At 63.5% G+C, this 47,725-nt stretch carries 44 protein-coding genes, 1 other RNA gene and 2 pseudogenes (1 of these 47 only partly in view); 13 read left to right on the top strand and 34 right to left on the bottom strand.

Going from position 1 to position 47,725, the window contains the following annotated elements:
* The 3 genes from rnpB to I6F35_RS29665 form a co-directional block, all read left to right on the top strand.
* An RNA gene (rnpB, locus tag I6F35_RS29675) (RNase P RNA component class A) lies at positions 1 to 310 on the top strand; the annotation flags it as partial.
* Positions 311 to 511: 201 nt separating this feature from the next.
* Positions 512 to 1,255, top strand: a complete 744-nt coding sequence (locus tag I6F35_RS29670) for a sulfite exporter TauE/SafE family protein (protein WP_225121204.1) — start codon at positions 512 to 514, stop codon at positions 1,253 to 1,255.
* A gap of 73 nt (positions 1,256 to 1,328) precedes the next feature.
* On the top strand, positions 1,329 to 2,261 hold the full coding sequence (locus I6F35_RS29665) for a DMT family transporter (RefSeq protein ID WP_225121202.1): 933 nt from the start codon (positions 1,329 to 1,331) through the stop codon (positions 2,259 to 2,261).
* A gap of 6 nt (positions 2,262 to 2,267) precedes the next feature.
* Here the strand turns inward: I6F35_RS29665 and I6F35_RS29660 are convergent, their stop codons facing one another.
* From I6F35_RS29660 to I6F35_RS29650, 3 genes are all read right to left on the bottom strand, one after another.
* Positions 2,268 to 4,070, bottom strand: coding sequence for an ABC transporter ATP-binding protein (locus tag I6F35_RS29660; protein WP_225121201.1), 1,803 nt, complete (start codon positions 4,068 to 4,070; stop codon positions 2,268 to 2,270).
* A 369-nt stretch (positions 4,071 to 4,439) separates the two neighbouring features.
* Complete coding sequence (locus I6F35_RS29655) at positions 4,440 to 6,029, bottom strand: DHA2 family efflux MFS transporter permease subunit (protein ID WP_225121200.1); 1,590 nt, start codon at positions 6,027 to 6,029, stop codon at positions 4,440 to 4,442.
* Positions 6,030 to 6,071: 42 nt separating this feature from the next.
* Positions 6,072 to 7,370, bottom strand: a complete 1,299-nt coding sequence (locus I6F35_RS29650) for an HlyD family secretion protein (RefSeq protein WP_225121199.1) — start codon at positions 7,368 to 7,370, stop codon at positions 6,072 to 6,074.
* A 183-nt stretch (positions 7,371 to 7,553) separates the two neighbouring features.
* Here I6F35_RS29650 and I6F35_RS29645 point away from each other — a divergent pair, with 183 nt between their 5' ends.
* Positions 7,554 to 8,192 (top strand): TetR/AcrR family transcriptional regulator, encoded by a 639-nt coding sequence (locus I6F35_RS29645; RefSeq protein WP_225121198.1) that lies wholly within the window; start codon positions 7,554 to 7,556, stop codon positions 8,190 to 8,192.
* An 862-nt stretch (positions 8,193 to 9,054) separates the two neighbouring features.
* Here the strand turns inward: I6F35_RS29645 and I6F35_RS29640 are convergent.
* Positions 9,055 to 10,185, bottom strand: coding sequence for a glycosyltransferase family 4 protein (locus I6F35_RS29640; RefSeq protein ID WP_225121197.1), 1,131 nt, complete (start codon positions 10,183 to 10,185; stop codon positions 9,055 to 9,057).
* A 308-nt stretch (positions 10,186 to 10,493) separates the two neighbouring features.
* Between I6F35_RS29640 and I6F35_RS29635 the strand changes: the two genes are divergently transcribed.
* Positions 10,494 to 10,679: a hypothetical protein gene (locus tag I6F35_RS29635; protein ID WP_225121196.1), complete on the top strand. Its 186-nt coding sequence runs from the start codon at positions 10,494 to 10,496 to the stop codon at positions 10,677 to 10,679.
* A 334-nt stretch (positions 10,680 to 11,013) separates the two neighbouring features.
* On the opposite strand, the gene I6F35_RS29630 is transcribed toward I6F35_RS29635, so the two are convergent.
* Positions 11,014 to 11,949, bottom strand: a complete 936-nt coding sequence (locus tag I6F35_RS29630) for a cysteine synthase family protein (protein ID WP_225121195.1) — start codon at positions 11,947 to 11,949, stop codon at positions 11,014 to 11,016.
* Between the two features lie 222 nt (positions 11,950 to 12,171).
* Between I6F35_RS29630 and I6F35_RS29625 the strand changes: the two are divergent.
* Positions 12,172 to 12,372: pseudogene (locus I6F35_RS29625) on the top strand (transposase); the annotation flags it as partial.
* A gap of 106 nt (positions 12,373 to 12,478) precedes the next feature.
* Here the strand turns inward: I6F35_RS29625 and I6F35_RS29620 are convergent.
* The 15 genes from I6F35_RS29620 to I6F35_RS29550 all read right to left on the bottom strand — a co-directional run bounded on the left by I6F35_RS29620 (position 12,479) and on the right by I6F35_RS29550 (position 26,657).
* Positions 12,479 to 13,210 (bottom strand): hypothetical protein, encoded by a 732-nt coding sequence (locus tag I6F35_RS29620; RefSeq protein ID WP_225121194.1) that lies wholly within the window; start codon positions 13,208 to 13,210, stop codon positions 12,479 to 12,481.
* Entirely contained in the window at positions 13,207 to 13,623 is a 417-nt protein-coding gene (locus I6F35_RS29615; protein WP_225121193.1) for a phage holin family protein, read from the bottom strand. Before I6F35_RS29615 ends, I6F35_RS29620 begins: the two co-directional genes overlap by 4 nt.
* Positions 13,620 to 14,258 carry a hypothetical protein gene (locus tag I6F35_RS29610; protein WP_225121192.1) on the bottom strand — a complete coding sequence of 213 codons (639 nt, stop codon included), beginning with the start codon at positions 14,256 to 14,258 and terminating at the stop codon, positions 13,620 to 13,622. Before I6F35_RS29610 ends, I6F35_RS29615 begins: the two co-directional genes overlap by 4 nt.
* Positions 14,259 to 14,269: 11 nt before the next feature.
* A complete protein-coding gene (locus tag I6F35_RS29605) occupies positions 14,270 to 15,223 on the bottom strand; it encodes a DUF3618 domain-containing protein (RefSeq protein ID WP_225121191.1) in 954 nt (317 codons plus the stop codon).
* 37 nt (positions 15,224 to 15,260) lie between these two features.
* Positions 15,261 to 16,127, bottom strand: a complete 867-nt coding sequence (locus tag I6F35_RS29600; protein WP_225121190.1) for a YihY/virulence factor BrkB family protein — start codon at positions 16,125 to 16,127, stop codon at positions 15,261 to 15,263.
* 368 nt (positions 16,128 to 16,495) lie between these two features.
* Positions 16,496 to 16,747, bottom strand: a complete 252-nt coding sequence (locus I6F35_RS29595; protein WP_225121189.1) for a hypothetical protein — start codon at positions 16,745 to 16,747, stop codon at positions 16,496 to 16,498.
* 171 nt (positions 16,748 to 16,918) lie between these two features.
* On the bottom strand, positions 16,919 to 17,974 hold the full coding sequence (locus tag I6F35_RS29590; RefSeq protein WP_225121188.1) for an ABC transporter substrate-binding protein: 1,056 nt from the start codon (positions 17,972 to 17,974) through the stop codon (positions 16,919 to 16,921).
* A gap of 4 nt (positions 17,975 to 17,978) precedes the next feature.
* The gene (locus I6F35_RS29585) at positions 17,979 to 18,311 is read right to left on the bottom strand and encodes a hypothetical protein (protein ID WP_225121187.1); all 333 of its coding nucleotides are present in this window, start codon (positions 18,309 to 18,311) and stop codon (positions 17,979 to 17,981) included.
* On the bottom strand, positions 18,308 to 19,066 hold the full coding sequence (locus tag I6F35_RS29580; RefSeq protein ID WP_225121186.1) for an ABC transporter ATP-binding protein: 759 nt from the start codon (positions 19,064 to 19,066) through the stop codon (positions 18,308 to 18,310). The genes I6F35_RS29585 and I6F35_RS29580 overlap by 4 nt, the downstream gene beginning before the upstream one ends.
* Positions 19,063 to 19,869, bottom strand: a complete 807-nt coding sequence (locus I6F35_RS29575) for an ABC transporter permease (RefSeq protein WP_225121185.1) — start codon at positions 19,867 to 19,869, stop codon at positions 19,063 to 19,065. The genes I6F35_RS29580 and I6F35_RS29575 overlap by 4 nt, the downstream gene beginning before the upstream one ends.
* Entirely contained in the window at positions 19,866 to 20,687 is an 822-nt protein-coding gene (locus tag I6F35_RS29570) for an ABC transporter permease (RefSeq protein ID WP_225121184.1), read from the bottom strand. Before I6F35_RS29570 ends, I6F35_RS29575 begins: the two co-directional genes overlap by 4 nt.
* A 200-nt stretch (positions 20,688 to 20,887) precedes the next feature.
* Entirely contained in the window at positions 20,888 to 21,277 is a 390-nt protein-coding gene (locus tag I6F35_RS29565; RefSeq protein ID WP_225121183.1) for a PIN domain-containing protein, read from the bottom strand.
* Positions 21,274 to 21,507 (bottom strand): AbrB/MazE/SpoVT family DNA-binding domain-containing protein, encoded by a 234-nt coding sequence (locus I6F35_RS29560; protein ID WP_225121182.1) that lies wholly within the window; start codon positions 21,505 to 21,507, stop codon positions 21,274 to 21,276. The genes I6F35_RS29565 and I6F35_RS29560 overlap by 4 nt, the downstream gene beginning before the upstream one ends.
* A gap of 78 nt (positions 21,508 to 21,585) precedes the next feature.
* The gene (locus tag I6F35_RS29555; RefSeq protein WP_225121181.1) at positions 21,586 to 22,773 is read right to left on the bottom strand and encodes an extensin family protein; all 1,188 of its coding nucleotides are present in this window, start codon (positions 22,771 to 22,773) and stop codon (positions 21,586 to 21,588) included.
* 350 nt (positions 22,774 to 23,123) lie between these two features.
* Positions 23,124 to 26,657: an autotransporter outer membrane beta-barrel domain-containing protein gene (locus I6F35_RS29550; RefSeq protein ID WP_225121180.1), complete on the bottom strand. Its 3,534-nt coding sequence runs from the start codon at positions 26,655 to 26,657 to the stop codon at positions 23,124 to 23,126.
* Between the two features lie 223 nt (positions 26,658 to 26,880).
* Here I6F35_RS29550 and I6F35_RS29545 point away from each other — a divergent pair, with 223 nt between their 5' ends.
* Positions 26,881 to 27,711, top strand: a complete 831-nt coding sequence (locus I6F35_RS29545; RefSeq protein WP_225121179.1) for a tetratricopeptide repeat protein — start codon at positions 26,881 to 26,883, stop codon at positions 27,709 to 27,711.
* Between the two features lie 311 nt (positions 27,712 to 28,022).
* Here the strand turns inward: I6F35_RS29545 and I6F35_RS29540 are convergent, their stop codons facing one another.
* Entirely contained in the window at positions 28,023 to 28,460 is a 438-nt protein-coding gene (locus I6F35_RS29540; protein ID WP_225121178.1) for a GNAT family N-acetyltransferase, read from the bottom strand.
* A gap of 265 nt (positions 28,461 to 28,725) precedes the next feature.
* Between I6F35_RS29540 and I6F35_RS29535 the strand changes: the two genes are divergently transcribed.
* Entirely contained in the window at positions 28,726 to 30,252 is a 1,527-nt protein-coding gene (locus tag I6F35_RS29535) for an ATP-binding protein (protein WP_225121177.1), read from the top strand.
* Between the two features lie 46 nt (positions 30,253 to 30,298).
* On the opposite strand, the pseudogene I6F35_RS29530 reads toward I6F35_RS29535, so the two are convergent.
* Together I6F35_RS29530 and I6F35_RS29525 are read right to left on the bottom strand one after the other, a co-directional pair.
* Positions 30,299 to 30,373 (bottom strand): annotated as a pseudogene (locus I6F35_RS29530) (carboxymuconolactone decarboxylase family protein); the annotation flags it as partial.
* Between the two features lie 23 nt (positions 30,374 to 30,396).
* Positions 30,397 to 30,813 (bottom strand): cupin domain-containing protein, encoded by a 417-nt coding sequence (locus I6F35_RS29525; protein ID WP_225121176.1) that lies wholly within the window; start codon positions 30,811 to 30,813, stop codon positions 30,397 to 30,399.
* Positions 30,814 to 31,205: 392 nt separating this feature from the next.
* On the opposite strand from I6F35_RS29525, the gene I6F35_RS29520 reads away from it, so the two are divergent.
* The 3 genes from I6F35_RS29520 (at position 31,206) to I6F35_RS29510 (ending at position 34,465) form a co-directional block, all read left to right on the top strand.
* The gene (locus I6F35_RS29520; RefSeq protein ID WP_225121175.1) at positions 31,206 to 33,545 is read left to right on the top strand and encodes a TonB-dependent siderophore receptor; all 2,340 of its coding nucleotides are present in this window, start codon (positions 31,206 to 31,208) and stop codon (positions 33,543 to 33,545) included.
* A gap of 208 nt (positions 33,546 to 33,753) precedes the next feature.
* Positions 33,754 to 34,014, top strand: coding sequence for a GlsB/YeaQ/YmgE family stress response membrane protein (locus I6F35_RS29515; RefSeq protein ID WP_225121174.1), 261 nt, complete (start codon positions 33,754 to 33,756; stop codon positions 34,012 to 34,014).
* A gap of 163 nt (positions 34,015 to 34,177) precedes the next feature.
* The gene (locus tag I6F35_RS29510) at positions 34,178 to 34,465 is read left to right on the top strand and encodes a hypothetical protein (protein WP_225121173.1); all 288 of its coding nucleotides are present in this window, start codon (positions 34,178 to 34,180) and stop codon (positions 34,463 to 34,465) included.
* 22 nt (positions 34,466 to 34,487) lie between these two features.
* Here the strand turns inward: I6F35_RS29510 and I6F35_RS29505 are convergent, their stop codons facing one another.
* The 9 genes from I6F35_RS29505 to I6F35_RS29465 all read right to left on the bottom strand — a co-directional run bounded on the left by I6F35_RS29505 (position 34,488) and on the right by I6F35_RS29465 (position 43,517).
* A complete protein-coding gene (locus I6F35_RS29505) occupies positions 34,488 to 35,195 on the bottom strand; it encodes a hypothetical protein (RefSeq protein WP_225121172.1) in 708 nt (235 codons plus the stop codon).
* A gap of 63 nt (positions 35,196 to 35,258) precedes the next feature.
* Positions 35,259 to 35,447: a hypothetical protein gene (locus tag I6F35_RS29500; RefSeq protein WP_225121171.1), complete on the bottom strand. Its 189-nt coding sequence runs from the start codon at positions 35,445 to 35,447 to the stop codon at positions 35,259 to 35,261.
* Between the two features lie 240 nt (positions 35,448 to 35,687).
* Positions 35,688 to 37,283 (bottom strand): GMC family oxidoreductase N-terminal domain-containing protein, encoded by a 1,596-nt coding sequence (locus I6F35_RS29495; protein WP_225121170.1) that lies wholly within the window; start codon positions 37,281 to 37,283, stop codon positions 35,688 to 35,690.
* 188 nt (positions 37,284 to 37,471) lie between these two features.
* Positions 37,472 to 38,167 (bottom strand): ABC transporter ATP-binding protein, encoded by a 696-nt coding sequence (locus I6F35_RS29490; protein WP_225121169.1) that lies wholly within the window; start codon positions 38,165 to 38,167, stop codon positions 37,472 to 37,474.
* Positions 38,167 to 38,916, bottom strand: coding sequence for an ABC transporter ATP-binding protein (locus I6F35_RS29485; protein WP_225121168.1), 750 nt, complete (start codon positions 38,914 to 38,916; stop codon positions 38,167 to 38,169). Before I6F35_RS29485 ends, I6F35_RS29490 begins: the two co-directional genes overlap by 1 nt.
* Positions 38,913 to 40,217, bottom strand: coding sequence for a branched-chain amino acid ABC transporter permease (locus I6F35_RS29480; protein ID WP_225121167.1), 1,305 nt, complete (start codon positions 40,215 to 40,217; stop codon positions 38,913 to 38,915). Before I6F35_RS29480 ends, I6F35_RS29485 begins: the two co-directional genes overlap by 4 nt.
* Positions 40,214 to 41,161 carry a branched-chain amino acid ABC transporter permease gene (locus I6F35_RS29475; protein ID WP_225121166.1) on the bottom strand — a complete coding sequence of 316 codons (948 nt, stop codon included), beginning with the start codon at positions 41,159 to 41,161 and terminating at the stop codon, positions 40,214 to 40,216. The genes I6F35_RS29480 and I6F35_RS29475 overlap by 4 nt, the downstream gene beginning before the upstream one ends.
* Positions 41,162 to 41,297: 136 nt before the next feature.
* Positions 41,298 to 42,530, bottom strand: coding sequence for a branched-chain amino acid ABC transporter substrate-binding protein (locus I6F35_RS29470; RefSeq protein ID WP_225121165.1), 1,233 nt, complete (start codon positions 42,528 to 42,530; stop codon positions 41,298 to 41,300).
* Between the two features lie 273 nt (positions 42,531 to 42,803).
* On the bottom strand, positions 42,804 to 43,517 hold the full coding sequence (locus I6F35_RS29465; RefSeq protein WP_225121164.1) for a hypothetical protein: 714 nt from the start codon (positions 43,515 to 43,517) through the stop codon (positions 42,804 to 42,806).
* 315 nt (positions 43,518 to 43,832) lie between these two features.
* On the opposite strand from I6F35_RS29465, the gene I6F35_RS29460 reads away from it, so the two are divergent.
* Positions 43,833 to 44,564 (top strand): DUF2147 domain-containing protein, encoded by a 732-nt coding sequence (locus I6F35_RS29460; RefSeq protein WP_225121163.1) that lies wholly within the window; start codon positions 43,833 to 43,835, stop codon positions 44,562 to 44,564.
* 148 nt (positions 44,565 to 44,712) lie between these two features.
* Here the strand turns inward: I6F35_RS29460 and I6F35_RS29455 are convergent, their stop codons facing one another.
* Positions 44,713 to 45,447: an NUDIX hydrolase gene (locus I6F35_RS29455; protein WP_225121162.1), complete on the bottom strand. Its 735-nt coding sequence runs from the start codon at positions 45,445 to 45,447 to the stop codon at positions 44,713 to 44,715.
* Positions 45,448 to 45,678: 231 nt separating this feature from the next.
* Positions 45,679 to 46,548 (bottom strand): archaetidylserine decarboxylase, encoded by an 870-nt coding sequence (asd, locus tag I6F35_RS29450; RefSeq protein ID WP_225121161.1) that lies wholly within the window; start codon positions 46,546 to 46,548, stop codon positions 45,679 to 45,681.
* 34 nt (positions 46,549 to 46,582) lie between these two features.
* On the opposite strand from asd, the gene I6F35_RS29445 reads away from it, so the two are divergent.
* Positions 46,583 to 47,725, top strand: the 5' portion of a protein-coding gene (locus tag I6F35_RS29445; protein WP_225121160.1) for an aminotransferase class III-fold pyridoxal phosphate-dependent enzyme. The gene runs 522 nt beyond the window's last position; 1,143 of the gene's 1,665 nt are visible here — the first part of the coding sequence; it begins with the start codon at positions 46,583 to 46,585; its stop codon lies off the right edge, out of view.

The raw sequence follows: 47,725 nt of genomic DNA, 5'->3' as shown, positions 1-47,725 counted from the left end.
CACCCTGCCCTCCCCCGCTTGCGCGGGAGGGATGAAGGGAGGGGCAGCAAGGGTGAAAAGGTGCGGTAAGAGCGCACCGCGTTTCCGGCAACGGAAACGGCAGGGTAAACCCCACCGGGAGCAAAACCGAATAGGGACGGCAACGCGGATGGTTCGCGAAAGCGATAACGTCCGCAGGGCGATGTCAGGCCCCGCCGTCCGGGTAGGTTGCTCGAGGCCATCTGCGAAGATGGTCCCAGAGGAATGGCCGTCGCGTACCATTCGCGAGAATGGTGCCCTACAGAACCCGGCTTACAGGCCGGCTGATGTTCTTGGAAATGAGGGGTTCGGCGCAACACGCCGGACCCCTCGCCATTTTTGGCAGCTTCGCTTTGGCCGTCATTTCGGGGCGCATCGAAGATGCGAACCCCAATGACGTCGTCACGCAACGATCCGAAACAGCGGATTGCGATGGTACCCGCCGGGTTCGTCGTGTAGACGTCAGGCCAATGACAATGAGAACAAGACCATGATGGGCGGATTCGCCCTGGCGCTGCTGTTTGTCGGCGCGCTCGCCGGTGGTTTTGTATCCGGCCTCGCCGGCTTCGGCACCGCGCTGATGGCGCTGGGCATCTGGCTTTACGTAGCGCCGCCTGCGATTGCCGTACCCCTGGTCCTGATATGCTCGGTCGTCGGCCAGCTCTCGACCCTGCCCTCGATCTGGCGCTCGATCGATTTCAGGCTGGTCTGGCCGTTTGTGCTCGGCGGCCTCGCCGGCGTGCCGCTCGGCACGCTGCTGATCGCCCATGCCGATCCCAACACCTTCAAACTGACTATCGGCGTGCTGCTGTTGATCTTTCCCACCGCGTTTTATTTTCAACGCAGGCCGATGGCGATCAAGTTTGGCGGCAAGCCGTTCGACGGCGCCATCGGATTTGCCGGCGGCATCCTCGGCGGCCTGGCCGGCCTTTCCGGCCCGCTACCGATTCTTTGGGCCAGCGTGCGCGGCTGGAATAAAGAGCAGCGGCGCGGGATTTTCCAGACCTTCAATTTTACGGTGCTCGCGGCGGCGCTGTTGCTGCAGACGTTCGCCGGCTTCGTCACCAGGGAAGTCCTCGCGCTCGCGGTCGTGACCTTTCCGGCGACAGTGGCCGGCGCCTGGCTCGGCGCGCGAATCTATCATGCGCTGAACGACCGGAATTTCGCAAACATCGTGCTCGGGCTGTTGTTTCTGTCCGGCATCGGACTGGTGTCCAGCGGAATTGCTCCGAGATAGCGCCCGCATGGCTGCCATATGCACCGAGTAGATTGCTGTACGCAGGGCTGCAAAGCCGGTAACCACCTCTCTCATGTCCTCGTCCTCCTCGCGCGAACGTGTCGGCCTGTTGCTGGGCTTCATCGGCATGGCGATCTTCGGCGGCACGCTGCCGGCGACGCGGCTCGCGGTTGCGGAAATTGATCCGATTGCCCTGACCGCGGTTCGCACCGCAATCGCCGGCCTGTGCTCGCTCGCGCTGCTGCTTGTGCTGCGGCGGCCGCTGCCGCGGCGGGCGCTATGGCCGCAGCTTGTGCTGGTCATGCTGTGCGTCGCCATCCTGTTTCCGCTGCTGATGGCCGAGGGCATGCAGCGCGTTGATGCCTCCCATGGTGGCGTCGTGCTTGGCGTGCTGCCGATCGCGACGGCGCTGGTGGCTGTCGCCATTACCCACGAGCGGCCGCGACCCTTGTTCTGGGTCGCCGCCGTCGCGGGCGCCGCGCTGGTGATCGCCTTCGCGCTGCGCGGTGGCGGCGGCACATTGTCGGCGGGCGACCTCTTCCTGTTCGCTTCCGTTGCGGTGGCAGCTATTGGCTATGCCTTCTCCGGACGGCTCACCACAGAGATGCCAGGCTGGGAGGTCATCAGCTGGGTGCTGGTGATCGCGTTGCCGTTCGCGCTGCCGGCGGCTCTGCTGACGATGCCGGCCGATCCCTTGCACATCTCGCTGAGGCCGTGGCTTGGGCTGCTCTATGTCGCGCTGTTCTCGCAGTGGATCGGCTTCTTCGCCTGGAATGCCGGCATGGCGATGGGCGGGATCGCGCGGGTGTCGCAAGTCCAGTTGCTGCAGCCCTTCGTCACCTTCGTGCTCGCCGCGCTCTTCAACGGCGAGACGATCACCTTGCCGGTCGTGCTGTTCGCCGCCGCAGTGGTGGCGACGGTCGCGATCAGCGCGCGCACGCGAGGCCGAAAGCCTGTCGTTCCGGAGCCACGCGCAGCGCTCGTGCTGACGCGCGCCCCGGAATGACGGCGGCTACTCCGCCGCAGCGACCCGGCTGAACTCGGTCACCTGCCGCTCGAACAGGCTGCGATAGATGCCGCCCGGCCGCGCGGCAAGCGCGGCGTGGGTGCCCTGCTCGACGATCTCGCCGCGATCGAACACCAGGATGCGGTCCATGCCGCGTATCGTCGACAGCCGATGCGCGATCACGATCGAGGTGCGGTCCTTCATCAGCCGTTCCATCGCCTGCTGGATCAGCGCCTCCGATTCCGAGTCGAGACTCGAGGTCGCCTCGTCCAGGATCAGGATCGGCGCATCGGCGAGGAACGCACGCGCCAGCGCGACGCGCTGCCGCTCGCCGCCCGACAATTTGACGCCGCGTTCGCCGACCAGCGTGCCATAGCCCTTCGGCAGCCGCAGGATGAAGTCGTGCGCGTTGGCAAGCCGCGCCGCCTGTTCGATCGCCGCCATGCTGGCGCCGGGCCGGCCATAGGCGATGTTCTCCGCGAGCGAACGGTGGAACAGGATCGGCTCCTGCTGCACGATCGCGATCTGGCTGCGCAGCGACTGCTGCGTCGCCTTGGCGATGTCCTGGCCGTCGATCAGGATCCGTCCGCCGGAGACGTCATAGAGCCGCTGCACCAGCTTCACGAACGTGGTCTTGCCCGAGCCGGATCTGCCGACCAGGCCGACACGCTCGCCGGCACGGACGTCGATCGATAGCCCATCATAGAGCGGCGTGCGATGCCCGCCATAGAGGAAGGTGACGTTGTCGAACGTGATCCTTCCACCCTGGACGTCGATCGGCCTTGCGTCGGGCGCATCGACGATGCCGAGCGGCTCGCCGTGGATGGTGACGAGTTCCTCCATGTCGTTCACCGAACGCTGCAGGTTGTTGATGTGCATGCCGACGTCACGCAAGTAAGCGTGGATGACGTAATAGCTCGTCAGCACATAGGCGACGTCACCCGGCGAGGCGCGGCCGGCGAGCCACAGCAGGATGGCGCCACCGATCACCGACGCGCGGAAGCACAAGAGCACCGCGAGCTGCGCCATGTTGGTTGCGTTGTAGCGCAGCCAGGTGCGCAGCACTCGCCTGCGCCAGCGGCTGATGACGCCGGCGAGCCGCGCGTCCTCGCGCGCCTCCGCGCCGAACGATTTCACCACCGCGTTGCAGGTGAGCGCATCCGCCAGCGTGCCGCCGACCTTGGTGTCCCAGGCGTTGGAGACGCGCGCGGCCGGCGCAATATAATTCACCGAGAGCACGATGGTCATTGCAACATAGATCACCGCGCCGACACCGATCACGGCGCCGAGCACGGGCCAGTGCAGCCCGAGCAGGATCATCGAACCGACCAGCACCATCAGCGACGGCAACAGCGCCATCAGCACGGTGTCGTTGAGGAGGTCGATCGCCCACATGCCGCGGGTGATCTTGCGCACGGTCGAGCCGGCGAACGAATTGGCGTGCCAGTCGGTCGAGAACCGCTGTACCCGCGCGAACGCCTCGCGTGCCACATCCGACATCGTCGTCAGCGTGAACGGCACGATCGCCTGCAGCCCCGCGAAGCGCAGGACAATCGAAAGCAGCCCGAGCGCCACGATACCGCCGAACGCAACCATCGCCGCGCGCCGCCCCGCCTCATCCGAGGTGCCGAGCGTCAGGGCATCGACCAGATGGCCGGAATAGACCGGCATGAAGAGGTCGGCGACAGTGGCGCCGAGAAAGCCGACCAATACGGTCGTGGCGCGATAGGGCTGCTTCAGCCAGTGGCGGAAGGCAAACGGCAGCACGATGCGGATCGCGGCGGGACGTTTGCTGGTCGAAATGGTCATGGCGCAATCCGGCCGCGCTCGCCGCGCAGGCCGGCTCCATCTGAATTGACGCGCGACGGCGCAAAAGCGCGCGACACGGTCGTCGTTGAATGATCGGTAAGGTGTTGGAAAGCTTGAAGGAGCGGGACGTCAGTCCCGATCAACGCTGGCGGTCAACGGCGCGGCCACACAGCCAGCACGAACATCGGACAGGGGCGCGCGATCTGCGAATAAGCCGAAATCATGCAAATCTCCCCGGTTCGAGCGACAATGCGTTGCTTATAAATGCGCCGCGCCTGATTTGCAAGATGACAAAGCCGTGAGCGCCTGGAGCATGATCCGAAAAAGTGGAGACCGGTTTTCCGAAAAGATCATGCGCAAAACAAACAACTAATGTCCGCCACCGCCCGGCGCTACCACCGACGGCTTGTTCAGCAGAAGTACGAGAAGACTGAGCCCGACATAGAACACGGTCAGCATGAAGAAGGCGTCGCCATAGCCCATCACCGCGGCCTGGCGATGCACGATCTGCGACAATTGCTTCAGCGCCATCAGTGCGGAATCGCCCATGCCCTGCATGCGCTGGGTGAACATGTTCAGCGTCTCGACCGCCGTCGCATTGCCCCAATGCACGCGATCGTGCAGACGCGAGATGTGCAGGTCGGTGCGGTCGTTCAGCACCTGGTTGATGATGGCCAATCCCACCGCGCCGCCGAGGTTCCGCATCAGGTTGAACAGGCCGGAGGCGTTCTTGACCAGATGCGGCGCCAGGGTGCCGAGCGCGATATTGTTGGTCGGCACCATCGCGCACATCATGCCGATGCCGCGCAGGATTTGCGGCACCAAGAGTTCGTAGAAGTCATAGTCGCGGGTGATCCAGGTCATCTGCCAGGACCCGAGCGCGAAGACGACAAGGCCGAAGGCGATGATGTAACGCAGATCGACTTTCTGCATCAGCTTGCCGACCACCGGGGCCATCAGGAACATCGTGATGCCGGAGACGAACATGGTCTCGCCGATCATCAGCGCGCTATAGCCGCGGACCTCCGCCAGATAACGCGGATAGATATAGGTCAGGCCGTAGAGGCCGATGCCGATGCAGAACTGCAGCACGCAGCCGATCGCGAAATTGCGGTTGCCGAAGGTCCTGAGATCGACGATCGGCTCGTCGACCGTGAATACGCGCCAGAAGAAGGCGATCGCGGAGACGAAGCAGACCGCGGCGAAGATCGCAACCGACGTGTCCTGCAGCCATTCATATTGAGGCCCCTCCTCCAGCACATATTCCAGCGAGCCGAGGAAGCCGGCCATGAACAACAGGCCCCACCAGTCGAAGCGCTCGAGCAATGCGAAATTCGGCTGGTCGAAATCGATCAGCGCCAGCACGCCAAGCGTGATGCCGATGCCGGGCACGATGTTGATGAAGAACAGCCAGTGCCACGACATCAGGTCCGTGATGTAGCCGCCGACCGTCGGACCCACGGTCGGCGCCAGCGTTGCGACGAGGCCAATGATCGGCGCGACGATGTGGAATTTCGAGCGCGGAAAGATCGTGTAGGCCGAGGCGAACACGGTCGGGATCATGCCCGCGCCCAGGAATCCCTGCAGCGCGCGCCAGAGAATCATCTGCTCGATCGACGAGGCAAAACCGCACAGGAAGCTCGAGACGGTGAAGCCGAAGGCGGAGATCGCAAACAACAGCCGCGTGCCGAGCGCGCGCGACAGGAAGCCGGACAAGGGAATCGCGATGACCTCGGCGATCAGATAGGCCGTCTGCACCCAGGCCACTTCGCTCGTGCTTGCCGAGAGGCCAGCCTGGATGTCAGCGAGCGAGGCCGAGACGATCTGGATGTCCAGGATCGACATGAACATCCCGAACACCATGATGACGAAGGCGACCACCCGCTTCGGCTCGATGCGCTCCTCAGGAGCCGCCGCGGCATTCATCATGTTCGGCGAAGCGGTGGTGGCGTCGGCCATGTCTGCTCACCTGCGCCCGGATCTTCCTCCAGGCTCAAAGCATCACTGCGGATGGATCTTCATCGGTTCGTCGAGATCGGCATCGTTGTCCGCGTCCGCGGCGCCCTCGCGGGTATCCACGGTCGTGTAGACCGACATGCCGGCGCGCAGCAGATTCTGCCGCGCGACGCTCTTCGGCACACGGATCCGGACCGGCAACCGCTGCACGATCTTGGTGAAATTGCCGGTCGCGTTGTCCGGCGGCAGCAGCGTGAACACCGAGCCCGCGGCCGGCGAAATGCTGTCGACTACGCCCTTGAACTTGCGGTGGCCGTAGGCGTCGACGGAGATCGTCACCGGCTGGCCGGGACGGATGCGCTTGAGCTGGGTCTCTTTATAGTTGGCGTCGATGAAGACGTCGTCGAGCGGCACGACGTTGCCGAGCCGCTGGCCGGCCTGGATGAAGTCGCCGACATTGACGAGGCGGTTGGAGAAGGTGCCGTCCACCGGAGCGCGCACCGTGGCGAAATCGAGGTCGCGCGCGGCCTTGGCGAGCTGGGTCTGCAATTCCGCGAGCGTGGCGCGGGCCTCGTTCTGCTGCGCCTTGGTCACCTCGACATTATCGCGCGCGGCGTCATAGGCGGCCTGCGCCGACTTCACCGCGGCGACGCCCTGATCGCGGCTCGCCTCGGACACTTCGAAGGTGGCACGCGAGGCGAAGCCCTTGGTGTTCAGCGCCTGCTGGCGATCGAAATCGAGTCCGGCGCGTTTCAGGTTCGCTTCGGCGGAGGCGAGCTGCGCCTGGGCTTGCTCCACCGCGCTTTCGAGCGCGGTGACCTGGCGGCCGATGCGCTCGATGGTCGCCTCCTGTGTGGCGATCCTGCTGCGCGCTGAGTCGACCGCGATCCGGTAGTCGCCGTCGTCGATCCGGAAGATCACCTCGCCGGCGCGAACGATCGCGTTGTCGGCGGGCAGGATCGCCGCCAGATGCCCTGAGACGCGCGCGCCGAGCATGGTATTGTTGGCGCGGACATAAGCGTCGTCGGTCGAGATATAGAAGCGTCCGGCCACGAACCAGTAGACGCCATAGCCGATGGCGGCGAGTGCGAGCAGGCCGAGCACGCCCATCATGACGAATTTGCGCTTGGCGGGTTTTGGCGCGGCGGCAGCGGTTTGCGCCGGCGCCGGCTGCTCCGGCGCAGGCGCGGCTGGTGTTTCGGCAGGCTGGCGCTTGGCTTCTTCGGGAGAAGGGCCGCGAAGCTGCTCTGCCGGCTGAACAGATGAGTCGCGCGTAGCGTTGCCCTCGATCGCCTCCGGCTCGGAGCGAACGATGCGTGCAGCCTGATCTCTCGCCGCGGCCATGGCCGGACTCCTCACTTCCCCGTCACGACGCAAGCGAGCCTAGCGGCCGGTGCGGCATCGTGTCTTTACATCTATCATTGACCGAACGGTTCGGTCAAGTTACCTTGCTTTGGAGGAACCCTAAGGAGAAAATCGCTTCCGGACAGTACCCCGGATTGAAATGTTCTCCGAGAGGCTAAACCAATGGTTGCAGTCGGTACATCCCTTCTTCAGATCACTGCCGAGGAGGACTCCTCCAAGCGCCGGCAGATCCTCGACGGCGCCCGCAAGGTATTCCTGGAATTGGGTTTCGACGGCGCCAGCATGGGCGAGATCGCCCGCGCCGCCGGGGTCTCCAAGGGCACGCTCTATGTCTATTTCGACGACAAATGCCGGCTGTTCGAAGCGATCGTCGAAGAAGAGAAGATCGAGCAGAGCAAGACCGCTTTCAACTTCGATCCGGCCCGCGACGTCGATACCACGCTGCCCGAATTCGGGCGCGCCTATATCGCGCTGTTGTGCCGCCCCGGCGGTGGCTCGGCGATCCGCACGGTGATGGCGATCGCCGAGCGGATGCCTGAGGTCGGCAGCCGGTTCTACGAACAGGTGATCGCGAACAACGTCAGGCGCTTTGCGACCTATCTCGAAGCGCGCGCCGCGCACGGCGAACTCGTGATCGACAATTTCGAGCTCGCCGCCTGGCAATTCATGCAGATGTGCCAGGCGACGCTGTTTCAGGCTTTCATCTTCCAGGCCAAGCCCTCTCCCTCGCCTGACCAGATCGCCACCGTCGTCGACAGCGCAACGCGGGTGTTTTTGGCCGCATATCGGAAGAAGGCGTAGATTCCCGTACCTACCCGTAGCCGCAGGCAGATGTGTGACGCGAGCAAGCAGTTACAGCTTCGCACATCATGATCTCATCTCTTTGTTTGAGCATGATCTTTTCGGAAAACCGGTTTCCACTTTTCCGGATCATGCTCTAGCTATGGATCCCGGGGTCCCGGCTACGCCCAAGGGCTTCACGCAAGCCTGGGACGGCGCGGGGAGATCACCATTCAAATGTCAAGCAGCGAGAGGGTGTGGGTCCGCATCCTCGCGGCGCGTTGCGTCCGAGCTTTGCGTCTCGTTTCGCCCTCTCGTCATACAGAGGGCGCAGGGAAAGCCGGGTGCCGGTTGCACCCGTGGGCCCCGTGCAACAAAAAGCACGGGGGTAGGACCACAGGTCAACCGAAGCAACTCCGGCTTTCCCTGCGCGATGGTTTACAGGCTTACTTCGCGCTCTTCCCGGTGACCGGGCTTTCTTGCCACCGTCGCCCGCAGACTATCTCTACGAACTTAGCGCCAGCGTCGGGGCGCCAGAACCACACGACTTCGCCGTCCGCGAATGTTGCGTTCGTCGTTCGCAACAGCCGCGTCCACCGCATCTCACCGCAACGTTCGTGACGATCGCGAGCCGCCCCTCATCCGCGTGAGACGCGCGGAGTCATAATGCTGATTTGCCCGACGGGTTAAGTGATTTATTTTTGCGCGAAGGTCTGGACAGACTTTTGGCCTGATTTGCCCGTCGGGTTGTTTTGTCGCACTCACTGCATCGAAATTGTCGTTGCGAGCCGAGCGGAGCATAGCGCCGCAAATCGAGGCATGGATTGCTCCGCCTGCGCTCGCAACGACGATTGCGGTCGCGGCGCGGGGTGATCCGCGCGCCTCAGGAGAGTTCGCGCTGAATGGAGCTCATTGCCGTCTCTCGCGTGTGCCCGTTGCTGACGACGGCGCGCGCCGCGACAGCGGACGCATGAACCTTTGGCGCCGCCGGCTTGCGCAGCTTCTGATAGATCTTCAGATACTGCATCGCCATCTGCGCCGAGGAGAAGCGCTCCTCGAAGCGGGCGCGAACGGCCTTGCGATCGAGTGCCAACACCGCGGGAAGGGCGGCAACCGCCTCGTCAATGCTCGAGACAATGCGGCCCGTCAGGCCGTCCTCGATGATCTCGGGCACCGAGCCGCAGCGGAAGGCAAGCACCGGCGTGCCGCAAGCCATGGCCTCGATCATCACGAGCCCAAAGGGCTCCGGCCAATCGATCGGAAACAGCAACGCGGCCGCCTGCCCCAGAAATTCGCCCTTTGAAGCCTCGTTGATCTCGCCGATATACTCGATCTGCTTTCCATCGATCATCGGCGCGATCACGTCGCGGAAATAGGCTGCGTCCACCTTGTCAACCTTGGCGGCGATCTTCAGCGGCAGGCCGGACCTGCGCGCGATTTCGATGGCGCGGTCCGGCCGCTTCTCCGGCGAGATGCGACCGAGGAAAGCCAGATAGCCGCCCTTTGGAGCGAAGGTCGGCTTGTGCAGATCAAGGGGCAGGCCATGATGGACTGTGCCGGCAAAGGTCGCCCTCGGCAATGGCGCCCGCTGCGCATTCGAGATCGAGACCAGCGGCATGTCCGGAAAGCGGAGATAGAGCGGCATGTGATCCTGAAGATCCTGCCTGCCATGCAGCGTCGTCAGGCTGCGGGCGGCGTCGCCCCGGAACAGCGGAAAGTGCATATAGTCGATATGGAAGTGCAGGATGTCGAAATCGTCGGCCCGCTCGCGCACCTTGTCGAGCATCACCATGATATGCGGGACGGGATCACGAACATCCGGGTCGAGACGCAATGCCCGGGGCGCGCAGGCCACGAGCTCTGCCGATGTGATGGAGTCTCCACTTGCAAACAGGGTCACCTCATGGCCCTGCCTGACCAGTTCTTCAGTCAGATACGAGACCACTCGCTCTGTCCCGCCATAAAGCCTTGGCGGCACGCTTTCGAATAGCGGAGCAATCTGCGCGATTTTCATCCTTCCTTTCCTCCGTTTCGCAGTCTGCGTCGAGCCGCCAGGCAGCACTTGAAATTTCGCGAAACTGCCTCTCAGGCCCGGCGGAGATAAAATTGGTTTGCGTCACGTAACGCGCAAGAGGTCTGGAAAGCCAGAAGCCGCTTGTATTTTCATCATCATGCGTAGGACCCGCGCATCCTCAGTCGTCTGCACGGCCGGGGCGGTCTTGCGCGCAGTCGAGCACAAAGAGCCTCACCCGCGATGAATTGGCGAGGAACCAAAATCCGGGATCAGACGTTCTCAGCATCCGCGAAGAGGGGGGCAAGGAGATGAACGAATTCCGGGATCTGGTAAGCGCAATGTTTGCGCTGGTATGCGCGGCCGTGATGCTGATCGGGAGCCAGCTCTTGCTCGAACGCAGCACCGTGGAAATTGATACCATCAATCCGGTTGCACAGACGTCAAGAACCAACTCGCCCGAGGCCAAACGGCTTGTCGCGTCGCACGAACGGTGATGCAGAGGGCGGCCACCAAGCCGGCTATTGAACGCGTTTCAAAACGGCTCGCTTTACCCGCGCCACACGGGGCTCAAGTCGTCGCACCGGCGATAGAAGATTTTCTACTAGAGCATTTTCGGTTCTGATTGAATCAGAACCGAAGCTCTAGATTCTTGTTTTGAGGCGTTTTCTTCACGCGAACCGGTATCCACTTCGCTCGAAAACGCTCTAGGCCGTGTACCCATAAACCCCGCGGCCTGATGCGACGAAGACTAGGTCCTCTTTGCTCGGTTACCGACCGAGGCCATGCGGCAACGCTATATGTCGCGAAGGGCCACCCCCCACTGCGGGCTCAGTATTTCATCCCCGTGTCGCAGAGCACTGTTACCGCATTCGCGTCGGCTGCTAACCGCCCAGACGACAAAAGCGCAACGGTCGCACACACGTTTGCAGCGGCCGAGTAACCCACATGTAAACCTTCCTTTGTCGCAAGTAGCCGACGCCACCGCTCGACTTCCTCATCGGTCACGGGAATGGACAGGTCCATTTGACTGCCAATCCAGTGCGGGGGCACGCTGCCATAGCTGGTGCCCTGGATGAGGTGGCGGTGTCGAGTGATCGGCAGACCTGCAAGAGGCTGACAGCCTTCTGGCTCGACGGCGGCGCAGATCACGCGGGGATTGCGCTCTCGCAGAGCCGCAGCCACTCCGAGGAATGTCGCACCCGTGCCCACTGCAGCGACCCAAGCATCGACCCGCCCAGAGGACTGCTCCCAAATTTCGGGGCCGGTCGTCTCCCGATGGGCCTGCACACCCTCCGAAGCGTGGAACTGATCGACGTAATAGCCGCGCCGCTCCGTCGCAATGCGCTGCGCTGCATCTGCCGCTGCGTTCACATCAGCCCCGGTCACTTGCCCTGGTGCTCCGTCCACCTGAGGCACCAGCACGACCTCGGCACCGAGCGCCTCGAGCATCCGCGCACGCTGTGGGCTGTTCCCAGCCGACATGGTGACCACGAGTGGATGTCCCAATGCCGCGCATGCCACCGCGAGGCCGGCTCCCATGTTGCCGCTGGTCATCTCCACGACGGAGGCTCCTGGGGCCAACCGCCCATCCTCGCGCGCGGCGAGTACAATGGCTCTAGCTGCGCGATCTTTGACGCTGCCGCCGGGTTGCATGAACTCGGCCTTCGCAAGCAGGCGACCGGGTCCATTGTGGATGCGGTCGAGGGCGATCAGGGGCGTGCGGCCGATCAGATCAAGAGCGGAAAGTGTGACCTTTAAGGACAAGGGTCGGCTCGGCAATTGATGCAATCAGAGGACGTTATCAAGCAGTTCCAGCTTTTGGAAGGCAGCCCCTCATCTGCCGAACGAGCGGAGGTCCGCTTTGGGTTCATTTTCGACGGTTCGGCGCGGATTGTCGGTTGGTTGATGTCCGCTTCCGCCCGCAAGCGCTGCAGCGGGGCTGGGCCAGGAGCGTTGCGCGCGGCCAGACCGCCGTGCGCATGGGCCAACATCCCGCCGAAGAGCAATCGCAGCAATCCGATCTGCTTCAGCCCGTATCTCTACCGCGCTCGCAACCGGGTCGAGCGGTTCTTCAACAGGATCAAACAATGTCGTCGCGTGGCGACGCGCTACGACAGGCTTGCCGCCAACTCCCTCGCCTTCGTTCAGCTTGCGTCAATCAGGCTATGGCTGCACGCTAGAGCATGATCCGGAAAAGTGGAGACCGGTTTTCCGAAAAGATCATGCTCAAACAGAGAGCTGGAGCGGGATGACGATTCGAAGAAAAGTCATCACGCTCTAATGAGTCCGCGGCCTAGCGCGTCTTCACCGTTTCATGAGCAGCGTCCACCGCGCTTCGACCGACCTCCTTCAGCCGCTCAACGGTTTCGGCACCAGCCTCATTGAGGTCGGACTTGACGGTATCAGCGGCTTCGCGGACGCTTTGCGATACCGCATCAGCTCGGGTCTCCAAATCCGATTTGACGGTGTCGCTGAGTTCACCGAGCCATGTGTTCTCAGCGTCGGACGTCCGCAGCGCGCCCGCAACAGCGGCGCCGATCGCGACACCGACAGCCCCCAGCACCAGCGGCTGCCTCTCAAGCAGGTCGGATAGTGATGACTGCGCGCGGTCGATTGCCTCCTTCCCAGGAAGCGCCGCGCGAAACTTGTCCAGATTATCTCGCGCATAGTCGACGCCTTCGTCGAAGCGATGTTTTACCATGTCGGCGCTTCCTGACACGGCCTCGGCCGCTGTGCTCGCTCCCTCTTGGTGTCTGCGATTGAGCCCGGACATCGTTTCGTTATCCATCTCGGGCGCGGTGGGTGGTGCGGTGTGCTCGAATACAGATGCTGCACCCCGCACTTTGCGGGCCGCCGTCCCCGCGGCTGGTGAGGCCGTCGCGGTTACCGAAGCGACGGCTTTTTTCAGCCGGTCATCACCCATCAACAGCCAGAGAGCCCCGCCTCCGACGAGAGCGGCAGCCAGGGGGTTTTCGCGTGCTGCCGACCTCAAGCTGTCGATGAAACCTGGTCGTGTCTCACTCATCGCACCATTCCCTTCACAGCGTCCTTGTCTCGTTCGAGCTGGCGCATCGTCTCCCGCGGCGCCAAACGACGCGGAGCGAGCCGATTGATGCCGACCGCGAACAGGACAGCGGCGATAACCGCTGCCAGAAACGCCGAGAGCAGATATGACACGGGCTGCGACCATCCGGCCGCGATCAATGCCGCCGCCAATGCCATCAGAGCCAGCACGATTGCCGGCATCACCAGGATGGCACCTCCTGCGATGAAGCCGATCGCGAGCCCGACATGCTGCACCTTCTCGCCAAGTTCAGCCTTGGCGAGATCGACTTCGTTCTGGAACAGCTTGGCGAATTGCGAGAGCGCATCGCCCATCAGGCCTGATATCGCCCTGAGATCGTTTTGAGTGCCTCGGAGATCGCCTTGAATACTCATGACATGCCGCCAGGTTTCGAGGATATCGCTTCATCCCAATTGCGGGGCGGCCGTGCAGAGGGCCGGTTCCAGGATTCATCAGACCTAGACGAGGTCTGACGAGCCGTGCCTTCCCATCGGGCGGACGAAGACCGGTCACCGGACGCCTTGAGGAAGCGGACTGCCGCAAAGCCGGCGAGTACCGAAATGCCAAGAAAAGCGGTCGGTCGCCGCCTGGCGAAATCTGTCGCACTGTCGACCAGATCGCCGAAGCTTCCATTGCGAATCTTATCCGCGGTCTCATCGACGTAATCGGCTGCTGAGTTGATGCCTCGCGCAGCGAACGGCGTATCGGCCTCGAAGGCACGAGCGGCCTCACGGATGTGGTCGGCGAACCGCCCCATGAAGTCCGCTCCCGCGCGCTGTTGCCCACGGGCCTGCTCCTGGACGCGTTCCGCGGTGCCGCCAACAACCTCTTTCGCTGAATCAGCCGCCTCCTTGAACTTGTCGCGCGCGACGTCCGCTGAAGCGCGGAAGGCGTCGCCTGCCCGCTGCTTCATCTCGGTGCCAGCATCGGCTGCCTGGTCTTTCAAGCTCTCGTTCGTGGCTCGGTTCTCGGAAGAACCCGTGGGGGTAGAAACGTGTGGATCGCTCATAGCGGCCTCTTTCAGGTGTTTGGCTTCGGCGAAGGTTCGAACGCCGTCGTCACGACGTCGTCTGCGACCTCCTTCAGGGTTTCGGCCATTCCCTGGGTCACGCGGCTGGCGTGTTCACCCAGATCGGCAGCGCTGCCACCAGCAGCATCGGCCGCGGCAAAGGCGGCATCCTTGGCGGCTTCAAATCCGGAATGGGCCGCCTCACCCGCGGCGCGCTTCACATCGTCACTTGCCTGGCCCATGACGGCGGCCTCAGCTTTCGTTTCCGGCAGAGCCGCAGCGATGATGGCGCCGATTGCAATTCCCAGGGTTCCGATCAGGGCAGCATTGTCACCGATTGCCTGACGCGCCGCCGCTGGAGCCTTTGCAGCCTCGTTCGCGGCGGTGCGGACGCGCTCCATGGACTCCTTCGCCAGCTCCGACGCGGCATCCATGCCGCTCCTGAATTTGTCAGTGACGCCCCCGATGGCATCTTGCGCGTCGCCCCCCAGGTCGGCCGCCTGGCGCTGGCTCGAGGAGGTCGCGTCCGCGACAGCGCCGCCGACCGAGCGCGCGCGGTCAGCGACCTCGCCCGTTGCCCCTCTGGCGCTTTCCAAAACCGGCTCCATCATCTCCGCGGTGCGATCACGCGCACCCTTGGAGGTCAGGGCAAGCCCGGCCCCCATCATCAGGAGCGGCAGGGGCAAGCCCCTTGCGAGGCGGAGCACCGGCACCGCAACGAGGGTGGCGGCGGCCACCGTCCGGAGCGGGTTCTCCATGGCCTGCTGCTTCAGCGTTTCGACCCAACTCTGAGCCTTGTCGCTGACAAAGCCGGATACTTCCGACCTGATGTGTTGCGGCGAAACCTTGTAACGAATGTCTTCAGCGGTATCAGTGATTGTCTGTCTCAGCCGATCGACCGTGGTGGTCAGCTCTGCACGGGTACGCTCGGACTCCAGTCGTAATTCTTCAACGGACCGTGTCATCGCAGTGGTTACCCTCTCCTTTGTCGCTGCGAAAAACTCACGCTGTTTTGAATCGTTCCTCGGAGGCATCAGACGGCGCCGCCCTCCGATCGTCGGCAATGGCCTTGGTGAGCTCGGCGCCAAACAGAAAGATCTGAGCGGAATAGTAGGTCCAGAACATCAGGACGATCAGCGCGCCCGCCGCGCCGTAGGGAGAGCTGGGTGCCGCGCGACCGAGATATATTCCTATCAGCGACTTGCCGATGGTGAACAGCGCGGCTGTGACAAAAGCGCCCAGCGCAAGTTCGCGCCAGGGGATCGTCGCGTCCGGGAGGACCTTGTAAATCGACGCGAACAGCGCGGTGAAGATACCAAGCGAGACGGCGACGTTCAGGGCGGCAAGCAAGACTTTGGCGGCAAACATACCTTCAAACCAGTGACCAAGGGTCGACAGGGCGGCGCTTGCGGCAAGAGATACGATGAGCATGAACCCCAATGCCGCCACCAGGCCGAGGCTGGCGGCGCGGGTGCGGATCAGGGAAAAGAACGGCGCATCGACCGGCTTGGCCTTGAACGTGTTGTTCAGCCCGGTGTGCATTTCGCCGAAAACGCCGGAGGCGGTTATCAGAATAGTCAGAATGCCGATAGCGGTCGCGGTCGTCCCGGAACCCGGATCGGTCGATCTTGCCAGTATCGACTTGATGAAGTCGGCACCGGAGGGACCGACCAGGTTACCCAGCTCTGAACTGATGGCCTCACGCGCAGCATCCTGACCGAATGCGAGACCCACTATCGCCACGACGATCAAGAGAATCGGCGCAAGGGAAGTGGCGGCATAGAATGCAATGGCCGCACCGCGGCTCAAGGCATCGTTCGCCAGGAACCCTGATACGGCCGCCTTCAGCACCCGCCACAAGCGTCCCATCGACAGGCTCCGCCACCTCGCCACGCGCCGGAAGTCGGCGTCGTTTCACTCGCAACGGCTGGGTTAAACGGAAGTTGCTATCCAACTGAACGAGCGCGGCGGTCCGCTCAAGGGCTGGCACTGGATAGGATTCCGACAGCATGGCTGTCGCGGCTTGGGCTGAGGCTTGGGGTTGGGCCTGGGCTCCGACCGCGCGTCGCGCGCGCGATCGGCCGCACTCCATGGAGCAGGCTCGGCCAGTATTCCGAGCCGCTCATCCTGTGTACTAGAGCATTTTCGGTTCTGATTGAATCAGAACCGAAGCTCTAGATTCTTGTTTTGACGCGTTTCCTTCACGCGAACCGGTATCCACTTCGCTCGAAAACGCTCTAGCGCTTGGTGTTGCTGCCGGTCGTGCTCTTGTGTCCCGGCGCATATTCGGAGGCGCCTGGTGCGGTCGACTTTTTCGCGTTCTGCATCTTCTGGCCGGGTGCATATTCGGACGCACCCGGTGCCGTCGACTTGGTCGAGTCCTGCATCTGGTGGCCCGGCGACTTGCCCGAGGCGCCCTGATTGGTTTGGGCAAACGCCGGAACGGCGAGCACCAGCAGAGCCGCTGTGATAGCTGACTTGAGATACATGGTTTCCTCCTCGTTAGAGGAAGGCTAACCCGCCCGATCGAGCCATCGTTCCGGTGGAACCGCGCCGTGTTGCATGTTTTTCCCGAATATGAACAAACAGACAGATTTCTCATGTCCTGTCATTCCGGGGTGATGCGATAGCATCAAGCCCGGAATGACATCGGAGATGCCTCACGGACTGAACGTGTAGTTCGGACCGATCGCCGCCTGCTCCGGAATTGGCGGCAGGTCGGAGAACAGTTCGGGGTGATCCCTCATCACCTTCAGGATGTATTTCGGCTCGATATGCTTGTTGACGTCGAAGGTCGACTTGATGATGCCGAGGCGCGACAGGCGATCTTCGGCGCTGTAGAGCGCGCGATAATTGTTCGCCGAGAGACGGCGGTCCGCCTGCTGGATGTTGAACTGCATCGCGGCTTCGGCGATTTCCTGCTTGAGGCCGGGAATCCAGCGGGTCGCGACCTGCGCCGCCTGCTTCGGGTTCTTGCGCATCCACTGATCGGCTTCGGAGACCGCAGCGAGGAATTTCTCGATGGTCTCGCCATTGGCCTGCACCCACGGGCGCAGCGCGACATTGAAGCCGAGATAGGAAATCACGTCGCCGCCGCGGACGATCTCGACTGCACCCGGCACATCCTTGCCCGCCACGATCGGCCACGGATCCCAACCGGAGAAGGCATCGATGCCCTTGGCGAGCAGCGCGACCGTCATGTCCGGCGGCGGCGTGTTCACCAGCGTGACCTCCTCCGGCTTGAGCCCGGCCTTCTCCAGGATGGCGAGGATATAGAGGTGGTTGATGGTGCCGAAGGACGCCGCGATCTTCTTGCCCTTGAGGCTCGCAAGGTTGTCCTTGGTGATGCCGGAGCCTTCGCGCGCGATGATCGCCATGGTCGCATCGGAGCCGGCCTTGGTGGCGTTGCCGCTGTAATTGCCGAGCGCAACCAGATCCATGCCGCGCAGCACCGCGCCGATCATGGGAACGCCCACCTGCACGATCTCGCTCTCGCCTGCCTGCAGCGCGTTGAGCGCATCGACGCCGGTGGCGTAGGGCCGCGCGATGGTGACGTCGAGGCCGTATTTCTCGAAGAAGCCGCGCTCGAGCGCGATCGGCAGTCCGATCTGGTCGATGCCGGTGACCATGCCGGCCTTGAGCTTGGCCAGTGTCTGCGCGTCCGACGGTGTCCACGCCAGCGCGAACGCGATCGCGAGCAGCAATAATCGTTTCATTGTCCTACCCTCCCGGTTTTATCGGCCCCACCGCCGTCACCCAGTACGGCCGGGCGACGGCGTTGAGGTCCGTTCGTTTGACGCCACGTAGTTCGATGGAATGCTCGTCGGTGCCCGAGACCCGTCCGTATTTTTGGAACGCGAGCACATGGAAACGCTCGGGCGTGAACGGCAGCTCGATCTGCACGTTGACCTTCTCGGACGTACCGGCGAGATCGGGCGAGATCTTGCCGGGCGCGGCCAGGCTCAGCCAAAGCTGAAAGCCGGCCCAGGCGGCGACGACGCCGAGCACGATGCGGCCCTTGGTCGAGCGCAAGGCTTGCGCGACGAGGCTCATGCGGCGCGCACCATCTGCAGCACGCGCGCGGAGAGCTGCTTGAATCTGTCGTCCTTGACCAGATCGTCCCACACCCGCGGGCGCGGCAGGTCGATCTCGATCTGGTCGAGGACGCGTCCCTTCGAGAGCACGACGACGCGATTGGCAAGGAACACGGCCTCCGCCACGTCATGGGTGATGAACAGCACGGTCGGCTTGCGCTCCTGCCAGATCCGCGTCAGCTCCTCCTGCAAGGTCATGCGCGTCTGCGCATCGACGCTGGCGAAGGGCTCGTCCATCAGCAGCACATCCGGATTGTTGGCGAGCGCGCGCACCACGCCGACGCGCTGCTGCATGCCGCCGGACAGTTCGTTGGGATAACGGTGCGCCGCATGGGAGAGGCCGGCGAGCGCGAGATATTCGCGCGCGATGCGGTCGCGCTCCGCCTTCGGCACGCCGCGCATCTTGGGGCCGAAGCCGACATTGTCGAGCACGGTTTTCCAGGGAAACAGCGCGAACGACTGGAACACGACGCCGCGCTCGGGGCCCGGCCCCCTGACCGGCTTGCCATCGAGCAGGATCTCGCCGCCGGTATAGGGAATGAAGCCCGCGATCATGTTGAGGATGGTGGTCTTGCCGCAGCCGGACGGGCCGACCACCGAGACGAACTCGCCCTGCTCGACATCGATCGAGACATCGTGGACGGCATTCACATGCGAGCCGGCGTAAGGATCGAAATAGGTCTTTGCGAGATTCTTGAGCGAGAGCGTCTTCATGACGTCACCAATCCCCAACGCTGGCCGGTCGCGCGCTCGAGCGGCGCGAGGATCCAGGCATCCACAATGTACCAGAGCAGTCCGAGAATGATCATGCCGAGCAGGATCTCGACGGTGGAGCCGGCGCGGCGCGCATCGAACATCATGAAGCCGATGCCGCTGGTGCCGACGATCATCTCCACCGCGATCAGGGCGCGCCAGCCATAGCCGAGGCCGTTGCGCAAGCCCGTGATGATGTTGGGCAGCGCGCCCGGCAGCGTCACCTCCCAGAGCACGCGCGCCGGCGAGGCCCCCAGGCTGCGGGCGGCGCGCGCGAGATCGCGCGGCACGGATTCGACGCCGAGCACGGCATTGAGCACCACCGGGAACAGCACGGTGTAGACGATCACGAAGGTCATCGTCGTGAGCCCGAAGCCGAACCAGATCAAAAGGATCGGCAGCCAGGCGATGTCGCCGATCGCCTGGAAGAACAGGAGGATCGGCCAGCAGACGCGATGGGCCCAGCGGCTGGTGCCGATCAACACGCCGAGCGGAATCCCGAGCGCCATGCCGACGGCGGCGCCGGTGAACAGGCGGATCAGGCTGTCGCCGAGATAATCGGGCAGGATGCCCTTGTAGATCAGCGTAAAGAACGAGTTCACGACATCGACCGGACCGGGGAAGAACGCGCGCGGGAAGATGCCGGCGGCGGCAACCGCGCTCCACAGCGCGACCACCGGAATGAATGGAACGATGGCCGCGAGCGCCGGCCAGCGTCGGGTCATTCGAGCGTAGCCGCTCCAGAACTGCAGCAGAACATTCATGCGCGCCTCACCATTCCCCAGCGCTCGATGGTCGCCCGCTCCAGCGGGACCAGCAGCAGACGATCGATCAGGAGCCACAGCACGCCGATTACGATCATGCCGAACACGATGACCTCGGTGCGGTAGAAATCGCGGGCGACGAACAGCATGTAGCCGAGCCCGACATTGGTCGCGATCATCTCGGCCGCGATCAGGCCGCGCCAGGCAAAGCCGAGCCCGGTGCGGACGCCGGTGACGATGTTCGGCAACGCGCCGGGCAACAGTACCTCGGTCAGCAACGCCCAGCGGCCGGCGCCAAGCGAGCTCGCGGCGTTGCGCAGCGTGTGCGGGATGGTCTTGACGCCGAGCAGCGTGTTGTAGGCGACGACGAAGAACACGGCATTGAAGATCACGAAGACGATGGCGCCGAAGCCATAGCCGAACCAGAGCGTCGCGATCGGAATCCAGGCGATGCCGGCGAGCACGGAGAAGAAGCGAAACAAGGGCGTCAGGAACGCTGCAACCGTCGGGCTCACGCCCATTGCGATCCCGAGCGGCACGGCGGTGATGATGCCGATCAGCGTACCAAGGCCGACGCGCAGCAGGCTGGCGCCGACATGCGCAAGCAGCGTGCCGTCGCGGATGGAATCCATCGCGGCAGCACCGACCGCGCCGACGGAGGGAAAGACGCGCGGATTGATATCGAACAGCGGGACGACGATGGCCCAGATCGCGACCAGCGCCAGCAGCGGTGCGACGAACATCGCAGCCCCCGCGAGCGAGCTGACGCTGCGCGTGAGCCATGGCGATCGCCGCTTCAAACTGCGCGTCACCTCCATGTCGCCTCCCCGATATGATGCAGCCTTCGCCGGCCTTTATTGTCGTTTATCGCGTCCTTGCCGTCTTGGACAAGCGACGCCATGCCTCAGGCCGCGCAAATTGTCTCCGCGCGCCATTGCATATCCTGTATTGATCGCCTGCACGGCGTCAGAGGCCGGCCAAACAACCAACGGTGTTCAATTCCGGGAGAACTGCTCGATCAGAACGGGTTGCGGATCGCCAGCGTACCGAACATGCGCCCGTCCTGCATATCCTCGCTGTAGAGGATGTCACAGCCGGCCTCGAGCGCGGAGGCGATGACCAGCGCGTCATAGAAAGACAGGCGGTGATCCCGGGCGATGACCAATGCCGACGCATGCGTATCAAGCGTCAACGGTGAAACCTCCTCAAAGAATGCCCTGAACTGGTTCAAGGCGAATTCCACCTCGTCCCAGGCGTGACCAAGCTTTCGGTGAGCGACATTTGCGAATTCGTTCAGCACCTGAACGCTGACGATCCCGCCCGCGCTCAGGACACGCTGCGCCTTTTGCTTTCGTGGATCGGAGGTAACGACGTAGACGAGGACATTCGTATCGAAGAACGCCTTCATCGTTCATTGGCCTCGTCGCGATCGAATTTGTAGCCTTTGGGCAAGGTCCAATTGAGCTTGGCAAGCCGATCAAGGGCGCGCTGCCGTTGAGCTTCCGCGCTTTCGACCTCAAGGACGCCGTCCTTGGCGGCGACAATGTTCAACTCGTCACCCTCCTTTAGTCCAAGCTGATCGACCAGGGTCTTGGGGAGCCGCACAGCGAGGCTATTGCCCCACTTCGAAACCAGCATCGCGACCTCCATGATATACTATTCGTAATGTATATTATAGAGATGATATCTTGGCGATTCAAGTCGGTCGGTCGGCCGCTACTCGTCGGTGAATTCGTCTTCTTCGTTGACCTTGGCCTTGCGGCTGAACCAGGACGACTTCTTGCCGCCGAGCGAGCCCGTGACGTAGGGGTCGCGCGAGGCATAGGGATTGCGCGAATTGGCCCGTGCGGCGATCTCTTCGCCGGAGACGGCGGCGGGCTCGCAGATGACGCGGCGGCTGGCCCGGCGCATCAGGTCAACGTGAATGTGATCGTAATGGAAGCGGTTGGAGCCCGGCGCCAGCACGGTGTTGAACTGCTGGCAGGCCGCGCCCTGGACGTCGCGCAAGAACCCCTGCTCTTCCGGCAGCCCGCGCCAGCCGTCCTTCACCGAGATGCGGCGGCCGTCGGCGAGCGTGAAGCCGGCAATGTCGAGCGCGTTGCCGAAGGCGTGCTCGGAAATATGTGCACTCGGATTGCCGTTCATGCCGCGGCAGGAATAGGCGGAGATCTGTTTGATCTCGACCACGCGCGCGCCGAACCAGCGCATGGCTGCCGGCTGCACGGAATCGGCAAGCCAGCGGTCGAGCGCCGAGACGATCGGACAGGCGAGCGTCGCGGTCGGCTTCAGCGCGACCGGACCAACCGCGGTAACGGGATTGCCACGCTCGGGCCCGAGCCGCGGCAGCGGCTGTGAATATGGCGCGGACGTATGGTCGCGCTGCGGATAGCCCTGCTGCGCGCCATAGGGCGAGCGGCCGGGCGGCTCCGGCGTGCCTTCCGCCGGCAAATCGATCTCATCCTGCTGCGGCGCGACGCCGGGGGCGTTCAGCGAGATCGGTCCGTTCGACGGCGCGCCATAGCTCGGCTGGCTCGGGGGCGAGTTTGAATAATAAGGCGCCTGTGACGGCGGCGCCGGCTGCCGCGTGATCGGCCAGCGCGGCTGATTGCGGCCGGAGCCGATATCGGCCGGCGGCCGCAGGTCGTCGGCAAAGCCAAAGCTCTGGCTGCCCTCACCGAGTGCCGCGACCTTGAGCGGGAATTGCGCACCGCACACGCCGGGACCCGAGATCGGGTCGATGCGCACGAGATCCGGGCCTTCCTTTACCGCGCCGGATTTCAGGCAGGCGACTTCGGCCTCGGCCCGCCAGGGTTCACGCTCGGCCTGGAAGAAACCGCGACCGCAACCTGCCAGCGAAACGAGGACGACGGAGCCGACGAGATACAAACGAACTCCACGCGCCATGCGCGCACGTTCGGCTAATTTATTTAAGGACTCTTCAACGCGTTGTTTTTACATATCTTTAACCATGAGGCGCCCAGCGCGGGACGCTGCGGGCGGGACGGACAGCATCGCTGGCTTTTTCGGCGGGGAACCATTTGGTAAATTCGCGCGTTCTGTGCGGGCAGGCGCAAACGCTGGGAGCGTTGTTCGATGGCTATGAGTCTTCTCGTCAGCCGGTTGAGCGTCGTCGCCGCCTATGTTGCGTTCGCCTTTGTCGGCGCGATCGTGCTCGGCCTGTTGTAGGCTTTCCCTGCTAACCTGGATTGGACTGCGCCCGGTGGCTCTCCCGCCGGGCGCTGTTGTGATTAGCCTTACCAGCTATAGCGCACGACACCCTTGCCGGCGTAGGAGCGCGTGACGTCGGAGAACTCGCCTTCGAACGTCGCGGCCGTCGACCACCCGTTCATCCAGTTCACTTCGGCAGATACCGTGGTGAGCGCCGCATCGTGCGCAGGCGCTGCGCCACCAACGACAAAGGATGCGCCGGGCAGCGCCTGGAAGGTCGCCGCGACATTGCGATCGGTGTTGAAATCATGCGCCCAGGCGAAGCGGCCGCGCAGGGTGAGGATTGCATCGGGTATCGCGAACGACTTGTCGGTGCGCACGCCCAATTCGCTGCGCGGCGCCGTCACGGTCTTGGCACCATAAGCCAGAGCGAACGCGCCGACACCAGCCACCACCTGCTCGGTATAGGCCGGCAGATCGAATGTCGTGAATTGTGCGGCAGCATAGGGCGTGACCGCACCTATCCACGGCGTCAGCAGCCGGTAACCGCCTTCGACGCGGCCCGAGTAAGCGTTGGCATTGAACTCGGCGTGCAACCGGTCGAGGCCGGCTCCGATCACGGTGCGGTCGGTCGTGATGTCCTGCCAGCCATAGGCGAGCGCGCCCAGGACGTAGGCCGCGCCGACGTCGTGACGCGCGAAGACGCCGGCCTGGAACAGGTCGGAGCGACCGCTTCCGAGCGAATTGGCGACCGAGAAATTGGTACCGCCGCCGGCGAGCGTGAAGCCTATCAGCGTGTTCGGTGCGATCCGGTAGTCGGCACCAACGGCCGCGCCATAGATGCGGCTCGAGGTATTGTTCGATCCGAGCGCGGCGTTGCCGTCGGTGGTCTGCGAGCCGCCGAAGCCGGAGGCCCAGACACTCCAGCGCTGCAAGGCCTGCACGGGCGGCGGCGCCTTTCGATACACGGCGGCATAGGCGTCGTGCTCGGCGCGTGATCGCGGCTTCCGCGCCGACGCGTAGGCATTCGCGCTCTCGGCATCGTCATCGGCGTACTGCGCGGCGCCCGGCAATGGAGATGTGTTGTCGCCGCGTCCGGCGATGGTGGGATCGGTCATGATCCCCATGAACATGTTCATCGCGTTGAAGGTAGTCTGCTGCGAGCCCGTCGCGGTCTCGCCGGACGCTTGCGTCAATCCGGCCGGCGTCAGGCCGCCGAAGGCTCCGGGGATGCTGCCATTGCTGTCGAAGAAACCTGTCAGCACGTTCGCCAGCGTGGCCTGATTGACGTTGAGGCCGGTGGCGGAGGCGAAGTTCAGCGCGACATCCAGATAGACGTTCGTGGCGTCATAGCTGAGGCCCGCGCTGACCGAAGGCAGGTTGGTCGTGACAGGTGAAGCGAACGTGCCGCCGACGCCGCCGCTCGCGTTCAGGACCGTGTAGTGCTTCTGCAGCGACGCGCCGAGGAAGGACACGTTCACCGCCGCGCCGCCCAGCGTGGCGGTGCCGGTGACGTTGGTCCGGCCTGCGCCCGCGCCGTCGACCTGCACCAGGTAGGTGGAGGCTGCCGTGAAGCTGAGATTGCCCTGCACCGAGAGCGTGCCTGAGGTCGTCGTGCCCGGCGCGAGGACGCCGCCAGTAACCACGGTATCGCCAACGCTGCCGATGCCGCCGAGCGTGCCGCCGCCATTGATCGTCACAGCGCTGGCGAGCGCGCCGTTCACCAGCAAGGTGGCGCCGGCAAACACGCCGGTGCCGTTCTGATAGGCCTGCGCGTCGGTGATGGTCCACCTGCCGCCCTGCACGTTCAACGCCTGGAAATTGATGACGTTCGCCAGCGTGCCCGAGCCCGGGCCGTACAGGTTGATGGTGTTGGTGCCGACGCCGCCGTCGATCCGACCTGCGATGCTGGAGCCGCCATACAGATTGAGCGTGTCGTTGCCGCCTTCCATGCTGACGGCGCGGCCGGTGTTGCCGATGATCACGCCGTAGTTGGAAAGGATGTCATCGCCCTCGCCGGTCTGGATCGCCGCGCCGTCGCCGCGGATGAAGCGGGTCGCGCCGGTCCCGGTGTAGGTCACGCCGTTGAGCGTGCCGACCGAACCCGGATCGGGATTGCCGTTCTGCAGCAGTGTCGTGCCGTTCGGGTCCGGGATCGCGCCATTGCCAATGATCGTGCCGTAATTGACGATGGTGTCGTTGTCGCCGGCGGCGGTGCCGGTCTTGTTCTCGGAGCGGATCGCATAGCTGCTGTTGCCGACGATCGTGGCGCCGGCATGGTTGATCAGGTCGAGCGCCGTCGTGCCGCTGCGCGAGCCGTCCGGATTGGAATCATTGTTGATCACGATGCCCGCGCCGGCTCCCGAGATGTTGCCGTAGTTGCGGATCGTGCCGCCGCTGGCCGTGATGCCCTCGCTGTTGTTGAAACGCAGGCCATCGTCCGCGCCCTTGGCGCCGGTGCCCTGGATGGTGCCGTAATTCGTCAGAAGCGTGAGAACGCCATCGATGTCCAGGCCGTCGCCATCGCCGCGCGCCGACGTGGTGTCGATCGCGCCGGTGATGGTGCCGTAGTTGGTCACGACGGCATCGCCGCCCGATCCGACGCCCGAGCCGTCGCGGCCGATGATGGTGGCGCCGGCGTAGTTGTAGACCGTGATATTGCTGCCAAGATCGCCCGCGGTGCCGTTCTTGGCACCCGAGATCAGGCCGCCAGCGTAGTTGTACACGGTGCCGCTGTGTCCTTCCTGCAGGTCGATGCCGTCGGAGCCCGGGCGGTCCGTGGGCTCCGGCACCGAATTGGCGACGATCTGGCCGTAGTTGTGGATCGTGAAGTTCTGGCCCGGCCGCATCGCATCGGCATTGTCAGCGGTGATGAGGCCGCTGGCGCGATTGGTGATGGTGACCGTCGCCGCCGTCGAAGTCAGGTTGTCGAAGTCGAGCGCTTGGCCCGTCGTCGACTTGATGGTGCCCGCATTGTCGACCGAGAACGACGCTGTCGTGGTCGAATTGGTGCTGCCGGAACCGTTGATCTGGATGGCGTCGTCGACCGCCTGGATGGTCGCGCCGGCATTGTTGATGATCGTGAGCGACGTGACGTTGTTGAGATTGGTGGTCGCGCGGATCGCGCGAGCCGAGGCGTCGATCAATCCGGAATTGGTAATGGTGGTGGTGCCCGCGCCGATGCGCATCACGTCGTTGCCGGTCGCCTTGAGCGTGCCGCCGGCCTGATTCGTGATCGAGAACACTGCCGCGTTCGAGGTCACCGAGTTGAAGTCGAACACGCGGCCGTTGTTGGTCGACTGGATGGTGCCGAAATTGTCGACCTTGACCGTTCCGCTGGTGAGACCGCTTTGGATCCGGAACGCATCATTGGACGAGGTGAACACCGCACCCTTGTTGTTGATCAGCGTGAAATTGCCGCTGATCGCGCTGTTCGACGTATCGACGCCGCGCGACGTCGCCGAAATCGTGCCGTTATTGGTGATGACGACGCCCGGCGAAGCGAGCCCGGTGGTCCAGGTGATCGCCGTTCCGATCACCGACAGCGTGCTTCCATCCGCGATGAAACCGGTATCATTGTTCGAGACCGTCTTCGCGGTCGCCGGATCGTCGGGTGGCACACTGAAGCTTGCAGCAAACGCAGAACCAAACGCGATAGACGACGCAGCAACAACCAATGCGAGCCTGCTCGCATGGTTCAACAACTCAACTTTCACCACCAGCCCCCTGAAACTTGCGGTGCGCGGCAATCTGGAGACGGCACGTAACAGTTTGATAACAACGCAATTGCGTGTAAGACATGCGCAGCACTTGTGGTATATTTGCAACGAGCGAACATCTCACTTGTCTTCAAAGACTGAACGGCCCGGCGTCGCCGACCAGACGCTGCAACGCGCCGCCCTGGCACTGCAGATGCAGCGGCCTGATGAGGCCGAGCGATTGGCGGCGGCGGTCTTCAAGGCGAACCGCGGCAACGTGGCGGCTGCGGCGCTGCTCGGCCGCGCGCTGATGCTGCAGAATCGCTTCGATGAAGCGATCACGCCATTGCAGAAGGCGGTGCGTCGCGGCGACGATCCTGCAGCCGCAACCCTGCTCGCCACCGCGTTCGCGGCCACAGGCCGGCGCGACGACGCGCTCGTTCTGTTGCGCCAGGCCATCGCGCGACGGCCGGCCTTCCCGCCCGCTTTCCTTGAATATGGCGGCCAGCTCGCATCCGACGGAAAGATCGATGAGGCGATCGCCGTGCTCGAACAGGGTCTTGCGCTCACGCCCGGAATCATCGAGCTGCAGCTTCGCCTGGCGTCGCTCCATATCGGTCGCAACGCGCGTGCCGAGGCGCGCGCGATGCTGCAGCAGGCGGCCGCCGCCGCGCCTTCGCGTCACGACGTGCTGGCCGAACTCGCCCGCGTGATGGTGCTGGACGGCGACTACGCCGCGGCCGTCGATGTCTTCCGCCGCGCGCTCGCGCTGCGGCCGGATGATGCGGCAACGCGAGCCAATCTCGGGATCTGCCTGCTGGAGCTGGGCGAGCGCGCCGACGGTGAGGCAAGCCTGCGCGAAGCGGCTCGCGGCAGGCCCGAGATGACCGGCCGTGCGATCATGTCACTCGCCGCGAACTCGCACGGCCGCTTTTTTCTCCGCCCCAGCGCCGCGGCGAGATTTCTGATAAGCTAGGGTGCCGTCATCGCCTTCGGACTCCGTCGGGTGACGCGGCTTGGAGCATCGTTCGCGCACACCGCAAATCCGCCGTCTCGAATCCTTCGGTGAACCGGCTATAAACTGGCGCGGGGATCTGCGTTGCCTCTTCATGGCGACCTCGTATTGTCATCAAGCGCGCGAAGCTCGTGGCGGCGCGCAGTTCCAGGAAAGAGCGCCCCGGCCCATCACGCAGCTCGTTCAGGCGGGATTCGTGAAGATCACTGAACAAGCCGGAGGGACAGACCGGACCTGCCCGCCCTGCCCCCACGCGGCCGGTCATGCCGTGCCTAGGCCGCGCCAGCGGCGGTCTCGCCCGAAGGCGGAATCGTAAACGCGAACATCGATAGCTGCACGTCCGGGGAAAACACGAACGGCGTCATGCCTATCCGTGTAGCACCGAGACGGGCATAGAAATCCACCGCGTGTGGGCTCGAATAGATCAGGATTACGCTGCCTGCCATCTTTCTCGAATGCTCAACCGCGGCGGCAAAAAGCCGTGTGCCAACCAGGCTCCGCGAGCAAGCTGGATCGACGAAAATGCCTTCGAGGAGAATGAGGCCCCCCATTCCCGTAGGTCTTAGGGACACGTAGCCGCGCGGAACGCCCTGTTCGTCCTCGGCCACAAAGACCAGTCCGGCCGCGATCAGCGTCAGGTTGATCTTGAGCGCCGGCATGAAGCGCGAGATGGCATCGTCGTCGTATCCATTATGCTTCGTCGCACGCACCGCGATCTGCGTGAGCGCCTCAGCGTCATCAACGCGCGCAGGCCTGACTCGGCTGCATGTCATATGCCGTCTCCCGCCCGATGAATTCACATAGCCGGAGAACTGCGAATTTCAAGGCTGGGGGAGCGCAATCGATCGTATGGTTCAGTTCCGCACTTCTCGAAGGCAACAGTCGTGTGGAACACTGGCTGATTGGCCATGTGGCGCTCGACGGCCGGCGATCGGATTGATAAGCCCTCTGCGCGAAGAGAGTTTGAGTCGGGACATGACCGTTGCGATCGAGATGGGGCACACGACGGCCGGCGCCCCGGCCGTTCTGGATCTCGAGGAATTGCTGGCGACCCGCCTGCTGGTGCAGGGCAATTCAGGCTCGGGCAAATCCCATCTGCTGCGCCGGCTGCTCGAACAGAGCGCCGCCTGGGTCCAACAGGTCATCATCGATCCCGAAGGCGACTTCGTGACGCTGGCCGATCGCTTCGGTCACCTCGTGATCGATGCCGAGGACCATACCGAGCGAACCCTCCAGGTCGCCGGCGAGCGGGCGCGCATTCATCGCGTCTCCGCGGTGCTCAACCTCGAAGGACTGGACGCAGAGAATCAGATGCGTCGCGCCGCAGCCTTCCTCGGCGGACTGTTCGACGTCGAGCGCGACCATTGGTACCCGATGCTGGTGGTGGTGGACGAGGCGCAACTGTTCGCGCCGGCGATCGCCGGAGAAGTTTCGGACGAAGCGCGCAAGCTCTCGCTCGGCGCCATGACGAACCTCATGTGCCGTGGCCGCAAACGTGGGCTTGCCGGAGTCATCGCGACCCAGCGACTTGCGAAGCTTGCCAAGAACGTCGCGGCCGAGGCGTCCAATTTCCTGATGGGCCGAACTTTCCTCGACATCGACATGGCACGCGCCGCCGATCTTCTCGGCATGGAGCGGCGGCAGGCAGAGGCGTTCCGGGACCTGGAGCGCGGACAATTCATGGCGCTGGGCCCGGCGCTATCCCGCCGTCCGCTGGGGCTGCGCATTGGTCCAACGGATACAAGCGCGCGCAATGCGACTCCGCGGCTGATGCCGTTGCCCGAAGCGACACTGGAAGATGCGCGCGCCGTTATCCTGGCAGCCGCGCCGGAGACCAGCCGGCCTCAGCGCCGACCGGCGCCGGATCTTCTCGACCAGCTCAGGGCGGCGAAGTCCGCGGTCCAGAACAATCCTCCCGAGGCGATTGAGGTGCCAATCAGCGTCGAGGAAATGGCAGAGCGGCGTGAGCAGGTGGACCGCATTCTGAGCGCCGTCCTCGCCGAACCCGATGCGGGATTCCGCGCCATCGGCGTCCTCTATCAGGAGTTCGCGGTCCGCTGCCGGATCGAGGGACTCGGTTCGGCAGTGCCTGATCTGAACGACTTCCGCCGCATGCTGACGCGCGCCCGTGCCGGGCTCGGCTCCGATCTGGAGGAGGACGACGCATGGCAGGATGTCTCGCTCCGCGCCTCCATTCTGCCGGAGGACATGCAGGGCGTGTTCATGATGCTCGCTCGCGCCGCGAAGGAGGGCTGGCCCTGCCCCAGCGATGCAGCGATTGCCCGCGCCTATGGCTCACACTCGCTGCGCCGCGCACAGCGTCTGCTGACATATATCGAGGATCAGGGCCTCATCGTCTGCCAGCTCGACGGTGCCGGCCGAAGGATCGTGACACTCGTCGAACTGGCCTGGGCTACCGCGCCAGGTGACCCGAATGCCGAGGATCTGCCGGCGGATGCGCTGGCCGAGCAGCGCCTGGACAGCCTCTCGCCCAGTAGCTGATCCAGGCCTACTTCTCGATCGCAGCCTGCGGCGTGTTTCGGAAGCTGATGTAGCCGTATACGCCGCCCAGCGCTTTCACGCCTGCCGGTGCGATCTGGTTGTAGTCAAGGCGCTTGCTCATGTTCTTGCTCCTGATGGGTAGGTTTACTTGACGTAGGTAGTCAGTTCCTTGTCGTCGGTATCGACGACGAACACCGCGAGCAGCTTTGCAGGCTCGGTCTTGCTCGCATTACGACTGACGGGATGGCGCGAGCCCGGCGTCTCGTAGAAACTCTCCCCGGCGCGGTAGACCCGCCTCGGTTCGTCATTCACCTGCGACTCGATTTCGCCCGACAGGACGTAGCCGAAGATGAAGGCCGATTTTGCGTGAGTGTGCGAAGCGGACGCTCCGCCCGGCTCATAGTCGACGACCACCGCAATCAGTGACTTGCCGGGAATGTTGGGTATCGCCTGCTGGAACTGCGGCGTGACCTTCTCGCCGGCGCCGTGCGCGGCGACAGGCATTGCGGTGGCGATGGCAATGGCGGCGTAAGCTGCGCCGAAGATGGATCGCATGTTCATGGTGGTGTCCTCTCTGGCTGGTAGCTCTCCTCTGCTCCGCATAAGTGCCCTTCCCTGGGCCTGAAAAAAGTACCAAGAAGCCGCAAAAATCGTGTACCACGAGACATGATCAAGCCACTGCCGTTGGAGCTCGATCGATCTGCGAAGACGCCGCTGGCCGAGCAGATCCGCAAAGGCATCAAGGCCGCCATCATCGATCGTCTCTCGTGACGAGCGCTGACTTCCGCGACACTCGCCATCTTTAGAATCATTCCAGCCGCTTCTCTCGCGCCAGAGCAAATTCGAACTATTCAAAACTTTGGAGGTGGAATTGCACCGCCACCTTCGTGTTCAAGTGTTGGTCGCCGCACGCCATGAGGCGCGGCCAACAACGTTCTTGGGGCATAACAAACATGATGAAACTATCGCGGGCGAGCCTTCGGCTGTTTGGCTCGGCAAGCTGTGTCGCGCTGTGTCTGTCCATCGGGGAAGCGGACGCACAAACGCAGCCAGCACCGAGCCAGGGGGGCGCAGCCTCGCTGCCTGCGGTCACGGTCAACCCGCCGGAGACGCGGCGACGTCCGGCGCCGCCGGCCACGCGCACATCCACGAATGCGCGACGGGGACGGCGCACTCAGCTCGCGCGCCGAAACGAGCCGGTTTCAAGCGAAAAGCCCGCGTTTGGTCCAACCCAGGATGCCCGCACCGGCACGGTCGGCGTCTATGCCAACAGCACGGCGGTGGCCACGAAGACGAACACGCCGCTGATCGACATCCCACAGTCCGTCAGCGTCCTGACCAGGCAGTACATCGAGGACCAGGGCTTTCAGACCCTGACTGACGTGACGCGCTACGTTCCCGGCGTGGCCATCCACCAGGGCGAAGGCAATCGCGACGAGCTCGTCATTCGCGGCGTCGACTCCAGCGCGAATTTTTATGTCAACGGCTTCCGCGACGACGTGCAGTATTTCCGCGACCTCTACAACGCCCAGAGCGTCGAGGTGCTGAAAGGACCGAGCGCGCTGACCTTCGGACGCGGTGCCGGCGGCGGTCTCGTGAACCGGACCTTGAAGGAAGCGGACGGATCGCGAATCTACGAAGCGACGATGCAGACCGGCTCCTATAACGACAAGCGGGTGTCGCTCGATGCGGGACAGGCCGTGAACGAGAACGTCGCGGTGCGGCTGAACACCTTCTACGAGAACAGCGATACGTTCCGCGACTATGGTCACTTCGAGCGATACGGTTTCAATCCGACCGTGACGCTGAAGCCGACCGACGACACCAAGATCAAGCTCAGCTACGAATTCTACCACGATGACCGCCTTGCGGATCGCGGTAATCCGTCGCTCGGCATTCCCGGCGGCGCCACGCGCTTCAATCCGACCGCGCCGTTTGCACCGAATGGCGATCTGACGACGTTCTTCGGCAGCCCGATCTACAACAGCGCCAAGGTCGAGGTGCAGACCGGCATGGCCGTGATCGAGCATGATTTCGGCAACGGGCTGACCGTGAAGAACTCCACGCTCTATGCCGACTACAATCGCGGCTATCGCAACGTCTATCCTGGCGGCACCGGCGGCGGTCCCGGCGGCGGCGCGGTGACCCCCGATCTCACCCGGCTCTCGCTCAACGCCTATCAGAACTATACGCCGCGCGAGAACGTGTTCAACCAAACCGACTTCATCTACAAGACCGCGACGGGATCCGTTCTTCATACAGTCGCGTTCGGCACCGAATTCGGCCGGCAGACCGGCCTGTCCAGGCGCGACTCCGGCATCTTCCCGAACAACGGCAACAGGGCGTTCGACGTCGTCAATCCATTCAACCCGACCTATTTCGGGCCGGTCGTGTTCACCCATCTTCCGACCGACGCCAACAGCAAGTACCGGCTGAATATCGCTTCGGGCTATGTGCAAGATCAGATCGAGGCGACCCACTGGCTGCAATTCTTCCTCGGCGCCCGCTACGACAGCTTTGAGCTGTCGGCGTTCGATTTCAATACCAACATCAACCGCAGCAGGGTCGATGAGAAGGTCTCGCCGCGCGTTGCGATCATCGTGAAGCCAATCGACAACCTTTCCGTCTACACCGCCTACAGCACCTCCTTCTTGCCCGCGTCCGGCGACCAGTTCAGCGCGCTGAACCCGGGAACGCTGATCTTGCAGCCACAGAAATTTGAGAACACCGAGGTCGGGGTCAAATGGAACATCCAGCCCAAGCTTCTGTTCACGGCCGCGCTGTACGAGCTCAACCGCACCAACGTGCCGATTGCTGATCCCAACAACCCCGGCTTCTTCTTCCCCAGCGGCGCCAACCAGATCCGCGGCTTCGAGACGGCGATAACGGGTTACGTGACGCCTGATTGGCAGACGACGTTCGGCTACGCCTATACCGACGCGCGCGTCACCAGCGCGACGTCGGCGACGATCGTGCCCGGCAATCGCGTGCAGCTCGTACCGTTCAATCAGTTCGCATGGTGGAACAAGTATCAGATCGATCAGCGATGGGCTGCTTCCCTCGGCATCATCTACTTCTCGGATTCCTTTGCCTCGTCCGACGACACGGTGCGGCTCCCGGGCTTCTGGCGTTTTGATGCGGGCCTGTTCGCGAAGATCGACGAGACATGGAGCGCCCAGCTCAATGTCGAGAACATCTTCAACACGGGCTATTGGGCGACCGCCGACGGCAACAACAACATCTCGCCCGGCCAGGGCCGCACGTTCCGCGTGCTGGCACGGGCGAGATTCTAGATTCGTTGTCGGTTGAAAGACGGCTCGCGCCGAAACAACGTCAATTGGTGCGTGGGCGTGGCTCGGACGTTGTCCGGCGTACAGCTACGCCGCGAGCATGGCGGCTGGCAAGCGTGTGCACGGCTGCTGTGCAGCGCAAACACGTTTGTACCGGCGAATCGGCAGGCTGTTGTGATAGTATTAGCCCACAATCACAGGGAGTATCCAAATGCACGAGGCGGAGATTGGGTGGATTGCCGCAATCATCATTGGTGGTTTTGCAGGCTGGTTCGCCGAGATGTTCATGAAATCCGGCACCGGCATTCTGATGAACATCATCCTTGGCATCGTCGGTGCGGCGTTGGCAAATTGGCTGCTCGGCCTGTTTGGCATCGCCCTCGGTGGATGGATCGGCTACCTGGTCGCCGGCTTCATCGGCGCCTGCATCATCATCTTTCTGTGGCGGGCGATCAGGGGCCGGACCGCCTAGAGCATGATGACTTTTCTTCGAATCGTCATCCCGCTCTAGCTCTTTGTTTGAGCATGATCTTTTTCGGAAAACCGGTCCCACTTTTCCGGATCATGCTCTAGCCGCGAATCGACATCTGAGCCGCTCAGAATCGTTCTGCACCGCACCTAAGGGGAGGCTTCTTATGGAGCAGATTCTCATCAATCTGGTAGCGGGTGCCCTCGGCGGAAACGCAGCGGGAAAGGCGTCCCAGACCTTTGATCTGGGCACGCTCGGCAACACGATTGCCGGCCTCGTCGGCGGAGGTGTTCTCGGTCAGATCATCACTCTGGCGTGGCCGGCGGTCGCGACATCGATCCAGAGCGGCAATTTCGACATCGGGTCGATCATTGCCCAAGTGATCGGTGGTGGCGCAGGTGGCGCCATCCTCACGGCCATTGTCGGCGCGATCAAGAACCGATCCGCCGCCTGAAAAGCTGAGGCCGAACGGCGCGCTATTGCTCTGGCGACAGGCGCACGATCTGGCGCCCGTCATTCATCGCCTTGAGATTGTTGACGTACTCCTCGGGACGCTGCCAGCGGTGAGGGACTTTCAATCCCATAAAGCTTGCGATGTCGCCGATAAACCCGGTGCAATTGAATGTCTCGGCGTTCCACACCGGTGAATTCGCCTGCAATTTCTTGATGTATGCGAAAACCCGTTTTGCGTCGGCCTCGTCCAGGTAGACCCGGTAGCTCGCGGTCAGGTACTCCGGATCGAGATCGCCATAGCTTGCGCCGGTCTCGGACGGCACCACGGTCAAATGGCCGAGCACATAGGCGAAGGTGTCGCCCGCGGGGGTAAGGCCGGCAACATCAACGGCTCGTTCGCTCGTCTTTCCATACCAGACGAAAGCATGCCCCCAGCTCGCCGCCGTCCTGGCTCTGAAATCGACATAGTACGGGCCCTTTGCCGACCTCGACGTCGATTTTCGGGCCGAGCGCGGCGCCGGTTGCGAATCAGCGGCCGCGTCACTGGAAGCAAGCGCGTTCGCGTTGGCGACGCGCTTGTTGATGTCCCGCTTCTGGAGAATGACACGTTCCGAACCGGCGCGAACGTCAGCTTCCTGAGCAGAAGCTGACTGGATTTCGCCCTGGAGCAAGACTGCGAGTGTGAATGCCCCAAGCAAGCACAGTCCCGATCTTGTCGGCCTGTCTGCCACGCTTTGCCCCCTTAACCGTCGACGATAACGCCCAGATTCAACGAGACCCGAGTCGGTATCGCGTCAGTAGCGCGGCGCTACCACAGGCGTCTTGCCGACCGGCGTCTTCCCGACCGGGGTCTTGCCAATCGGCATCTTGCCGACCGGAGCCGCCGGATAGGCGGGCACAGGCTCTCGGCGCGGGAGATCGGCCGCGCTGGCGGCAGTCACCATGGCAAACGTTACGCCGACTGCAATCACGATTTTCTTCACGTACTTTCTCCCCAACTTAGAAGGAACAAGGCGATAGCCTGCGCTCCTGCCGACCATGCACGTCGGAATGCGACCACAGTGCGGCAGATAGGAATTCGTTCGAGGAATAGGTCCACAGTGCGGCACATATGACACACGTGGGGAACCGGCCGCGGCAAAACGCAGGTACGGCAACGGAGTACCTCAATCGGGTCACGCAGCCCGGCGAGGACGTCCGCTTCGCTCCCAAAGCGCCGATATTCACAGACGATGAGCGGCCTTCAACATATCGCCGGCACGCTCGCCGATGACGACGCAGGGGGCCATGGTGTTGCCGGTCGTCACCCGCGGCAGGATCGATCCGTCGGCGATCCTCAGGTTGTCCAGGCCATAGACCCGCAGTTCGTGATCGACCACCGACATGGCATCGCGCCCCATCTTGGCGGTGCAGCTTTGGTGCGAATGGCTCACCGTGGCGTTGCGGATGAAGGTATCGAGCTCAGCGCGGCTGACCGGGCCCGGCAGCAACTCGTGCTTGGCGAAGCGCCGCAATGACTTGGAATTGCCGATGTCCCGACAGAATTCGACACAGATCCTGAGCGCCCTCAGGTCGGCCGGATCACTGAAACAGTTTGCATCGATCTCGATCGGGTCGCGCGGATCAGGCCCGGTGAGACGGAGCTGACCTCGGCTGGCCGTGCGTAACACCGCATTGGTCAGCGACCAGCTATTGGGCGGCAGCGGGACCTTGGCGACCGCTGGACTCGCATAGGGCGCTTCGACAATGAGTGTCTGCAGGTCCGGCGCATCGAGCGCGGGATCGCTTCGCCACAACGCGGTCGCCTCGGTCAGATTGTTGCGCCGCTCGATCGGCTCCGACGCCTCCCAGACCGATGGCGCCATGAAGTGATCCTGGAAATTGCGGCCCACGCCTGGCAGATTCTGAACGAGAGGAATGCCGACGCGTTTCAACTCGGCCTCGTCGCCGATGCCGGATTGCATGAGCAGCTTAGGAGTATGAATAGCGCCCAGCGACAATACGACCTCGCAGGCGGCGCAGATGCGATGCAGCTTGCCCTCCCGCGCGAACTCCACGCCGGTGACTCGCCGGCCCGCAAAGATAAGACGAGTAACCAGCGCACCGGTCAGGACCGTAAGGTTCGGTCGATCCATGCAGGGATAGACGTAGGACCGGAAGATCGATTGCCGTCTGCCGTCGCGCACGCATAGATTTGTGAGCGCGGCTCCGCCCTGCCCTTCCATCATCAGGCCGTTTTGGTCATCAAAGATCGGAACGCCCACCGCCTCGAAAGCCTCCAGCATGGCGGCGGCGAGAGGATGAGGATCGGGCGCCGGCTGCACGAACACCAACCCGTCGGAGCCGCGGCGATCTGCATCCGGCACGCCGTGCCAGTTTTCGATGCGCCGATAGATCTGCAGCACGGATTGATAGCTCCAGCCATCGTCCCCGGCCTCGGTCGCGAAGTCGTCCCAATCGGTCTTGTGTCCGCGCGACCAGACCATGACGTTGATGCTGGACCCGCCACCCAGGACCCGGCCCATCGACATGGGAATGGCGCGTCCGTTCAATCGTGGATTCGGCATGGCGTTGAACGACCAGTCCTGCTCGCCACGACGAAGCGCCGGCCAGCGCAGCGGGTCCATGATGTCAGGCATCTCGTCGCCGCCGCCCGCTTCGAGCAGGAGAACGCTCACATCGGCATTCTCCGCCAGGCGCCGCGCCACAACCGAGCCGGACGAACCCGCTCCACAAACGATGAAATCATAGTCTGATTTCAGATCGGCGGTCAGTGCCCGTTGGTTGGTTTGAATGCGGGCGTTCAGGTCGTTTGTCATGATCGCTTTCGCCCGTCGGGCAATTCCAGCCGAGTGATGTGATCAGGTAGGTTGATGAACTCCGAAGGCAAAGCTCTATTGATGCGATGTCACGCATCTGTGTTCCCGCCGGAGCGAAGGCAGGCGTTGCGATCCTGCTGGAGCAGAAGCAGGACAGCGTCGCATTCGCGATGCTGCCGTTCCGGTCTTCACACTTCGAGCCATTCCTTGCGGACGGCTTCGTTGGCCCTGAGCTGGTCGGGCGTGCCTTCGAACACGATGCGGCCGTGGCCCATGATGTAGACGCGATGCGAGATCCTGAGCGCGATGGACAGCTTCTGCTCGACCAGCAGGATGGCAACGCCCGCCTTGGCGATGTGCGCGATCAGGTCGCCGACCTGCTGCACGATCAGCGGCGCAAGTCCTTCCGTGGGCTCATCGATCATGATGAGCTCGGGGTCCCCCATCAGCGTCCGGCAGGTGGTCAGCATCTGCTTTTCGCCGCCGGACAGGACGCCGGCGGGCGTATCGGCGCGCGCCGCGAGATTGGGGAACATGTCGAGCATGTCCTGCAGCCGCCATTTGCCTGGCCGACGCGTGTTCTTGATGCCGAGCAGGAGATTCTGACGGACCGTGAGGCCGGGGAAGATGTCGCGGTGCTCCGGTACATAGCCGAGCCCGAGACGCGCGATCCTGTGGCTCGGCAGCCCGGCGATGTCCTGACCCTTGAAGCGGATGGTCCCCTGGGGCGGCACCTCGCCCATGATCGCCTTGACCGTGGTGGAGCGGCCGACGCCGTTGCGGCCAAGCAGGCTCACCACCTCGCCGGCCGAGATGGAAAGGTCGACACCCTGGAGAATGTGGCTCTTGCCGTAATAGGCGTGCAGATCCCTGACCTCGAGCATCAATGCGCCTCTTCGCCGAGATAGGCTTCCTTGACCTTCGGATTCGCCCGGATCTCCTCGGGCGTGCCGGAGGCGATGATGTGGCCGTAGACCAGAACCGAGATGCGGTCGGCAAGGCCGAACACCACGCTCATGTCGTGTTCGACGATCACGAGCGTGCGGCCCTCGGTCAGGCGACGGATCAGGGCGACGGCGCGTTCCGTTTCCGCGTGGCTCATGCCCGCGGTCGGCTCGTCCAGCATGATGACGTTGGCGCCGCCGGCGATGGTGATGCCGATCTCAAGTTCGCGCTGTTCGGCATAGGTGAGAAGTCCCGCCGGCACGTCGCGGCGGTGGCTGAGGTGAATATCGTCCAGGATCTCGGCGGTGCGCCGGCGCACCTCCGGCAGGTCATCGACGTTCTTCCAGAACGCATAGCGATGGCCGGTGGCCCAGAGCACGGCGCAGCGCACATTCTCCCACACGGTCATGCGGGCGAACACGTTGGTCACCTGGAACGAGCGCGACAGGCCGCGCCGGTTGATTTCGAACGGCCGCAACCCCGAGATGACGTCGCCATTCAGCCGGATCTCACCCGAACTCGGCTTGATGTAGCCGCTGATCAGGTTGAACGTCGTCGACTTGCCGGCCCCGTTGGGGCCGATGATCGCGTGGCGTTCACCTTTCGAGACGCTCAGATTGAGGTCCTTGATGATGCTCACATTGCCGAAGTGCTTTTCGACGGCACGAACTTCGATGGCTGACGTCACGCGAGATACCCCCGGTCACGGGCGATGCCGGCGGCGCGGTCCCAGGCCCCGGCGATGCGCCGCCAGGTGATGCGGGCGACAATGAAGCCGCCGATGACCAGCACGGCCGCAATGGCCCAGGTCGCGGGCGCGGTCGTGTTGAAGGGAATGCCGAGCAGTTTGACAATGTTGCCCTCACCTCCGGTTACCGCGTAGCGCGCCACCGTCTCGATCACGAGAATGACACCGCAGGCCAGCGCCAGCGTCGGCAGCGCTGCGACGAGATAGGACGGGATCACCATGCCGAGCGTCCTGGCGCGGATCAGCGGCCGGTGCATCATCACGAGGCCGGCAATGCCGCCCGGCGCGAACATCACGATGCCGATGAAGATGATGCCGAAATAGAGCTGCCACACGCTGGTCACGCTGGTCAGCCCGAGTTGCAGATAGGTGACGAGAATGGCGCCCAGGATCGGACCGAAGAAGTAGGACGCGCCGCCGATGAAGGTCGCAAACAGCACCATGCCGGACTGCACTGCGCCGAGATAGGCGGAGTTGGCGATCTCGAAATTGATGGCCGCAAGACCGCCGGCGATGCCGGCAAAGAAGCCGGCAAAACAATAGGCGAGATAGCGGACGACGTGAGGATCGTAGCCGATGAACTCGACCCGCCCAGGGTTGTCGCGGACCGCGTTGCAGATGCGCCCGAGCGGCGTGCGGGTGAGCGCGTACATTGCGATTGCCGAGACCAGCACCCAGAACGCGATCAGATAATAGACCTGAATTTGCGGCCCGAAGGTCCAGCCGAAAATGTGCGGCAAAGCCGTGCGATCGGTGCTGATGCCGGATTCGCCGCCGAACACGCTGCGCAGGATCAGCGACGAGGATGCGACCAGTTCGCCGATGCCGAGCGAGATCATCGCGAACACCGTGCCGGCGCGCCGGGTCATCACCCAGCCGATCAGGAGTGCGAAGACGAGCCCGCCGATGCCGCCGAGCAGTGGAATGAGCGGCAGCGGAATCGGCCAACCATGCGCCGTGACCGCATTCATGACATGGACGGCGGCAAAGCCGCCGAGCCCGTAATGCACCGCATGGCCGAACGACAACAGCCCGGTCTCGCCAAGCAGAATGTTGTAGGACAGCGCGAAGATGATCGCGATGCCGATCAGGCTGAAGGAAGTGAGCGAGCCCCCCGAGGAGAAGATCAGGGGCAATGCGACGAGCGCGATCGCCGCGACCACCCACAGGCCGTAGAAGCGCAGGTTCTGGCCGGACGGCTTCGCGGCGATATCAGACGCAGAGGTGACGGTGCTGGTCATGTTTCGCGTGTGCCGAGCAGGCCCATGGGACGGACGATCAGGATGACCACCAGCAGCACATAGGGCAGAACCGGCGCGATCTGGGCGATCGTGACATTCCAGATGTCGGTGAGGACCGAGGGCCCGGTGCCGGGATCCAGCGGGCCGAACGCGCTGGCGAGCGAGCCGTTCAGCGCGACAGCAAAGGTCTGCACCAGCCCGATGAAGAGCGAGGCGATGAATGCGCCCGGCAACGAGCCGAGGCCGCCGAACACGATGACGACGAACAGGATCGGGCCGAGCAAGGCGGCCATGTCGGATTGCGTCACCAACGCCGGACCGGCGATGACGCCGGCGAGACCGGCAAGCGCGCTGCCGACGCCGAACACCAGCATGAACACCCGCCCGACATTATGGCCGAGATGCCCGACCATGTGGGGGTGGGTCAGCGCCGCCTGTACGATGAGTCCGACCCGGGTGCGCTTGAGCGCAATCAAAAGCGCAACGAAGATCAACCCCGAGATCGCCAGCATGAAAATCTTGTACGCAGGATAGTTGGTGGAGAAAACCGTGAAGGCCGGAAAGTCCAGCGCCGCCGGCACCCGATAGTCCACCGGGCTCTTGCCCCAGATCATCGAGACGACTTCCTCGATGGCAAAGGCGAGCCCGAACGTCAGCAGCAATTCGGCGACGTGTCCGTGCTTGTGGGTGTTGCGCAGGCCGTAACGCTCGACCGCCATGCCGACGGCACCCACGAGCAATGGCGCGAGCACCAGCGCCGGCCAAAACCCGATCCACTTGGTGAGCTGATAGCCGAAGAACGCGCCCAGCATGTAGAAGCTGGCATGGGCGAAATTGAGCACGCCCATCATGCTGAAGATCACGGTGAGGCCGCTGGACAGAAGGAACAACAGCATCCCGAACAGGACGCCATTGAGCGTAGAAATCACGATCAACTCGAGCACGGTTCATCCACTAGTGTCTGCCCCAAGCGATCGCTGGGCAGAGACCTGAAAGTATCCATCCACTCCGGCATCACAGCGAGCAACGCAACCGTCCGTCCCGCTCCGGCGATCCGGAACGGGACGGACGCCGCGCGCATCATGGCCGCGTCATCTTGCAGGTGGTCGGCAGCACGGTCTGTGGCGTGTCGATCTTTGCCACCATGCGCCAGCCCCAGCCGGTGTTCTCCTCGTCGAACGGCTCCTTCTCGCTGCGGCTGCCGAACGAGGAGATATAGATCGGCTGGAAGAACTGATGGTCGTCCTTGCGCATGACGCCGCTGCCGCCATCGAGAACGTTGAACTTCAGGTCCTCGAGCGCGGCGGCGACCTTCACCGGGTCGAGCGAGTTCGCCTTTTCCGCGGCCGCCTTGAACATGCGCATCTCGTTCACCGCGCGCGGATACCACAGCGAGATGCCGACCTTGGCGCGGAACGCCTTCTCGAACTCCATCGCCGCCGGGACGTCCGAATTGGGGATACCCTCGCTGATCTGGAACACCTGATGATCGAGGCCGGTCTGCTTGATCGCAGTCGGGCCGCCGGCGCCGCCGGCATAATAGGTGTACCAGTTGACCTTGAGCCCGGCATCGGCGGCCGCCTTGAGCAGCAGCGCGATATCCTGTCCCCAGTTGCCGGTCACCACGCTATCGGCACCCGAAGCCTTGATCTTGGCGACATAGGGCGAGAAGTCGGTGATCTTGAGCAGCGGATGCAGCTCGTCGCCGACGACCTGGACATCGGGCCGCTTCTCTCCCAGCATCTTGCGCGCCTGGGTCCGCACCGACTGGCCGAACGAATAATCCTGGTTGATCAGGTAGACTTTCTTGATGGCGGCATTGCCCTTCATGTAGTTGGTGAGAGCTTCCATCTTGATGTCGGAGTTGGCATCCCAGCGGAAGTGCCAGAAGCTGCACTTCTCGTTGGTCATGCTCGGATCGACCGCGGCGTAGTTGAAGTAAAGCACTTCCTTGCCGGGGTTACGCGTATTGTGCTTGGTGACGAAGTCCTCCAGCGCCGCGCCGACCGAGGAGCCGTTGCCCTGGGTGATGTAATGGGCACCTGCGTCGATCGCCTTCTGGGCCTGGATCAGGCTTTCCTGCGGATTGGTCTTGTTGTCGAGCGGCAGGATCTCGACTTTACGGCCCAGAATACCGCCCTTGGCGTTCAGCTCATCGGCCAGATACTGGAATGTCTTCAGCCCGCCTTCACCGACACTGGCGCCGCCGCCGGACAGAGGATCGATGTAGCCGATCTTGACGGTCTCCTGCGCGTAGGCTGCACCACTGAGCATCGGCAGGGCCACGAAGATGACCCTCGTCATTTTGAGCATTTTCTTGTTTCCTCGCTTGCATATCGACTCTGGTGCCGGCGCCTGTTGCGCAGCACAATTTCGGGCATACTGAGCAGATTGATCCGGCGTTGACAAGTCCGCCGCCGAGCGCATTCCGGTACCGCAGCAGAATGGCTCGCGGAGAGATCTTAACGCGAGCAACTCTATCGGTAGTGCAGATCGCCTTGGTCTCGCAATCGCAAGGTGCGAGCTCGCCCTGCGGCTGGATAGATGGAAGAGCTTTGCGTCGGCGCTAGCAAAGCAGGGTCGGGCTCACGCACGCAACTGACGGCGGTAGAAGCCCGGTTCGCGTTGGATGCGGTTGGTGAGGTCGTGCGCCCGCTGCGTCTCTTCTTCGGTGAACGGCGCGGTGTGCGCCGTCCAGTTCTCGCGCTTCACCGGAATGCATTGCGCGATCGGCGTGCCCTTCGGCAGCACGCCGCAGAAATTCACGTCGTGCCAGTGGGCGGGAAAGTGAATCCAGTTGTCGTGATAGCGGTCGCAATCGACGATGCCCGTCAGCGTCGTGAACGGCAGGTCGTGGCGATTGAACGGATGCGTGAACAGCACCGCATAGCCCTCGGGCGCTTCGATCGTCCAGAGATTGTGGAATTTGATCAGGAAGCGATCGGCCTCGAACAACGGCGTGCCGGTCACCTGGCTCGCATCATGAAATCCGATCGGCGAGCGCGTGAAGCTGACAGAGCCGCCTGGCGGAAGCTCGTTATCCCAGGTGATCTCGCCGTTCTCGAATCTGAGATCGCACATCAGCGGGATCAGGAAGCCGGAGGTCATGGCATCGATAAAAGGCGGGCAGCGCTTGACGGTGTTTTCTTCGCGCAGATTGATCGCGTTGAATGCCTGTCCCGGCATTGTCTTCAGCCAGTCCGGCAGGCCGAGCGAGGCGCGGGTCGGCGGGGGCAGCACCCCGTACAATTCCGCGGGGCAGCGGAAGGTCAATGTCTGCGAAGGAGCGGAATCTGGCACGTCTGATTATTCGTATGTGCGTCGTCGTTATTCCGGCGTACGGCGAAGGACCGCGCGCCTTCAAATCTGCGACATTGTGCCACGGGCGCGGCCAGACTGAAGATGGCGAGACGTGGGGCCAGCCATGCATGGCGCAGGCAAAACATGAACGCCCCGTAATAGAAGGCGTGCAGCCTCGCCTTGTAACGCAGCAAGCTGACGAACAGCGCTGCGCGTACGACCGTTCTGTGACACCAATCACAGAGGCCGGTTGGCGCAGATCATAGGGTGCAGGCACGTTCGGTTCACCGCGCTCGCCGCCCCAAGGAGGCTCTCATGAAGAAGCTCGTTACGATCGCCGCGCTGCTGATGGCCACCACCGCCGCCCATGCCGGCAATGGCGTCACCTTCCAGATCAACGGCGAACGCATTCACATCGAGGCGCCGCGCAATTGCGACTCGCTGTCCTGCATCAAGATCACGGCGCCGGGCCTCAAGGGCTCTCTCGGCAACATCGATCTCAAAAGTTTTGGCGCCAAGAAGGACGATGATGACGACGTGGCCGAAACGACGCCAGCGCCCGCTCCGGTCCAGGCGACCGCTCCCGCGCCTGCGCCGGCCGCGCCCGTGGTCGCCACGGCCCCCACGCCGGGAGCGGCGGCGCCGGCCACAACAGTCGCGACCGTTACGCCCCCGCCTTCCGTCGGGTCCGACCAGCCGACGCCCGTCCCCGCTCCGGCTCCGGTCATGGCTGCACCTGCGCCCGTTGCCGCCGCACCGGCACCGACCTCGCCGGTCGGCATCTGGGCGACCGAAGAGAACAAGGGCAATGTCCGCATCGAGCAGTGCGGGCAGAACCTGTGCGGCTACGCCGTGAACACCGGCGAGCGCATCCTGATCAACATGAGGCCGGAAGGCGCGAAGTGGACCGGACGCATCCGCGATCCCGATAGTGGCCGCAACTACGACTCGGCGATCGCGATGAAGGGTGCGAACGCGCTGCGCGTCCAGGGCTGCGCCTTCGGCGGCATGTTCTGCGGCGGCCAGACCTGGAAGCGCGTGAGCTGATCGTTACCCACATCGTCATTGCGAGCGCCCCGAAGCAATCCACCCCCTACGCAAGTGGAAGAGTGGATTGCTTCGCTTGCGCTTCGCAATGACGACGTGGCAACGCCGCGGTACCCCGTTTGGGGAGAGGTGAGCGAGTGCACGGCGTTCAGGCCGCGCGGCGGAGCCAGTCCCTGACGCGCTGGATCAGGTTTCTGCGCGACGCATGTGACGGCCGCATCGGCACCGCATCGATGACGACTGGCTCGATGTCAGACGCAAACGACGGCGGGATCTGGCTCTCCGCCGCAGCAGGAGCTGATATCGCGGGCTCCGCCGCCTCGGTGGTAGAGCGCGGCTCCTCCTGCGTGACCTGCGCATCGAACTGCGCGGGCACGGTATCCGGTTCGCTGACCGAAGGCGGTGGCGCGACCGTGCGACGGGGCCGCCGCGTTGCCGGCTTGGCCGCCTTTCGCCGCGCGGCTCCGTCGAGGGCCGCAGCCTTCAGAGCAATTGGGCCGACATTTTCCAGGAACGCACGCTCATGTTCGCGCGACAGACGATCGAGCGCATCTTCGAGCGGCAACCAGTCGACCGCCTTGATGTCGTACATCAACTCGTAAGCCGGCTCGTCGCCCGCTTCCATGCGCCAATAGTGCACGACCTTGCAGCGGCCGCCGGAGTCATAGACCAGCGTGCCCAGGAATTCGTGCACGGACACCTCGTGCCCGGTCTCCTCCAGCACCTCGCGCTCGGCGGCCGCGCGCGGCGTCTCGCCATCGTCGAGCTTGCCTTTGGGCAGCACCCATTCGTTCCGCTTGCGCAGGCGCACGACCGCAATCAGCGGCGTCGCTTGCCGCCGCAGCACAATGCCTCCCGCCGCCAGAACAGGCGCCCGCGCCATCTCTGTTCCCGAATTGCTCGAATGCCGAATCGTATCGGGACGATATAGGAGCTTCCAGCGGCAAAATCGAGATTGGAGCGCGAGGAGTTTGCCTCCGCGGGCGAAGCTGTTTCTTCCCATCCCGAGGAGCGCAAAACGCGTCTCGAGGGATGAGGCCACCGGCCGGGCCTCATGGTTCGAGACGCGCCTGCGGCGCTCCTCACCATGAGGACAGAGAGTGGTCGCGTGGCTCTACGCTGCAGGCTTTCTGAACAGCGGCTCGCCGGCACGGATGCGGGCGCCATCGGCGACATTTTCGCAAAACTCGAAACGATCGGGAGTGAGCACGATGATGGTTGAGCCGTGCTCGAACCAGCCGAGTTCGTCGCCTTTCGTCGCGCTGGCGTCGCAGGGGAAAGTGACCGGGCCCCTGGTCTGCGCATTCAGCGTGCGATTGAGGAAGTGCAGCCGGATGCTTGCGACCAGGATCGCGGCGACCGGCACCAGCGTCAGCGGCTCGCCGGTTGCAAGACGCGCCTGCAGCACCGCGCGCTCGTTCTTGCAGAACAGGCGCTCCACCCGCTTCAGCGCGATCGGATTGACGTTCCAGACATCGCCATGAATGAAGGTGACCTTCTCGATCCGGCAGTCTGCCGGCGCGTGGAACCGGTGATACATGCTCGAGGTCAGCCGCAAGGTGATGAAGCGGCCGTTGCGGTGCCGCTCGACCAGAGCGGGATCGCCGAGCAGGTCGAGCAGCGCGTAGGGCGCGCCCTTGATCTGGAACAGTTTGGTGTCCTCGATCCGGCCATGCGCCCCAATGATGGCGTCCGACGGGCTGGCAATGACGGCGGGGTCCGGATCGAACGGGCGCAGGCCGGGGCGGAGCTCGCGCGTGAAACAATCGTGCAGGCTCTTGAATTCGGTCTTCTTGGCCTCCGACAGGTCGAGGTCGGAGAACAGCCGCCAGCAGGCGATCGAGAGGTCGCGCACGATCGGGTTCTCGATTTTGGAGAACCAGCCCATGAAGCGGGTCACGGCCGCCCGCGGGATGCGGTTGGTCAGCAGGAAATTCAGGTCCTCCTGCTGGGTTATCGACGAAATCAGGCCGCGGACTGTCATGAATCTGTTAGCTGCCGACGTTAGCGCTTCTGGCATGGATACGTCCCTTCCGATTCTCTCGCTGTCCGCCGCCGCGCTTGCCGGCGCCGCCGCAGCTTTCCCCAAGATCCAGGCTCGCCTGGCGCTGTCGCGCGCCAAGCATCGCTCGCTGACCGGACATTCCAAGATGTCCAAGATGGTCGCGCGGTTGGTGCCCCATTACGAATTCGATATCGACAAGTTCTTCGCCGTCGACGGCGCGCCGCGCGAGATCGCGATGCAGCGGCAGGACGGCTTCTTCCGCCTCGCCGGCTTCTACGCCCAGCACTATGCCAAGGGCCGGCAGATGACCGCGGAGGCGGCGCAGCATATCTCCGACCTGCAGTTCACCGAAAGCTACCGCGTGCCGTTCCAGTTCAGCCGGCTGGTGCGCGAGCATCTGAACACCAGCGCGTTCATGCAGTCGTCGTCGGGCGTCACCGTCACCGATGTCGACGGCAACGTGTTCTACGACCTCACCGGCTCCTATGGCGTCAACATCTTCGGCAACGACTTCTACAAGGAGTGCATCGCCGAGGGCGAGAAGCGCGCGCATGCGCTCGGCCCGGTGCTCGGCCCCTACCACCCTGTGATCATCGACAACGTCAAGCGGCTCTGCGAGATCTCGGGCCTCGACGAGGTCTCGTTCCACATGTCCGGCACCGAAGCGGTGATGCAGGCGGTGCGGCTGGCGCGCTATCACACCCGCCGCACGCATCTGGTCCGCTTCGCCGGCGCCTATCACGGCTGGTGGGGCGACGTGCAGCCCGGCGTCGGCAATCCGGTTTCGCCGCACGAGACCTATACGCTGGCCGACATGTCGGAAAAGACCCTGCATGTGCTCCGCACGCGGCGCGATATCGCCTGCGTGCTGGTCAATCCGCTGCAGGCGCTGCACCCGAACGCCAATGCGCCCGGCGATTCCGCACTGGTCGACAGCTCCCGCGGCGCCAGGTTCGATCGTTCCGCCTATGCCGAATGGCTCAAGAAGCTGCGGGAGGTCTGCACCGAGCGCGGCATCGTCTTGATCTTCGACGAGGTGTTCGTCGGCTTCCGCATCGCCGCCGGGGGCGCCCAGGAATATTTCGGCGTGCGCGCCGACATGGTGACCTACGGCAAGAGCCTCGCCGGCGGCCTGCCGATCGGTGTGGTCTGCGGC

It is taken from the genome of Bradyrhizobium sp. BRP22, assembly GCF_020194175.1.
In the GTDB taxonomy this organism is placed as follows: Bacteria; Pseudomonadota; Alphaproteobacteria; order Rhizobiales; family Xanthobacteraceae; genus Bradyrhizobium.
This window is presented reverse-complemented; position numbering and strand designations above follow the sequence as displayed.

Coding starts and splice junctions, on each gene's coding strand:
- I6F35_RS29615 (WP_225121193.1), bottom strand. CDS start 13,623: ATGAGTATTCAAGGCGATCTCCGAGGCACTCAAAACGATCTCAGGGCG.
- I6F35_RS29635 (WP_225121196.1), top strand. CDS start 10,494: ATGAACGAATTCCGGGATCTGGTAAGCGCAATGTTTGCGCTGGTATGC.
- I6F35_RS29560 (WP_225121182.1), bottom strand. CDS start 21,507: ATGCTGGTTTCGAAGTGGGGCAATAGCCTCGCTGTGCGGCTCCCCAAG.
- I6F35_RS29470 (WP_225121165.1), bottom strand. CDS start 42,530: ATGCTCAAAATGACGAGGGTCATCTTCGTGGCCCTGCCGATGCTCAGT.
- I6F35_RS29565 (WP_225121183.1), bottom strand. CDS start 21,277: ATGAAGGCGTTCTTCGATACGAATGTCCTCGTCTACGTCGTTACCTCC.
- I6F35_RS29585 (WP_225121187.1), bottom strand. CDS start 18,311: ATGAGCCTCGTCGCGCAAGCCTTGCGCTCGACCAAGGGCCGCATCGTG.
- I6F35_RS29590 (WP_225121188.1), bottom strand. CDS start 17,974: ATGAAACGATTATTGCTGCTCGCGATCGCGTTCGCGCTGGCGTGGACA.
- I6F35_RS29510 (WP_225121173.1), top strand. CDS start 34,178: ATGGAGCAGATTCTCATCAATCTGGTAGCGGGTGCCCTCGGCGGAAAC.
- I6F35_RS29520 (WP_225121175.1), top strand. CDS start 31,206: ATGATGAAACTATCGCGGGCGAGCCTTCGGCTGTTTGGCTCGGCAAGC.
- I6F35_RS29640 (WP_225121197.1), bottom strand. CDS start 10,185: ATGAAAATCGCGCAGATTGCTCCGCTATTCGAAAGCGTGCCGCCAAGG.
- I6F35_RS29580 (WP_225121186.1), bottom strand. CDS start 19,066: ATGAAGACGCTCTCGCTCAAGAATCTCGCAAAGACCTATTTCGATCCT.
- I6F35_RS29460 (WP_225121163.1), top strand. CDS start 43,833: ATGAAGAAGCTCGTTACGATCGCCGCGCTGCTGATGGCCACCACCGCC.
- I6F35_RS29660 (WP_225121201.1), bottom strand. CDS start 4,070: ATGACCATTTCGACCAGCAAACGTCCCGCCGCGATCCGCATCGTGCTG.
- I6F35_RS29620 (WP_225121194.1), bottom strand. CDS start 13,210: ATGAGTGAGACACGACCAGGTTTCATCGACAGCTTGAGGTCGGCAGCA.
- I6F35_RS29645 (WP_225121198.1), top strand. CDS start 7,554: ATGGTTGCAGTCGGTACATCCCTTCTTCAGATCACTGCCGAGGAGGAC.
- I6F35_RS29455 (WP_225121162.1), bottom strand. CDS start 45,447: ATGGCGCGGGCGCCTGTTCTGGCGGCGGGAGGCATTGTGCTGCGGCGG.
- I6F35_RS29535 (WP_225121177.1), top strand. CDS start 28,726: ATGACCGTTGCGATCGAGATGGGGCACACGACGGCCGGCGCCCCGGCC.
- I6F35_RS29665 (WP_225121202.1), top strand. CDS start 1,329: ATGTCCTCGTCCTCCTCGCGCGAACGTGTCGGCCTGTTGCTGGGCTTC.
- I6F35_RS29650 (WP_225121199.1), bottom strand. CDS start 7,370: ATGGCCGCGGCGAGAGATCAGGCTGCACGCATCGTTCGCTCCGAGCCG.
- I6F35_RS29575 (WP_225121185.1), bottom strand. CDS start 19,869: ATGAATGTTCTGCTGCAGTTCTGGAGCGGCTACGCTCGAATGACCCGA.
- I6F35_RS29525 (WP_225121176.1), bottom strand. CDS start 30,813: ATGAACATGCGATCCATCTTCGGCGCAGCTTACGCCGCCATTGCCATC.
- I6F35_RS29600 (WP_225121190.1), bottom strand. CDS start 16,127: ATGGGACGCTTGTGGCGGGTGCTGAAGGCGGCCGTATCAGGGTTCCTG.
- I6F35_RS29495 (WP_225121170.1), bottom strand. CDS start 37,283: ATGACAAACGACCTGAACGCCCGCATTCAAACCAACCAACGGGCACTG.
- I6F35_RS29555 (WP_225121181.1), bottom strand. CDS start 22,773: ATGGCGCGTGGAGTTCGTTTGTATCTCGTCGGCTCCGTCGTCCTCGTT.
- I6F35_RS29490 (WP_225121169.1), bottom strand. CDS start 38,167: ATGCTCGAGGTCAGGGATCTGCACGCCTATTACGGCAAGAGCCACATT.
- asd (WP_225121161.1), bottom strand. CDS start 46,548: ATGACAGTCCGCGGCCTGATTTCGTCGATAACCCAGCAGGAGGACCTG.
- I6F35_RS29670 (WP_225121204.1), top strand. CDS start 512: ATGGGCGGATTCGCCCTGGCGCTGCTGTTTGTCGGCGCGCTCGCCGGT.
- I6F35_RS29605 (WP_225121191.1), bottom strand. CDS start 15,223: ATGACACGGTCCGTTGAAGAATTACGACTGGAGTCCGAGCGTACCCGT.
- I6F35_RS29570 (WP_225121184.1), bottom strand. CDS start 20,687: ATGGAGGTGACGCGCAGTTTGAAGCGGCGATCGCCATGGCTCACGCGC.
- I6F35_RS29595 (WP_225121189.1), bottom strand. CDS start 16,747: ATGTATCTCAAGTCAGCTATCACAGCGGCTCTGCTGGTGCTCGCCGTT.
- I6F35_RS29655 (WP_225121200.1), bottom strand. CDS start 6,029: ATGGCCGACGCCACCACCGCTTCGCCGAACATGATGAATGCCGCGGCG.
- I6F35_RS29480 (WP_225121167.1), bottom strand. CDS start 40,217: ATGACCAGCACCGTCACCTCTGCGTCTGATATCGCCGCGAAGCCGTCC.
- I6F35_RS29610 (WP_225121192.1), bottom strand. CDS start 14,258: ATGAGCGATCCACACGTTTCTACCCCCACGGGTTCTTCCGAGAACCGA.
- I6F35_RS29515 (WP_225121174.1), top strand. CDS start 33,754: ATGCACGAGGCGGAGATTGGGTGGATTGCCGCAATCATCATTGGTGGT.